Genomic DNA, 54,659 nt, shown 5'->3' with positions numbered 1-54,659 from the left:
GCCTGGAGGTCGCTGGTCCGTTTGAAGGCGTGGGCGAAGTAGTCGTCCCAGGCGAGGGCCCAGATGTTGAAGCGGTGGTTGAGCCGGAGGGCGTCGGGTGAGGCGTCGGGCAGGGTCCAGGCGGTGAGGAGGTCCACCGTCATGGCCCGGAACTGGGTGAGGGTCCAGATCGGGCGCTCGGGCCGTCCGTCCCCGGCGTCCAGCATGCCCATCTCGCGCGCCCAGGTCTCGCTCTCCGCGCGCAGGCCCGGCAGGTGCGGATTGACCCGTAGCGGATGAGGCATCCACAACTCGGGGATTTCGACGGCATGCAGGGGCATGGTCGCTCCACCTCCTTCAGTCCTCAAAATCCGTTGTCTGTTGCCACCGTCACTGACGGCCGTCAATTCCCGCCACGTGACGCTGCAAACCTGCCCGTCCGATCATGCCCACAACCCCCGGCCGAAGCGAGTCCGATTTCTGGGAACACAGGGGTCTTCCTGGGCAGTTGTGTCCTCCTGAAGCCACGGGCCCCTCGGCGGCGCGCTGCCGCGAGGGGCCCGTGGGGGTGGCGGCCATGGCCTGTTCCGGCCGGGGCCGGGGGCCGCCGTCCGGCGGTCCGGGTGGTCAGGCGAGGCGGTCGAGGAGGGTCTGGCACGCCTCTTCGCAGGCGCGGCACGCCTCGGCGCAGAGCCGGCAGTGCCCGTGGTGCGGGGCGTGCCGCTCGCACTCGGCGGCGCAGGCGCGGCAGGCCGTGCGGCAGGCGGCCAGGACGGCCGCGGTGACCTCGGTGTCGTGGCCGGTGTGGCGGGACAGCACGGCCGCCGTGGCGGTGCAGACGTCCGCGCAGTCGAGGTCGGTGCGGATGCAGGTGACGAGCTCGCCGACCGCGCCCTCGGAGAGGCAGGCGTCCGCGCAGGCGGTGCAGGCCTGCGCGCAGGTGATGCAGGCCTCGACGCAGCGGGCCGTGGCGTCGGTGTCGAGGCCGTCGAGGGCTGCCGGGAAGGTGTTGATCATGCCTCGTACTGCGGTCTCCATGGCGGCGGCTCCTTCCGGGGGGCGCGTTACGGCGCGGTGGGGCGCCAAGGCGCTTACCCGGGCCCGGGGCCGTTCATCCGGCGGATCCGATTCCGGTTCCGGGGGCCGGGGCCGGGGGTTTGGAGAGTTCGCCGAGGAGCTTCCAGGTGCGGCGGCGGTCGTCCTCGCCGCCGAGGTCGATCGCCGTGAACACGATCTCGGTGGCGCCCGCGTCGCGGTAGCGGCGCACCTCGGCGGCGACGGCCTCCTCGTCGCCGAGGACGGCGAGGTCGGCGGCCCGGTCGGCGCCGGAGAGCTCGATGACGCGCCGGTAGGAGGGGATCCGTTCGTAGAGGGAGAGGGCTTCGGCCGCCCGGCGGCGCAGTCCTTCGGGGTCGGCGGTGACCGTGCCGGGCACGAGGGCCACGATCCGGGGCGCGGGCCGGCCCGCCGCCTCCGCCGCGGCGGTCACCGCGGGGACGATGTGCTCGGCGAGGGCCCGCGGTCCGGCGAGGAACGGCAGGACGCCGTCGGCGAGTCCGCCGCTGACGCGCAGGGCCTGCGGTCCCATGGCGGCGACCAGGACCGGCACCGGCGGCCGGGCTCCGGGAACGGCCGCCGAGTACGGGGTCGTCGCGGTCAGCAGCTCGCCGTGGAAGTCGGCCTCGCCGGTCTCCAGGAGGGGGCGCAGGGCGGTGAGGAACTCCCTGAGCAGGCCGATGGGCCGCTGGTGGGGCAGTCCGAAGGCGGTCTCGGTGAGGTGCCGGGTGCCGAGGGCGAGCCCGAGGTGGTAGCGGCCGCCGGTGGCGGCCTGGGCCGTCTGGGCCTGGCTGGAGACGAGCAGCGGATGGCGGCCGAAGATCGGGAGCGCGGCCGTCCCCACGTGCAGGCCGGGCACCTCGCGGCCGACGATCGCGGCCAGCATGGGCGAGTCGTACGCGAAGGACTGGCCGAACCAGGCGGAGCGCAGCCCGGCCTCCCGGGCCTCGCGCGCGAGGCTCACGGTGGTGTCGAGGGGAAGCTGCCGGGCGGTGGAGCTGAGCGTGACGCCGAGAGTCATGCCTCTCGCAACGTGCCTTCGCCGCAAGGGAATTCCCGCACCGGCCGGCCCGGCGCGGGGTTCGGCGCCGGGTCGGCCGGGGGCGGCGGTCAGGCGGTGGCCGCCCTGGTGAGGAGCGCGCCCATGGCGGCCAGGACGGCGGGTTCGACGCGGTAGTAGACCCAGGTGCCGCGCCGCTCGGAGGAGAGCAGCCCGGCCTCCTTCAGCTTCTTGAGGTGGTGGGAGACGGTGGGCTGGGAGACGCCGACGTCGGAGATGTCGCAGACGCACGCCTCGCCGCCCTCGTGCGAGGCGACCGCGGAGAACAGCCGCAGGCGTACGGGGTCGCCGAGCGCCTTGAACATCCTGGCGGTCCGCTCGGCCTCCTCGGCGGTCAGCGGGCGCTCGTCGAGCGGCGGGCAGCACGGCTCGACCTCGGGCTGGAGCAGCGGCAGGGCCTTCGCGTTCGACATGTGTCTATGTTGACACATGTCGAATCAGGGGGGAGGGGGTCCGGGCGGCGGAACCCATGGATTCGATGAATGTCTATGTTGACGTTCATCGATATCCACTGCCATGCTGGGGGCAGAAGAGATCGACAGACGTCGAAACAGAGGGAGATCGCCATGAACGCCTCCGCCGCCGACCGGCTGCCCGTCGTGGTCATCGGGGCCGGCCCCACCGGCCTGGCCGCCGCCGCCCACCTCGTGGACCGGGGGATCGAGCCGCTGGTCCTGGAGGCCGGCGCGCAGGCGGGGGCGGCGGTGCGCGCGTGGGCGCACGTGCGCCTCTTCTCCCCCTGGGGCGAGGTCACCGACCGGGCCGCCGAGAAGCTGCTCGCGCCGACCGGCTGGGTGCGGCCCGACGCGGAGGGCTACCCGACCGGCGGGGAGTGGGCCGAGCGGTACCTGCGGCCGCTCGCCGACGTCCTCGGCGACCGGGTGCGCCTGGGCGCCCGGGTCACCGGCGTCTCCCGCGCCGGCCGGGACCGGATCGTCGACGCCGACCGCGCCGCCCAGCCCTTCACCGTCCACGTCGTCCACGCCGACGGCCGCGAGGAGCGGATCACGGCCCGCGCCGTCATCGACGCCTCCGGCACCTGGTCCCGCCCCGGCCCGGCCGGCGGCGACGGCCTCCCGGCCCTGGGCGAGCGCGCGGCCGCCGACCGCGTCTCCTACCGCGTCCCCGACCTCGCCGACCCCGCCGTCCGCGCCCGGTACGCGGGCAGGCGCACCGCCGTGATCGGCTCGGGCGCCTCCGCCTTCACCGCCCTCGCCCTCCTGGCCGACCTGGCGAAGTCCGAGGACGGCGCCGGCACGCACGCCACGTGGATCCTGCGCCGGGGCATCTCCGGCTCCACCTTCGGCGGCGGGACCGCCGACCGGCTCCCCGCCCGCGGCGCCCTCGGCCTCGCCGCCAAGGCCGCCGTCGACGAGGGCCGCGCCGACGCCGTCACCGGCTTCCGCACGGAGGCGATCGAGCGCGACGGCGACGGGCGCCTCGTCCTGGTGGCGGAGGACGGCCGCCGGCTCGACCCGGTCGACGAGGTCGTCGTCCTGACCGGCTTCCGCCCCGACCTCTCCTTCCTCGACGAGCTCCGCCTCGACCTCGACGAGCGCCTCCAGGCCCCGGTCGCCCTGGCCCCGCTCATCGACCCCAACCAGCACTCCTGCGGCACCGTCTACCCGCACGGCGCGGGCGAGCTCTCCCACCCGGAGGAGGGCGTCTACCTGGTCGGCATGAAGTCCTACGGCCGCGCCCCGACCTTCCTCGCCCTCACCGGCTACGAGCAGGTCCGCTCCGTGGTCGCCGCCCTCGCCGGCGACCACGAGTCCGCCGGGCGCGTCGAACTGGTCCTGCCGGAGACCGGGGTCTGCGGCGGCGCCGGCCTCTTCGACCAGCCGCCGGCCGACGACTCGCGGGCGGACGGCGGCGGTTGCTGCGCCCCGGCCCCGGCCCTGGTCCAGCTCGGCACCACGGCCCCGGACTCCGCCATGATGGAGGCATGAAGACCCTTGCCGAAGTGGACGACCTGGCCGAGCGCGCGCACGCCGGCCAGGTCGACAAGGTGGGCGTCCCGTACGTGGAGCACGTGCGGGCCGTGGCCGCGGGACTGGCCCCGTTCGGGGTCGAGCTGGCCATGGCGGGGCTGCTCCACGACGTCGTCGAGGACACCTCGTGGACGGCCGGGGAGCTGCGGGCCGCCGGGATCCCCGAACGGGTCGTCCGCCTCGTCGAAGCCGTCACCCACGAGCCCGGCGTCTCCTACGAGGAGAAGATCCGCCGCATCGTCCGGGACCCCGACGCCACGCTCGTGAAGATCGCCGACAACGCGCACAACAGCCGGGCGGACCGGGCGGCGGGGCTCGCGCCGGAGCAGCGGGAGCGGCTCGCCGCCAAGTACCGTGCGGCGCGGCGTGAGTTGTGGGCCGCCGCCGACCCCGCGCACGTCACGGCGATCCTGCGGATCGTCAATCCGGAGCTGCTGGCCGAGCTGCCGGGGGCGTAGCGCCGCCGGGGCGCCCGGACCGGTCCTTCCCGGCGTCGGGGCCCTGAGGGGCACGCGCGGCGGCGGGCGGCGGGTGCCCCTCAGGGGGTTCGGGGGTCAGGCGCGGCAGCGGAGGAGTTCGAGCGGCGGGTGGGCGAGGAGGTCGGCCCAGAACTCCTCGCCGTAGGCGCGCAGGCCCTCCTCGGAGATCCGGAGCGGGAGCCACTCCACGTCGCGGAAGCCGGCGGCGGCCAGGGCGTCCTCGTAGACCTCGCGGCGCGGGGCGCTGCCGACGATGCTGATGGGGTGGGGGTCGAGGAGGGCGGTGACCCGGACCTTCGGGCCCGTCTCGATCTCCTCGCCGGTCGGCTCGCAGCGGAAGCCGTACGTCTCCAGGGAGGCGCAGTCGAAGGCGTAGTCGGGCTTCTGGGCGAACACGTAGAAGGCGCCGCCGGGGACCAGGCTGCGGTGGATGCGGGCGCACATGCGCTCCAGCTCCGCGCGGGAGCCCGCGTAGTTGAGGCACTGCACACCGAGCGCGAGGTCGAACGGGCGGTCGAACTCCCGCAGTTCGGCGACGTCGCCGACCTCGTAGCGCAGGCCCAGCGGGTCGCGGGCCTCGATGTCCCGTGCGGCGGCGATCATCTCGGAGGAGATGTCGACGCCGAGGACGTCCGCGGCGCCCCGGCGCTTGAGCTCGCGGCTGTAGAAGCCGGTGCCGCAGGCGAGGTCGAGGACCGTCCTGCCGGTGACGTCGCCGACCAACCCCAGGACGCTGGGGACCTCTCCGTAGCGGGCGAGCGGAAGCGCCTTGAACCCCTCGAACGCCTCGCCGATCCCGTCGTACTGCTGCACCGTCATGTGCCGCTGCCCCTCGTGTTCGTCGGGTGGTGTGCGGGCGCGCCGGCTCCGCGGACGGGGTGTCCGCGGGGCGCGCCGGGCGCGGCCGTGGCACAGAGTCTGCGCCGCCCGCGCCCGGCCGCCGTACTGTCGGATGGCACGAGAAACCGCGCGGCCGGCCCTCGTATCCCCCAAGGAGAGCCGCTGATCAGGGACCCGGTCCGGCGGCGGCCCCGGGGGCGGGGCGGTCAGCTGCGGAGGTACGAGGCGCCGTTGAGGTCCAGGATCGTCCCGGACGCCCACTCGGCGGCGGGCGAGGCGAGCCAGAGGACGGCCGCCGCGATCTCGTCCGGTCCGGCGACCCGGCCGAAGGGGCTCTGCGCGCGGATCGCCTCGCCCTCGGCCCCCTCCAGGCGGGGCGCGACCCGTTCGGTGGCGAAGAAGCCGGGGGCGACGGAGGCGACGCCGATGCCGTGCGGGGCGAGGGAGACGGCGAGGGACTGGCCCAGGGCGTGGACGGCGGCCTTGGTCGCGCCGTAGGCCGGGTGGTCCGGTTCGCCGCGGAAGGCGCCCCGGGAGCCGATGTTGACGATCCGCCCGGGTGCGCCCCGGTCGATCATGCGGCGGGCCACGAGGTGGCTCAGGTTCGCGGTGGCGAGCAGGTTCACGGCGACGTGCCGCCGCCAGATCTCCACCCACTCCTCGTACGGGGTGTCCGCGAGGGGGTGCGGGAGGTTCACGGCGGCGTTGTTGACCAGGACGTCGATCGCGCCGAGCGCCCCGGCCGCCGCGTCGACGGCCTCGGCCGCGCCGGCGGGGTCCGCGAGGTCGCCGCCGACCAGGACGTGCCCGGTCCCGTCGAGGGAGGCGAGGGTGGCGCGGGCCTCGTCGGCGCGCGTGCCGTGGTGGACGGCGACCCGGTCGCCGTTGGCGGCGAACGCCCGGGCGACCGCCCGGCCGAGTCCGCGCGAGGCGCCGCTGACGAGGACGCCGCGGCCTGTGTCGGGCAAGCGCACCGGGATGCCTTCCGGTCGGGGACGTACCGTACGGTCCGTCATTCTGCCCGCCGGGCGGGGGCGGTGGGCCGCCGACCCCGCCCGACAGAAACAACACCCCTCTTTGGAAGGTTTTGTGGCACTCCGGATACTGATCCGGTCAGGAAGAGTTCCGAACCGATCAAGAACGCCTCTATAGTGCGGTCGTTCCGAACCTCCCTGTGCCTGCCTCTCGAGAGTCCGGTTGATGTCGGCGTCGCCCACCCCGTTCCGCCCCGCCCTGATCACCTCCGTGCTGACCCTCGCCGCGGGCGGTGCCCTCACCGCCGCCGCGACGAGCGCCGCACCGGCCGGAGTCCGCTCCTCCCTGGCCTGGTTCGCGGTCTGCGGCGTCCTGCTGCTCGCGGCCGCCGCCTTCGCCGTCACCTGGTACGCGCGCACCGCCCGCGGCCTGGCCGGGCGGGCCGAGCGGCTGGCCGCCCAGGTCGCCTCCCAGGACACCTACGCCGCCTCGCGCCAGGCCGCCGCCGAGCGCGAGGCGGCCGAGCTGAAGAGGCGCCACGAGGCCGACCTCGCCGCCCTGGAGGCCGCCCACGCGGCCCGCGCCGACGAACTGGTCCGCGCCCAGCGGGCCGAGGCCGAGCGGCTCGCCGCCACGCACGCGGCCGCCGTCGCCGGCCTGGAACAGCGCCTGCGCCGCGCCGAGTCCGCCCGCTCCGCCGCCCTCGCCGCCGCCGCCAACGCGGCCGGCCGCATGCAGGCGCTGGCCACGAGCATGATGGCCGACCTGCGCGAGATGGAGCACCGGCACGCCGACGAGGACGTCCTCTCCGACCTCCTCCACCTCGACCACCGCACCGCCCAGGCGGGCCGGCTGGCCGACTCCGTCGCCGTCCTCACCGGCGCCCGCTCCGGCCGCCGCTGGGCCCGGCCCATCGTCATGGAGTCGATCCTGCGCGGCGCCATGGGCCGCATCGCCGGCTACCAGCGGGTCCGGCTGCACTCCACGTGCGAGGCGTCCGTCGCCGGGCACGCGGCCGAGGGCGTCATGCACGCGCTCGCCGAGCTCCTCGACAACGCCGCCAACTTCTCCCCGCCCAGCGCCGAGGTCCACGTCTACGTGGAGGAGGTCCCGGCGGGCGTCGTCATCACCGTCGAGGACAGCGGCCTGACCATGAGCGACGTCCAGCTCCGGCGCGCCGAGGCCGCCGTCGACGCCACCGCCGTCCAGGACCTGGCCGGCCTCTCCGGCACCCGCCTCGGCCTGCACGTGGTCGGACGGCTGGCCCGCAAGCACAACCTGTCCGTCTCCTTCCGGCCCTCCGCGCGCGGCGGCACCGGCGTCGTCCTGATGATCCCCCAGGAGATCGTCACCCGGGGCGCCGAGCCGGCCGCGGCCCCCGCCGCGCCACCGGTCACCGCCGCCCGCGCCGTGCCCGCCCCCCGTACCGCCCCCGACGCCCTGCCGGCGGCCGGAGCGGAGCCCGGGCCGGAGACCGCCCACGAGGCCGCGGGCGAGCCCCCGGCCGAGGGCGCCGGACCCGGGGCGCTGCTGCCGCGCCGCCGGCGCGGCCGGACCCTGGCCGCGCACCAGGAGAGCGGCAGGGCCCCCGCCGAACCAGCCCGCCGGACCGGCTCCCGCGCCGACGAGGCGGCCCGCACCTCGGCCCGCTTCGGCACCTTCCACCGCGCCGTCCGCGGCACCGGGGCCCCGTCCGGCGAGGCCGGCCCCGACCAGGCCCCCGGCTCCGGCACCGCCGTTCCCCCCTCGGCGGAACCGACCACGCCGTCCTCGAACCACCCCCATTCGGAAGGCAATCCGTGATGACCGGCACGACCACCGACGACAAGCTCAGCTGGCTCCTGGAGGGCCTGCTGGAACGCACCCCGGGCACCCGGCACGCGCTGGTGCTCTCCCGGGACGGCCTCAAGCTCTGCCGCACCTCCGGACTCTCCGTCGACCAGGCCGACCAGCTCGCCGCCATCGCCGCGGGCATCCAGAGCCTGTCGCACGGGGCGTCCGTGGAGTTCGGCGACGGCACCGGCGGGGTCCGCTCCGCGATGGCCGAGTTCTACGGCGGGATCCTCTTCATCGTCGAGGCCGGGGAGGGCGCCCACCTCGCGCTCGTCGCCGACGAGGACGCCGACGCCGGGCTCGTCGGCCACAACATGACCGAGCTGGTCGAGCAGCTGGGCGAGCACCTCGTCGCGAGGCCGCGGGGATGAGCCGCGCCAGGCCGGGTCGCGACGACTCCCCCGACCGGCTCTACACCCTGACCGGCGGCCGCAGCGGCACCGGGTCCACCGCCTTCGACGTGGTCACGCTCGTCGTGGCGGAGAGCGACCCGGTGCCCGGCATGCAGTCCGAGCACGCCGCCATCCTGCGCATGTGCCGCTTCCCCACGGCCGTGGTGGAGGTGGCCGCCGGGCTCGGGCTGCCGGTGTCGATCACCAAGATCCTCCTGGCCGACCTGCACGACACCGGCCGGATCAGCGCGCGGCACCCGCGCCCCACCTCGTACCGCCTTCCCGATCACGACATCCTGGAGCAGGTACTCGTTGGACTCCGCAATCTCTGAGCAGCACCAGACCCTGAGCAGCACCGCCGACAACGGACTGAAGATCGTCGTCGTCGGCGGCTTCGGAGTCGGCAAGACCACCCTGGTCCGCTCGGTCAGCGAGATCCGTCCGCTGAACACCGAGGAGACCATGTCGCAGGCGGGCGAGGGCATCGACGACACCGTCGGCGTCACCGCCAAGACGGCCACCACCGTCGCCTTCGACTTCGGCCGGATCTCGCTCGACGCGCACAACGTGCTGTACCTGTTCGGCGCGCCCGGCCAGGAGCGGTTCTGGTTCCTGTGGGACCGGCTCTTCGCCGGGACGCTCGGGGCGGTCGTCCTCGTCGACACCCGGCGGATCGCGGACTCCTGGTACGCGGTCGACCGGCTGGAGCACCACGGCACCCCGTTCGTCGTCGCCTGCAACGACTTCGGCGGCCCCGCGCACACCGCGGCCGAGATCCGCGAGGCCCTCGACCTCGCCGACGAGGTCCCGCTGGTCTTCTGCGACGCCCGGTCGCGGGAGTCCAGCAAGCAGGTCCTCATCTCGCTCGTCGAGCACCTGAAGAACGTCGTCGCCGCCGACCCCGAGCACGGTCCGCGGCCCGTCCCGGAGCCCGCCCCGTGAACCCTGCCGAGCCCGCGCCCGTCCCGCTGAGCGGCCCCCGCTTCCACACCGACCCCGTCGAGCTGTACCGGCGGATCCGGCGGGACCACGGGGCCGTCGCCCCGGTCGTCCTCGACGGCGACGTGCCCGCCTGGCTCGTCCTCGGCTACCGCGAGCTGCACCAGGTCACCAGCGACCCGGTGCTCTTCTCGCGCGACTCCGAGCTGTGGAACCAGTGGGACGCCATCCCCGCCGACTGGCCGCTGCTGCCGATGATCGGCCGCAAGCAGCCGTCCGTCCTCTACACCGTCGGCGAGCGGCACCGCGAGCGGGCCGGCGTGATCGCCTCCGCGCTGGAGGCCGTCGACCCCTTCGAACTGCGGCAGCGGGCCGAGCGGTTCGCCGACGAGCTGATCGACGCGCTCTGCGGCAAGGGCGCCTGCGACATCGTCGCCGAGTACGCCATGCTGCTGCCGGTCCGGGTCCTCGCCAGCATCTACGGCTTCGCCGACGAGCAGGGCCCGGGGCTCGTGACCGCCATGAACGACATGATCAACGGCGGGCCGGGCGCGCTGGCCGGCCAGCGGCACCTGGCCGAGTCGATGGGGGCGCTGCTCGCCGCCAAGGCGGAGGCCCCCGCCGACGACGTCGCCTCGCGGATGCTCGGCAACACCGCTGGCTTCACCGTCGAGGAGGTCGCCCAGGACCTCATGGTGATGATGGCCGCCGGACACCAGCCCACCGCCGACTGGATCGGCAACTCGCTGCGGCTGATGCTGACCGACGACCGCTTCGCCGCCTCGCTCTCCGGCGGCCGGCACAGCGTCGGCGAGGCGATGAACGAGGTCCTGTGGGAGGACACCCCGACGCAGAACGTCGCCGGCCGCTGGGCCTCGCGCGACACCCACCTGGGCGGGAAGCGGATCGAACGCGGTGACCTGGTGCTGCTCGGCCTCGCCGCCGCCAACGCCGACCCGCACGTCCGGACCGACGCCGGCGCCCTCACCGGCGGCAACAACGCCCACCTCTCCTTCGGCCACGGCGAGCACCGCTGCCCGTTCCCCGCGCAGGAGGTCGCCGAGACCATCGCCCGGACCGGCATCGAGGTGCTGCTCGACCGGCTCCCGGACGTCGACCTCGCCTGCGCCGAGTCCGAGCTCACCCGCCGCCCCTCCCCCTGGCTGCGCGGCCTCACCGCGCTGCCCGTGACCTACACCCCGACACCCGCACTTGGAGGGACCGCATGAGCTGCCCCATCGACCACACGGCGGGCGCCGAGCCCGTCGTCCTCGACCCGTTCGTCACGGACCTCGACGGCGAGGGCGCCCGGCTGCGCGCGGCCGGCCCGCTGGCCCGCGTCGTGCTGCCCGGCGGCGTGCCCTGCTTCGCCGTCACCCGGCACGCCGAGGCCCGGGCGCTGCTCACCGACGCCCGGCTCGTCAAGGACATCGGGCAGTGGGGGGCCTGGCAGCGCGGCGAGATACCCCTCGACTGGCCGCTGATCGGCCTCGCCAACCCCGGCAGGTCGATGCTGACCGTGGACGGCGAGGAGCACCGGCGGCTGCGCACGCTGGTCGCGCAGGCGCTCACCGCGCGCCGGGTGGAGCGGCTGCGGACCGGCATCGAGGAGCTGACGGGCGGGCTGCTCGACCGGCTGGCCGAGCACCCGGCGGGCGAGACGGTGGACCTGAAGGCGGAGTTCGCCTACCCGCTGCCGATGAGCGTGGTCAGCGAGCTGATGGGCGTGGACGCGGCCGACCACCCGCGGATGAAGGAACTGTTCGACAAGTTCTTCTCGACGCAGACGCCGCCGGAGGAGGTGCCGCAGATGATGGCGGACCTCGGCGCGCTCTTCTCCCGCATCGTGGCGGGCAAGCGGGAGTCGCCCGGCGACGACCTGACGAGCGCGCTGCTGGAGGCCTCGGAGAACGGCGACCGGCTCACCACCGAGGAGATCACCAACACCCTCCAGCTGATGGTGGCGGCCGGCCACGAGACGACGATCAGCCTGATCGTGAACGCCGTGGTCGCCCTGGAGACCCACCCGGAACAGCGGGCCCTGGTCCTCAAGGGCGAGGTGCCGTGGGAGAACGTGATCGAGGAGACCCTGCGCTGGTCGACGCCCACCTCGCACGTGCTGATCCGGTTCGCGAGCGAGGACATCCCGGTCGGCGACCGGGTCCTGCCGAAGGGCGAGGCGCTGATCGTGTCGCACGGCGCGATCGGCCGGGACGAGCTCCAGCACGGCCCGACGGCGGGCGACTTCGACGTCACCCGCGCGCCGATCCGGCACATCTCCTTCGGTCACGGCCCGCACGTCTGCCCGGGCGCGGCGCTCTCCCGCCTGGAGGCGTCGGTGGCGCTCCCGGCGCTGTACGCGCGCTTCCCGGAGCTGCGGCTCGCGGTCCCGCGCGAGGAGCTGCGGAACAAGCCGGTCGTCACCCAGAACGACCTCTTCGACCTGCCGGTCGTCCTCGGCTGACCCCCGGACCCGCTCGTCACGGTGGCCCGTTCCCTCCGGGGGGCGGGCCGCCGCCGTTCCCGCGCACCTCCTTTCCGCAAGACCGTGCAAGATCTTGCGGACCCGGCGGCGGGGCTGGTTGACTCGCCGGGGTTCCGCGAGAGGAGAAGCGATGAGCAGCGCGTACGACGTCCTCGTCCTGGGAGGGGCGGGCGTCGACACGATCGTGTACGTCCCCGAGCTGCCGCTCCCGTACGCCGACAGCTACATGATCCGCCCCGGCATCGAGACCCGCGCGGGCCAGACCGGCGACTTCGTGGCGCTCGGGGTCAGCGCGCTGGGGCTGCGCGCCCACCACCTGGACATGCTCGGCGACGACCCGGCCGGCGAGCTGGTCCGCGCCCTCCACCGCGACCGGGGCATCGCCCTCACCGAGGTCCCGCAGCCCGCCGGCACCAAGCGGGCCGTGAACCTCGTGGGCCCCGACGGCCGCCGGCTCTCCCTCTACGACGACAGCCGCTCCCGGGAGTCCGACCGCTTCCCGGAGGACCTGGTCCGCGGACTCGCCGCGGCCTGCCGGCACGCGCACGTGTCGATCACGCACCCCTGCGCCTTCGCCCTGCCGCTGCTCCACGAGGCGGGGCTCGGCGTCTCGACGGACCTGCACGACTGGGACGGGGAGAACCCGTACCACGAGCCGTTCGCGTACGGCGCCGACGTGGTCTTCGTCTCGACGGCGGCGCTGCCCGACCCGGAGGCGACCGCGCGCCGGATCCTGGAGCGCGGCCGGGCGGAGGCGGTCGTCGTCACGGCCGGCGCGGAGGGCTCGTACCTGTTCACCCGCGCGGGCGGGGGGCCGGTGCACGTCCCGGCCGTCGCGCCGCGCCGCCCGGTCGTCGACTCCAACGGCGCGGGCGACGCCTACGCCGCCGGTTTCCTCTTCGGCCGGCTGACCGGCGAACCCCCGGAGCGCTGCGCCCTGTACGGCGCGGTGGCCGGCGCCCACGCCTGTACGGTGCCCGCGACCGCGAGCGACGCGATCGACCGGGCGGCGCTGCTCGCCGGGGTCGCCGCCCTCAGCTGACGCGGGGCAGCGCCGCGCCGACCGCCGCGTGGACGGCGCGGGCGAGGCGGGCGCCCCAGAGGGAGCGGGGTCCGGCGAAGGGCTCGGCGGGGCCGCCGGGCCGGGGCGCGCGGGCGAGGACGCAGACGGCGTCGGTCGGGGTGCCCGAGCAGTCGTGGCCGGCGTCGAGCAGCGCCTGCACCTTGGCCTCGGTGGCCGTGGCGACGGCGTTGACCAGCGCGGCGTCGGTGAGGGGCGCCGGGACGGTGACGACGATGTTGATCGTGCCGGGGGGCTGCGGGGCGGGAACGGCCGGGCCGGGGGCCGCGGCCCAGCCCCGGACGTCGATGCCGGCGGTGGCGACCGCGACGGCGCCGCCGTCGGAGGCCGTCCCGTGCCGGGCGACCTCGGCGGCGGTCATCAGGCCGACGCCGGGCCCGCGCAGTCCGGCCCGCCCGGCGAGCGCGGCGAGGTGCCGTCCGGGGTCGGTGCGGGCGTAGCCGTGGGCGACCTGGACGTTCATGACCCAGTGCCGTTCCCCGATGCCGCCGCCGAGGACGGCGCTGCTGACGGCCCGCCAGCCGGGGCCGGGCCGCCACAGCAGGGCGCCGAGCCGCCGGCCGTCCTCGTCCCGTTCCAGGAGCTCCGGCAGGGTCGGTTCCACCACGGCGGTCACTGCTGCGCTCTCCTCGTTCACCCGGACGTCCCGGTGATCCTACGAGGCCCCCGCCGCCCGGCTCCCACCGGCCGTGCGGGCCCGGGGCTACGGGGTGTCCGGGGCTACGGGGTGTCCGGGGCTACGGGGTGTCCGGGGCCGTGCGGACCGGGAAGCTGAAGGTGCGGCCCTGCTCCTTCAGCCACGGCAGCACCTCCCGCAGCGCCGTCACGCTCTGCGAGCGGTCGCCGCCGCCGTCGTGGAAGAGGATCGTCGGACCGTTGGACAGCTCGTTCTTGACGGTCGCCACGATGGCGGCGGCGCCGGGGCGTTCGAAGTCCTTGGTGTCCACGTTCCAGCCCAGCGGCCGCATCCCGGCGGCCGCGGCTATCTTCCGGCTGTCCGGGGTGAAGGCCCCGCCCGGGGCGCGGTAGTACTGCACCTCGGCCCCGCCGGCCGCCTCCTCGATCATCTTCCGCGCGTCGAGGATCTGCCGCTTCTGGTACGCGACCGGCTTGCGGTCCATCGTCGTGTCGTGGGTCATGGTGTGGTCGCAGAGCCGGTGGCCCTCGGCCACCACCCGCCTCACCAGGTCCGGGTGCCGCTTCGCCTGCGGGCCGATCATGCAGAAGACGGCCTTGACGTCGTTCTCCTTCAGGATGTCCAGCATCTTCGGCGTCCAGCGCGGGTCCGGCCCGTCGTCGATGGTGATGTTGACGGCCCGTCCGCCGGCCTCGGCCGCGTGCGCGATGCCCTGCGGCACCCGCACCGTCGGCTGCGCGGGCCGGCTCGGCTCCTGGGCCCGCTGGGCCGGCACCCCGGGCCGGGCGGCTCCCCCGGCCCCCGGGGCGGCCTCGTCCTCGCCGCCCACCAGCGCCGTCGCCCCCCACGCGGCCAGGCTGATGCCGACCGCCGACGCCAACACGGCCACGTGCGCGGTGTACTTGCCCATCCGGCGCATGCGCCCTCCGATCCTCGCGTTCCCGATCCGACCCCGCGCCGTCCGGCGCGTTCCCGGGGGAGAGGACGACACATGCCCCGAACAGGTTTCACCCGTTCGGCGGATGTGACAGAGCTACCGTTCGGCTGTGATTCCGCTGCTGTTCGGATGGTGCGCCGGACGGGCTTCCGGTGCAGACTGTGCACCACACCTGGTCGAGTTCCCGTCTGGAGGCCGGAAGAGTGAGCGGCGGCAGCGTCGGGCGGCGCCTGACCGGCAGGGTCTCCCCCGTGCGGGCCTCGACGGTGTACCGGTCCGCGGCGGTCCGCGCACGGCGCCGCCGCGACGACGGGGAGGCGTCCACCGTCGGGCGGCTCGCCTGGCTCAACGCCGCGAGCACCCGCATCGGCACCACCCTGGACCTGGAGCGCACCGCCCGGGAGCTGGCCGAGTTCACCGTCCCCGACTTCGCCGACGGCGCCGCCGTCGACATCCTGGAGAGCGTCCTGCACGGCGAGGAGGGCTCCCGCTGGACCGGCCGGGGCGTCCCCCCGATGCGGGCGGTCGCGCTCTCCGCGGTCGACACCATGACCACACTGGAGGCGGTACCGGTCGGCGAGATCTACGTCCGCGACCAGAAGCGGCACGAGACCCTGCTCCACCGGTACTGCCTGCGGCAGGGCAAGCCGGTCATGGTGGCCCGGATGCGCGAGGGCGACTTCGACCGCGTCGCCCCCACCGCGAGCGGCGCGGCGAAGATGCGCGCCCTGGGCGTGCACAGCTACCTGGCGGTGCCGCTGATCGCCCGCGGGCTGCTGCTCGGCAGCGCCGACTTCGTCCGCGGCCCCGGCAGCCCGCCGTTCTCCCCCACCGACCTGGCCCTGGCCGAGCAGCTGGCCTCCCGGGCGGCCGTCTTCATCGACAACGCCCGGCTGTACGGCCGGGAGCGCGAGCGCGTCGTCACGCTCCAGCGCAGCCTGCTGCCCCGCGCCACCCCGGACACCCCCGGCCTGCGGGTGCACGCCGAGTACGCGCCCTCGGCGGCCCGGCACGCGGTGGGCGGCGACTGGTACGACGTCATGTCCCTGCCCGGCGGCCGGACGGCCCTGATGGCGGGCGACGTCATGGGCCAGGGGCTGCCGGCCGCCGCCACCATGGGGCGGCTCCGGGCCGTCGCCCGTACCCTGATGACCCTCGACATGGCGCCCGAGCGGGTCCTCGCCCGGCTCGACCTCGCCACCCGGGACCTGGAGGACGACCAGGTCGCCACCTTCCTGTGTGCGGTCCACGACCCCGCGGGCTCCCGGGTCACCCTGGCGGGCGCCGGCCACCTGCCGCCGCTCCTCCTCGACGGGCGTGGCGGGGCCGAGTTCGTCGCGCTGCCGGCCGGGGCGCCGCTGGGCGCGGGGGTGATCCCGTACGACCCGGTGACGGTGGCCGTCCCCGACGGCGGAGCGCTCGTCCTGTACACCGACGGCCTGGTGAAGGCGCGCGGCGCCGACCTGGAGGCCCAGCTCGGCCGGCTGCGGTCGGCGGCGCTCGCCCTGCCGCCGGACGCCCTGGAGGGCGGCGGGCTGATCGCGGCGGCCCCGGCCGGGCCCGGCCGCTTCGACGAGGCGGTGGTGCTGACCGCCCGGGCCGTCCCGCCCGCGCCGGGGACCGAGCTGCGGGTGTGGCCGCTGTCCGACGGCGGCCGGGCCGCGTCGGAGGCCCGGCGGCTGGTCACCCGCCAGCTCGCCGACTGGGGCCTGGACGACCTCGCCGACGTGTGCGAGCTGGTCGTCTCCGAACTGGTCGGCAACGCCCTGCGGTACGGCAACGGGCCGGGCGAGCTGCGGCTGCTGCGCGGCGAGCGGCTGGTCGTCGAGGTCTCGGACACCGGTCCCGACCTCCCGCAGATCCAGCACGCCGACCTCAGCGACGAGGGCGGCCGCGGCCTCCAGCTCGTCAACATGCTCTGCCGCCGCTGGGGTTCCTGCCGCACCCCCGGCGGCAAGGTCGTCTGGGCCGAGCAGGACCTGCCCTCCTGAGCCTCCGGCGGGGCCGGGGCCGTGCCTCCCGGCCGTACCGGCCGTGCTAAGAAGGCCGGATGACGTTCACACGGGGCCGGCGGGTGCGCCTGGCGGTCGATCTGAGACTGGCCGGGACGGTCACGGCGGCCGGCGACCCGGCGGAGGAGCCGGAGGCGGTGGCCGGGGCGCTGCTGCTCGGGGCTGGGGCGGAGGGCGTCGTCGAGCGGGTCGACGAGCCGGAGGAGCCCCGGCCGGACCCGGAGGCGGCCGAGTACGAGCGGCTGCTCTCGCTCCTGGAGTCGTACGGCGCCCAGATGCCGCCCGCGAGCCGGGAGCGCCTGGAGGAGCAGGTGCGCGGCCTGGAACCGGCGTGGAACGCGTACCGGAACCGCCGTCCGGTCGTCACGGCGCGGGTCCGGCTCGACGGCGGCCTGGTTCTGGACCGGGTCCGCACGGACGTGCTGACCGCCGTCTGAACCGCGCCGGCGGGGAGCGGCGGACGGCTCGCCGCCTCGCGGACGGCGGGGCACCCTACCAGCCGCGCCCGTCCACTCCGGCGAAGTTCGAACACTCTCCACAGCCGGACGGCTCCGTACGGTAGTCATGGGCCAGGGAGGAAACACCTTGGTCTTCAGTCTGATCCGTCGCCGCGCGTCCGCCCCCGCCGGCGGCGCTTGCCCCCACTCGGCCGCCCCCGCGGCCCCCGCCCCGGCGCCCTCCGCCGTCCGCGAGCCGGACCGGGTGGACCGGCGGGAGGCGGAGGAGTTCGTCCGGCAGTTCCACGACGAGTGCCCGGGCGCCGGGGACGCGGACGCCCGGGTCCGCCGGGTGCGGGCCGAGATCGCCCGTACCGGCACCTACGAACACACCCCCGAGGAGCTGGCCTTCGGCGCCCGGGTCGCCTGGCGCAACGCGGCCCGCTGCATCGGCCGCCTCTACTGGAACAGCCTCGTCGTGCGGGACCTGCGCGACGTGTCGTCCGCCGACGGGATCGCCGAGGCCTGCGCCGAGCACCTGCGCGCGGCGGGCGACGGCGGAAGGATCCGCCCGGTCCTCACCGTCTTCGCCCCGGACCGGCCCGGCCGTCCGGCGCCCCGGATCGTCAACGACCAGCTGGTCCGGTACGCGGGCCACCGCACCCCCTCCGGCCGCTGGGTCGGCGATCCGCGCGCGGCGGCGGCCACGGCCCTCGCCCGCGAGCTGGGCTGGAAGCGGGAGGAGGAGCCGTTCCAGGTGCTGCCGCTGATGGTGCGGGAGCGGCCCGGCGCCCGCCCGGAGCGGTACGGGCTGCCGGACGGCGCCGTGCGGGAGGTGGCGCTGCGCCACCCCGAGCACGCCTGGTTCGCGGAGCTGGGACTGCGCTGGTACGCGGTGCCGGCGATCAGCGACATGGTGCTGGAGATCGGCGGGGTGCGGTACCCGGCGGCGCCGTTCAACGGCTGGTACATGGGCACGGAGATAGGCGCCCGGAACCTCGCCGACGCCGACCGGTACGACCTGCTGCCGCTGGTGGCGGAGCGGCTGGGCCTGGACCGCTCCTCGGAGCGGACGCTGTGGCGGGACCGGGCGCTGGTGGAGTTGAACGTGGCGGTCCTGCACTCCTTCCAGGAGGACGGGGTGACGATGGCGGACCACCACACCGAGTCCGAGCGCTTCCTGAAGCACGTCGCGCGCGAGCGGCGGCACGGCCGGCCGACGCCGGCCGACTGGAGCTGGATCGTGCCGCCGCTGTCAGGCGCGGCGACGCCGGTCTTCCACCGCTACTACGACCCGGTCGACCCGTCCCTGCGCCCGGCGTTCGTCCCCCGGCGGGGGTAGGCCGTTCCTTCCGGACCACGCCGGGCTCGGGGTCAGTACCGGCCGCCGCCCGCGCGGTTGCCGCGTCCGCCCCTGCGGGGGCGGCGGGCCTGGCGGGAGCCGGCGGGGTCCGTGGCGCCGCCGGCGGCCTCCGGGGAGGAGAACAGCACGGGGACGCCGGGGGCGGAGGCGGCGGGGGCGGCCGGGGCCGCGGTCCGCGGCTCGGGCACCCGCTCCGGTCCCGGTGCCCGGGCGGGGCTCGCGGCGCGCGCCACGACCCGGGCGTGGGTGATCAGCGGGGCGCAGACCTCGCAGATCTCGGCGAGCGTCCAGACCTCGCCGACGGCGGGGTTGTGGATGAGGACGAGCAGGGTCCGGCCGGAGCACAGGGCCCGGGCCTGGTGGTGGCGGCAGCCGGCCCCGCCGCAGGCGCAGGAGGCGTTCGGCCGCGGGGTGGCGAGGCGGGCGTGCGCCCGGACGTGCTCGGCGGCGAAGGCGCGCAGCGCGCGCACGTCCTTGGAGCGCTCGGGCATGCGGCAGCCCGCGGTGGTGCAGCTGACCCGCGCCGAGTGGTCGTGGTGGCCGGTGAGGCGAATCGTCCAGGTCCTGCCTGGCACACGGGATCCGAGTGGCATGCTCAACGCGCACAAGTCCGTTCGGGAGAGGGGGCGTTCGATCTCTGTTTACCCCGAAGTCGGGGGCGCGACGCGTCCGCCCGGTTCGTGTCAGGCGGCGCCGTCCCCCTTCCGGCGGCCCGGCCGGGACCGGACCGGCTCAGAGGGAGGCGAGCAGGGCGTCGAGCGGGGCCGGGACGCGGGCGGGGTCCAGGCCCTCCACGAGGACGCGTCCGTACCGGATCTTCCGTCCCGAGGTCGTGCCGAGGAAGCGGCGCATCCGCAGCCGGGGGCTCCGGTCCCGCTGGGCGGGCTGGTTCAGGAAGGTGCGCAGGGGGCGTCCCTCGCCCTCGGCGTGGACCAGTTCGGCGACCCGGTCGACGCCGAGGGCGCGGATCAGCTCGTCCTCCAGGTCGGCGACGCAGACGAAGAAGGCGTCCGGGTCGGCGCCCGCCGCCGCCAGGCCCCGGGCGTAGTGGGCGCGTTCGGCGTCGTCGCAGAGGCCGGTGAGGCGCAGGCCGAGGCCGGACGGGCCGAGGAGGCGGGCGTGGCGGGCGGCGTTGGTGGCGCCGTCCATGGACAGGACGCAGACGCCCTCGGCGGCGAGGTCGCGGCCCCGGCGGGCGGCCAGCGCCTCGACGGCGGCCACGTCGCTGCGTCCTTCGAGGAGCACCGCGGTCCGGACGGGCAGGCGGGCGGCGAGGTCGCGCGCGGTGTCGCCGGTGCCGCCGGCCGCCCAGGCGGCGACCTCGGTCCGGAAGGCGTCCATGTCGGTCATGACAGGAGTCTGGGGGCCGGGCGGCGCCGGCGGTACCGGTTTTCCGCCGCCGCGCGCCCCGCCGGGGTCAGTAGCGCAGGGCGGTGCCGACGGAGGGGGTCACGGTGCCGGAGAGCTTGTGGGTGCTGCGGGCGGTGCCGTCGCCCGTCCGGCCGGCCGGCACGTCGGAGATGGTGACGACGACGGTGTCGAGCAGTTTGCCGTCGGCGTCCTCGTACTCCACCTGGACCGCGAACGACCTGGCCTTGTCGTCGGTGTTGTCGACGGTGACCGGGACGGTGGTGCGGCCGTCGGCGTCGGTGCCGGGGTCGCCGAGCTCCACCTCGTCCTCGGCGTCGACGCCGTTCTTGATCTCGGCCAGTTGCTTCTCGGCCCGGTCGGCGGCCTTCGAGGCCGCGTCCGAGATCCCCTCGGCGGCGGAGGCGACCGCCGAGGCGGCCTCGCTGACCGCGCCCGACACCGGGTCGCCGTCGCCGTCCGAGCAGCCCACCGCGCCCATCAGGACGGCTCCCGCCAGCAGGCCGCCGGCGGCGCCCTGTACCCAGCGTCCGGTCATGTCGTGCTCTCCCTCGGCTCCCGGGTGGTCGTCCGCCCAGTCAACGCCGCCGCCCGGCGCTCCGCACCCCGGGGCCGCCGTTCAGTGGGTGCCGGGGCGCCGTTCCGGCGGGTAGGGGGCGTCCTTCAGGAGCCGGGCGAGGTGGGCCGCGTTGCGGGCGAGGGTCCGCGTGGTGTTCTCGGTGGCCTCGGGCGGCTCGTCGAGGTCCTGGTAGTCGGTGCCCTGCATGGCCTCGCCGACCCAGTAGGTGACGGCGTTCGCGGGCAGGGTGAAGCCGACGTCGTCGAGGCCCTGGAAGAGGTCGGCGCTCACCTTGTGGGCGCCGTCCTCGTTGCCGACCACGCAGACGACGGCCACCTTGCCGTAGGTGAGCAGGCGGCCCTCGTCGTCCGTCTCGGAGAGCTCGGCGTCCAGGCGCTCCAGGACCCGCTGGGCGACGCTCGACGGGTGGCCCAGCCAGATCGGGGTGGCGAGGACGAGGATGTCGGCGTCGAGCATCTCCTGCCGGATCGCGGGCCAGGCGTCGCCGTCGCCCATGTCGGTCTCCACCCCGGGGCGCACGTCGTGGTCGACGACCCGGAGGATCCGGCCGGTGACGCCGTGCCCGGCGAGCGCGGCCATGGTCCGTTCGGCGAGCAGCTGGGAGCTGGAGCGGGCGGGCGAGGGGGTGAGGGTGCAGACGAGGGCCAGGGCGCGCAGCGGGGCGCCGCCCGGGTCCGCACGGGGGCCGGACTCGTTCATCTCGTACGCCTCCGGGTTCCGCGCCGGCCTCAGGCGGCCCGCAGGGCGGGCAGCAGGGTGGTCCGGGCCCATTCGAGGAAGGGGGCCTGGTGGGCGCCGCCGATCTGGACGAGCGCGAGGTCCGTGAAGCCGGCCTTCCGATAGGCGTCGGCGGCCTTCACCACCGCGCCGGGGTCGTCGCCGCAGGGGATCGCCTCGGCCACGTCCTCGGGGCCGACGTGCGCGGCGGCCTGGTCGAAGCTCTCCGGCAGCGGCAGTTCCGGGTTGACCCGCCAGCCGCCGAGCGACCAGCGGAACTGCTCGTGGGCGCGGGCCACGGCGGCGTCCTCGTCGGGGTCGTAACAGATCGGGAGCTGTCCGATCCTGGGCTTGCCGGTGCCGCCGTGCCGGTCGAAGTCCTCGGTCAGTTCCCGTTTCGGTTCGACGGCGACGAGGAGGTCGGCGCGGCGGCCGGCGAGGGCCGCGGAGCGCGGTCCGGAGGCGGCGATCCCGATCGGCGGGGGCGTGTCGGGAAGGTCCCAGAGGCGGGCGGCGGTGACGTCGAAGTGGCGCCCGTGGTGGTTCACGTACGAGCCGGTGAAGAGGGCGCGGATGATGTCGACGGCCTCCTCCAGGCGTTCCAGCCGGACGCGGGCGGTGGGCCAGCCGGCGCCGGTGATGTGCTCGTTGAGGTTCTCGCCGGAGCCGAGGCCCAGCCGGAAGCGGCCCTCGGAGAGCAGCTGGAGCGTCGCCGCCTTCTGCGCCACCACGGCCGGGTGGTAGCGGAAGCTCGGGCAGGTCACGTACGTCATCAGCGGGATCCGGGTGGTGGCCTGGGCGGCCGCCCCCAGCACGCTCCACGCGTACGGGGAGTGCCCTTGGGCGTCGAGCCAGGGGAAGGAGTGGTCGGAGATCACGGAGAAGTCGAAGCCGACGCGTTCGGCCTCGACCACGTGGTCGACCAGCTCACGGGGGCCCGCCTGCTCGGTCATCATCGTGTAGCCGAAATGTGTCATGCGCGGCGCCTTGCCGGGGGCGCCGGGTCGTAAACGGCGGGGCGGGCGCCTCCGGGCGCGCGCGGAGGTGTGGGGCCATCCGCCCCGGGTACCCGCCGGGCGGCCCTCCGCGTCCCGCCGGACGGGCCGACGACGGCGACCGGCGCCCACGGCGCCGGAGGAGGAGGTGGCCGCGATGAAGGCCGTCACCTGGCAGGCCCGGCGGAAGGTCACGGTGGAGTCGGTGCCCGACCCGGTGCTCCAGGAGCCCACGGACGTGATCGTGCGGATCACCACGAGCGGGCTGTGCGGATCGGACCTGCACCTGTACGAGGTCCTCGGCCCGTTCCTGGACCCGGGCGACATCCTGGGGCACGAGCCGATGGGGGTGGTGGAGGAGACCGGCTCCGAGGTGCGCCGGGTGAAGCCGGGCGACCGGGTGGTGGTGCCGTTCAACGTCTCCTGCGGGCGGTGCCCGATGTGCCTGGCGGGACTGCACTCGCAGTGCGAGACGACCCAGGTCCGCGCGTACGGGAGCGGGGCCGCGCTGTTCGGCTACACCAAGCTGTACGGGCAGGTGCCGGGCGGCCAGGCGGAGTTCCTCCGGGTGCCGTTCGGCGACACCCTGCCGATCCCGGTGCCCGAGGGGCCGCCGGACGACCGGTTCGTCTACCTGTCGGACGTGCTGCCGACGGCGTGGCAGGCGGTCGACTACGCCGAGGTGCCGCGCGGCGGCTCGCTCGCCGTGCTCGGCCTCGGGCCCATCGGGGACATGGCCGCCCGGATCGCCCTGCTGCGCGGGGCGGAGACGGTCGTCGGGATCGACCCGGTGGCGGCCCGGCGGGCCCGGGCGGCCGCCCGCGGCGTCCACGTCCTGGATCCCGCGGCGGACGACGGCGAGCTGGTGGAGCGGGTGCGCGACCTGACGGACGGGCGGGGTCCCGACGCCGTCGTCGACGCGGTCGGGATGGAGGCGCACGGCGCGCCGGTGGCGAAGACGCTGCAGAGCCTGGTGGCACTGCTGCCGGACGCGCTGGCCGGGCGGCTGATGCGCCGCTACGGCGTGGACCGCCTGTCGGCGCTGCACCTGGCGGTCGAGCTGGTGCGACGGGGCGGCACGGTGTCGCTGGCCGGGGTGTACGGCGGTGCCGCCGACCCGATGCCGCTGCTCGTCATGTTCGACAAGCAGCTCCGGCTGCGCATGGGGCAGGCGAACGTGCTGCGCTGGGTGGACGAGCTGCTTCCGCTGCTCACCGACGCCGATCCGCTGGGCGTGGACGGCTTCGCGACGCACCGGCTGCCGCTGGACGAGGCGCCGGCCGCGTACGAGATGTTCCAGTCGAAGAGCGACGACGCGGTGAAGATCCTCTTCCGGCCGTGACCGCGCGCCGCCCACCGGCGCCCCGACTCACCCGTTCGGGTGAGGCTCCTCGGTGAGGAGCGCGTCGGCGAGGACCCGGACCGGAGCGGGGCCGACGACGGTGAGGGGGATCCGGACGGTCTCGCAGAAGCGGCGGACCCGGGAGAGCACGCTCAGGGAGGCGGGTGAGGGGTCGGCGGTGGAGAGCTGGACCCGGACGTGCCGGGGGCGGTGCGCGTGGGCCAGGGCCTGGGCCTCCAAGTCGGCCGCGGACCGCATGGTGAGAGCGAGGTCGCCCGGGAGCGACAGGTGCAGGACGCCCTCCTCGAAGGCGTGGCCGATGAGCATGACCGCCTCCTTCCGTCGTACGCCGTGCCACCGCCCGGGGGGGGCGGTGGCACGGACGGTTTCCGTCAAGGCGTTGTGCCGGGCACGCAACCACCAGGCTGGCAGACGCGCACCGTGTCCGCACCCGCACGGCCCGCAGCCCCGGGACCGGCGGGCCGGGACGAACCCGCTGGTCGGGGCGGTGTGGCGGTCAGCGGTTCAGGGTGGGTTCCGGTCCCGCCGGGCCGGTGGGGGCCTCGTCGAGGAAGCCGCCCGACTGGTGGCGCCACAACTTGGCGTACGCGCCGTCCGCGGCGAGCAGTTCGCGGTGGTCGCCCTCCTCGACGATCCGGCCGCGGTCGAGGACGACGAGCCGGTCCATGCCGGCGACGGTGGAGAGCCGGTGGGCGACGACGAGCGCGGTCCGGCCCTCCATGAGCCGCCACAGGGCGTCCTGGACGAGGAGTTCGCTCTCGGAGTCGAGGGCGCTGGTCGCCTCGTCGAGGAGGAGGACCGGTGCGTCGCGCAGGATCGCCCGGGCGAGCGCGACCCGCTGCCGCTGTCCGCCGGAGAGCTTCACCCCGCGCTCCCCGACGAGGGTGTCGAAGCCCTCGGGCAGGGCGTCGGCGAACTCGGTGACGTGGGCGGCCTCGGCGGCCCGCCGGATCTCGGCCTCGGTGGCCCCGGGGCGGGCGAAGGCGATGTTCTCCCGCAGGGTGCGGTGGAACATGGCCGGGTCCTGCGGTACGGAGGCGATGAGGCCGCGCAGGTCGGACTGGCGCATGCGGCTGATGTCCTGGCCGCCGATCAGGATCCGTCCGCCGTCGACGTCGGTCATCCGCAGCAGCAGCCGGACGAGGGTGGTCTTGCCGCCGCCGGACCGGCCGACGAAACCGACCTTGGTGCCGGCGGGCACGTCCAGGTCGAGCCCTTCGAACAGCGGCTTCGCCCCCCGGTGCGCGAAGCTGACCCCTTCGAAGCGGACCGCGCCGGACCGGTCCGTGACGGGCTCGGGACGGGGCGGGTCGACGACGGCCGGCGGCTCCAGGAGGAGTTCGGTGAACTGGGCGGCCTCCGTCACGGAGCTCTCCAGGCGCCGGTAGATCTGGTTGAACTCGAACATGATGCGGGTGGCGTTGGCGTAGTACGTGAACGCCACGATGATCGCCTCCACGCCCCGCTCCCCCGCCCCGAGCGTCAGCGCGAGGACGAGCCCGATCACGTTGGTGACGACGGAGAGCGGCGCCACGAGGGTGTCGATGCGCAGGTTGCCGTAGTCCCAGGAGCGCAGGGTGATCCGGCGCGACTCGGCGGTGCGGGACCGGTGTTCGGCGGCCTCCCGCTCCTCGGCGGCGAAGGAGCGGACGCTGTCCATGTTGGTGAGCACGTCGGCGACGTGACCCGACACCCGGGCGATGGCCTCCTCGCGCGCGGCGACGATGCGCTGCCGGCGGCGGACGAGCGGAAAGACGCAGACGGCGGTGAGGGCGATCATCACCAGGAGGCCGGCGACGAGCAGCGGGTCGTACTGCCAGAGGACCACCGAGGCGAAGAGCAGCGGGACGAAGCTGCCCATCACCTGGAAGGTCAGGGTGTCGACGAAGTCCTCGAAGCGGGAGGCGAAGCTGATGACCCGCTTGGTGAGCGAGCCGGCGAAGTTGTCGTGGAAGAACGCCGCGTCCTTGGCGAGGAGTTCGTCCATCCCGACGGCGTACAGGTGCTCGATGCCGTGGGCGTCGAGCCGGTTGAGGCAGTGGAAGCCGACCCGCCACAGCGCCTCGCCGAGGAGGAGGACGCCGGCGAAGCCGAGGGCGTAGGGCAGGACCGAGTCGAGGGTGGTGGCGGCGCCGTCGTCGGCGACCCGGCCGACGAGCTTCGCGACCACGAGGGGGGCGAGGTAGTTGATGGCGATGTTGCCGAGGGCCGGCAGCAGCAGGGCGGGTACGGCCACCCGTCGGAGCCGGACCAGCTCTCCGCCGTAGTGGCGGAGGGCGAGGCGGACGGAGCTGCTGCCCGGCCCGCCGCCGCGTTGTTCTGAGGTTCCCATCACGACCTTCCGTCGTTGCGCGGACACGGTGGGTGACGGAGTGTGGCGCAGTGCGGCCCGGGGGGTCCAGGGATTTTTTCCGGCCGGGGGCGGCGCGGTCCGCGGTTCTTCCGGCCGGGCGGGGCGGTCAGCCGCGCAGTCCGGCGGTGAAGGCGGCGAGTTCGCGCGCGACCCGCTCGGGGTCCTCCCCGTGCACGAGGTGCCCGGCGCCCTCGTGGACGAGGAGCCGGGAGTCGGGGATCGCGTCGAGGACGGCCTGCTGGTCCGAACGGGTGAGGAAGGGGTCCTGGTCGCCCCAGACGACGAGGGTGGGGACGAGGATCCCGGTGAGGGTGGCCGCGAGGTCGGTCTCCAGGAGTCCGCGCAGGGTCTCGCGCCAGACGCGGGCCGGGGCCTTGGCGCTCTCGTCGACGAGGGTCTCCAGGAAGCCGGGGGCCAGCCGGTCCGTCCCGAGCCCGCGGGTGAACTCGGCGGCGAACCCGCGGTCGACGGGGTCCTCCAGGGTGCGGACGGTCTCCAGGAAGGCGGTGACGCCGGGCTTGTCGGCGAGCAGGGCGGGGACGCCGAGCAGGACGAGGCCGGCGACCCGGTCGGGCCGCCGGCCGGCCACGATCCGCGCCGGTACGCCGCCGCTCGACCCGCCGACGAGGACGGCCCGCTCGATGCCGAGGTGGTCGAGGAAGGCGACCAGGTCGTCGGCGAAGTCCTCGGGGAGATACCCCTCCTCGGGCTTGTCGGCGTCGCCGTGGCCGCGCTGGGTCGGCGCGTAGGCGCGCAGCGCGGCCGGCAGGGCCCGCAGCAGCGGCTCGAAGGTCCACCAGGAGTCGACGTAGCCGTGGACGAGGACGAGCGGGAGGCCGCTCCCGGGCCGGCCGGCCGCCGCGTACGGGAGCGTCGGGCGTCCGCCGCCGAGGACGGCGCGGTGCACGGTGACGGCGGCCATCGAAGCCCTCCTGCTCTCTCGCCCCCAGCCTAGGAACGGGCCCCGGGGCCCTCAACACGGGCGGCCGGTGCCTGCGGGCATGCGGAGGGGTCCGCCGGGGAAGCCGCGCTCTGCGCACCGCGCCCGGTGCCGTGCCGCCGACCCCCCAGGAGGCAGCCGTGACGGCGTTCCCGACCCGCTCGCGGGAGTTCCCCCCGCCCGGCCCCCGCCCCGTCCCGCCGGAGGCGTCCCCCGGCGGGGCGGCCGGGGGCTCGCCGGTCCGCTCGTCCACCGAGTGGGACCCGCTGGAGGAGGTCGTGGTGGGCCGCGTCGACGGCGCCACGATCCCCTCCCGGCACCCGACGGTCCGGTCCACCATGCCGGGCTGGGCGGCCCGGCTCCAGGGGGTCGCCGCCGGGTTCCGCTACCCCCGGATGCTGGTCGGGAAGGCCGAGGAGGAGATCGAGGGCTTCGTCGCCCTCCTGGAGTCCCTCGGGGTGACGGTCCGGCGGCCGGACGCGGTGCCCCACCGGCGGCGGTTCGCCACGCCCGAGTGGTCCACGCGCGGCTTCTGCACCGCCTGCCCCCGGGACAGCATGCTCGTCGTCGACGACGAGATCATCGAGACGCCCATGGCGTGGCCCTGCCGGTACTTCGAGACGCACGCGTACCGCTCCCTGCTCAAGGACTACTTCCGGCGCGGGGCGCGCTGGACGGCCGCGCCGAGGCCGCAGTTGACGGACGAGCTCTTCGACCCGTCGTACCGACCGCCCCGGCCCGGCGAGCCGGTGCGGCACCTGGTGACCGAGTTCGAGCCGGTCTTCGACGCGGCCGACTTCGTCCGGGCGGGCCGGGACCTGTTCGTGACGCGCAGCAACGTCACCAACCGCATGGGCATCGAGTGGCTGCGGCGCCACCTGGGCCCGGAGTACCGGATCCACGAGATCGAGAGCCGCTGCCGGACGCCGATGCACATCGACACCACGTTCCTGCCGCTCGCGCCGGGCCGCGCCCTGGTGAACCCGGAGTACGTCGATCCCGACCGGCTGCCGCCGGTGCTGGACTCCTGGGAGATCCTCACGGCGCCCGAGCCCGATCCCCTGCCGGAACGGCTGCTGCGGATCACCTCGATGTGCGGCAAATGGCTGAGCATGAACGTGCTGATGCTCGACGAGAAGAGGGTGGTGGCGGAGCGGCACCACACCCGGACGCTGCGCGCCCTGGAGCGCTGGGGTTTCGAGCCCGTGCCCTGCGACCTCCTGCACTACGCGCCGTTCGGCGGCTCCTTCCACTGCGCCACGCTCGACGTCCGGCGGCGGAGCCCCGCCCCGACCGGCCCCTCCTGAGGGCGGTCCCGGTCCCGGGACCGGTTTCCGGAAACACGAGCGATTCCCGTCATCGTGAGCGATTTCCGGGTCCGCGGGCGATTTCCGGGCCGATTCCTTCCGGGCAGCCGTGCCCTGCGTGTTCGCGTGGCCGAGGGAAGCCCGGTGCGCGACCATACGGACGCGCCGCCGTGAGAATTCCGGCCGGCGGCGGGAAAGAGCGAGCACACAGGAAGAAGGCCGTACGTGACCGGCAGTGAGAGCGAGAACCCGGCAATTCCCTCCCCCAGCCCCAAGGACACCCGGCCCCGGACCAATCGGGACTGGTGGCCGAATCAGCTGGACCTCTCCGTACTCCATCGGAATGATCCGCAGGCCGATCCCCTCGACAAGGACTTCGACTACGCGAAGGAATTCGCGTCCCTCGACATCGAGGAGCTGAAGCGGGACGTCATGGCCCTGATGACGGACTCGCAGGAATGGTGGCCCGCGGACTACGGGCACTACGGTCCGCTTTTCATCCGGATGAGCTGGCACGCGGCGGGCACGTACCGCATCGCCGACGGCCGCGGCGGCGGCGGAAGCGGCGCCCAGCGGTTCGCGCCGCTGAACAGCTGGCCGGACAACGCGAGTCTGGACAAGGCCCGCCGACTGCTGTGGCCGGTGAAGCAGAAGTACGGACAGAAGATCTCCTGGGCCGATCTCCTGGTTTTCACCGGTGACTGCGCGATGCAGTCCATGGGGTTCAAGACCTTCGGATTCGGATTCGGCCGCGAGGACATCTGGGAGCCGGAGGAGATCTTCTGGGGCCCGGAGGACACCTGGCTCGGCGACGAGCGCTACAGCGGCGACCGGGAGCTCTCGGGCCCCCTCGGCGCGGTCCAGATGGGCCTCATCTACGTCAACCCGGAGGGCCCGAACGGGAATCCGGACCCGCTGGCCGCCGCCCGCGACATCCGCGAGACCTTCGGCCGGATGGCGATGAACGACGAGGAGACCGTCGCCCTCATCGTCGGCGGCCACACCTTCGGCAAGTGCCACGGTGCGGTGGACCCGCAGTACATCGGCCCGGAGCCGGAGGCCGCGCCGATCGAGCAGCAGGGCATCGGCTGGCGGAACACGTCCGGCACCGGCGTCGGCGGCGACGCCCTCACCAGCGGTCTGGAGGGGGCCTGGACCAACCACCCGACCCGGTGGGACAACGGCTTCCTCGACAACCTGTACGGGTACGAGTGGGAGCTGACCACCAGCCCGGCCGGCGCCCACCAGTGGAAGCCCACCGACCCGGCCGCCGGGGACGCCGTCCCGGACGCGCACGACCCGTCGAAGCGGCACGCGCCGATGATGCTGACGACCGACCTGGCGCTGCGGATGGACCCGGTCTACGGGCCGATCTCCCGCCGCTTCCACGAGAACCCCGACCAGCTGGCGGAGGCGTTCGCCAAGGCCTGGTACAAGCTGCTCCACCGCGACATGGGGCCGGTCTCCCGCTACCTGGGGCCGTGGGTGCCGGAGCCTCAGCTCTGGCAGGACCCGGTGCCGCCGGTCGACCACGACCTGGTGGGGGACGAGGACATCGCCGCCCTCAAGGAGCGGATCCTCGCCTCGGGGCTGAGCGTCCCGCAACTGGTCACCACCGCCTGGGCGTCGGCGGCGAGCTTCCGCGGCACCGACAAGCGCGGCGGCGCCAACGGGGCCCGGCTCCGGCTCGCCCCGCAGAAGGACTGGGCGGTCAACGACCTGCCGGAGGTGGCCGAGGCGGTCCGCACCCTGGAGGCCCTCCGGGAGGAGTTCGCCGCCGGGCGGAGCGACGGCACCCGGATCTCGCTGGCCGACCTGATCGTGCTGGGCGGCTGCGCGGCCGTCGAGCAGGCCGCGAAGGACGCCGGCCACCCGGTGACGGTGCCGTTCACCCCGGGGCGGACGGACGCCACGCAGGAGCAGACGGACGTGGAGACCTTCGCCGTCCTCGAACCGCGCGCCGACGGCTTCCGCAACTACCTGGGGGCCGGCGAGAAGCTGTCGCCGGAGACGCTGCTGCTCGACCGGGCCTCCCTGCTCACCCTGACGGCCCCGGAGATGACGGTCCTGATCGGCGGCATGCGGGCGCTGGACACCGGCCACGGCGGGACCCGCCACGGCGTCCTCACCGACCGGCCGGGCAGCCTGACCACCGACTTCTTCGTCAACCTGCTCGACATGGGCACGGAGTGGAAGGTCTCGGAGCAGGACGAGAACGTCTACGAGGGCCGGGACCGGGCCACCGGCGAACTGCGGTGGACGGGCACCGCCGTGGACCTGGTCTTCGGCTCCCACGCCCAGCTGCGGGCCCTGGCGGAGGTGTACGCGGCGCGGGACGCGGGCGCGAAGTTCGTCCGTGACTTCGTCGCCGCCTGGACGAAGGTGATGGAGCTGGACCGCTTCGACCTGCGCTGATCCGGGCGGGTCCGGACGCGGGCCGGCGCCCGGACGGTCGTGCTGCGGCCGTCCGGGCGCCGGAGTCGTACGGGCGCGCCCGCGGGGTGGGTGGGCGGAGCTCCCGTCAGGTGGAGATCTCGGGGAGCAGCCCCATGACCGGCGCGGCCTGGTCGGTGAGCTGGTGGAGCTGGTGGAGTTCGTTGACCCTGCTCAGTCCGCCGAGCTGCTCGCCGACGCCGGGGTACGCGGCGCGGGCGTCCTCGGGCATGCCGGTGGTGGCGAGGGCGTCCAGTTCGGCGATCGGGCTGATCGGCGGGCCGAGCGGGCCCGCGGGGGCGGCGACGGCCTGCGTGGCGGCGCCGCCCAGGCAGGAGAAGGCGGCGGCGACGGCGAGGACCGAGGAGATGCGTCGAGATGAGGTCACGCCCTCTCAACGGAACGTTCCGCCCGGGGTCACGCGCCGGCCCCCGGCGTCCTCCGAACGGGCCACCGCTCCCGCCGCCGGCGACCCCTTTCCGCCCCGGTGTCGCGCGATAGGGTGAGTCCTCGTCCGAACAGCGAGGCCGATCCGCCGGCGGAGGGCATGTGACCGAGCTCGTCCGTGGCACGCCGGGACTGGTGCGGGCGGTCAACGACCGTGCCGCCCTCCACCTGCTGCTCCGTCAGGGGCCGCTCACCCGCCCCGAGATCAGCAGGCTCACCGGCCTCTCCAAGCCCACCGCCTCCCAGGTCCTCGCCCGGCTGGAGGAGGCCGGGCTCGTGGTGGGGAACGGGCTGCGGACGGGGCTGCCCGGGCGCGTCCCGGAGACGTACCGGGTCAACCCGGCGGCGGGCTTCGTCGCCGCCGTCGACGTGACGCCCGAGTGGATCGCGGTGCGGGCCGCGGACATCACCGGCGCGGTGCTCGGCGAGGCGGAGGCGCCGGTGCCGGCGGGGGCCGGGCGGGAGGAGCTGGTGGCGGCGCTGCGCGCGGCCCTGGGCCGGGTCCCGGTCCCGGAGCCGCCGAAGCGGGTCGTCATCGGCGTGCAGGGCGCGGTGGACCCGACGACCGGCCGTCTCGCGTACGCCGGCGAGGAGGACATGGCGGCCTGGCTCTTCCCCGACGTGGAGCGGACGCTCGGCGCGGCCCTCGGCCTCCCCGTCCGGATCGAGAACGACGTGAACCTCGCGGCCGTCGCCGAGCGGGCGCACGTCCCCGACTGCCCGGACTTCGTCCTGCTGTGGGCGGACGAGGGGCTGGGCGCCGCCCTCGTCATCGGCGGGCGCCTGTACCGGGGGCACTTCGGCGGCGCGGGCGAGGTGGGTTACCTCCCGCTGCCCGGCGCGCCGACGGCCCGCGAGGCCGGCGACCCCTACGGCCGGCACGGCTACCAGGAGCTCGCCGGCGGGGACGCGGTACGGGAGGTGCTGCGCGCGCACGGGGTGCCGGGCGCCGACTTCGCGGAGGCGGTCGCCGAGGCGGTGCGCCGGGCCGGGGCGGCGGGGGACGGTGCCGGGGTGACGGCCGGGGAGGCCGGTGCCGCGCGGGCGGGGCTCGCCCGGGTGGCGGCCCGGCTCGCCGCCGGCCTGGCGTCCATCGTCACCGTCGTCGATCCCGGCCTCGTCGTGCTGGCGGGGCGGCTCTGCGCGGCGGGCGGCGAACCGCTGCGGGCGCTGGTCGAGCGCGAGGTGCGGGTCCTCGCCCACTCGCGGGCCCCGATCCGGCTGTCGGCGGTGACGGGGAACCCGGTCCTGGCCGGGGGGCTCGACCTCGCGCTGCGGGCCGCCCGCGAGGAGGTCTTCGGCGGGCCGCCGCCGGTCGGCCCGCCGCTCTGAGCCCCCTTCAGCGACGGGGGAACCACCCCTCGCGCCCGTCCGGGGCCGGAGCCTGCCAGGGGCTCGCGGGGGCACCGCCCGGGAAGAGCGGGCCGGTGCGCGGCTGGACGCGCTTGAGCCGGGCGCGCCACGGGCCGTCCGCCATCTCGAACCGGACGATGAGCGGCCCTTCGGTGAGCGGGACCGTCTCGCGCCGCGCGCCGATCTCGTTGACCAGGTCCTCGTCGTCCGGGAGGACGGCGTGGTCGGTGTGGCCGGCCAGCTCGAAGGCGGTGACGATGAGGTTGTCGTCGCCCCGGTAGTCGATCGTCAGGTCGGCGACGCCGCCGGTGTGCAGCAGCACGTCGGGGCCCCGGGACTCCACCCCCTGCTCGGTGAGCCGCCGGGCCGACGCCAGGGGCGAGACCTCCGCCCGCCACGCGCCCTCGGCCTCCAGCCGGAGGCGCAGGGTGCCGTGGGCGGGGACGGTGGTGAGCACCCGGCCGAAGTAGTGGTCCTCGGTGCTGCTGACCAGGTCGTCCTGCTCCTTGTTGCGGTGGTCGAGGACGTACAGCCCCGTGTACCCCGCGTCCGGCACCTCCAGCTGGACGACGACGGGGCCGGGCGGCAGCCCCTCCACGGTGATCACGTCGTTGTCCCGCCCGGTCACCGTGTACGGCGCGAACACCGGCCCGTACGCCCACGCGTCCCCCTGCCCGGGCCCCGCCGCCCCGTGCGGGGGCATGGCGGCCTGCGCGGGGGCGGGTACGGGCGCGGAACCAGGGACGGGTACGGGCGCGGGGCCGGGCGCGGGCGGGGCGAAGGCGGCGGGCGCGGCGGGCGGAGACGCGAAGCCCGGCGCGGGGACCGTCGGCGCGGGCGCGAAAGCCGGTGCGGGCGCGGGCACGAAAGCGGGCGCGGGAGCGGACGGCGCGGGCGGGGGCACGGAGCCCGGCGCGGGCGCGGACGGGGCCTGCCACGGCGCAGGGGCGGCGGCCGGGGCCGCGTCGGCCACGTCGACGCCGTGGTCGGTGGCCAGGCCCGCCAGGCCGTCGGCCCAGCCCTGCCCGACGGCCCGGAACTTCCAGCCGCCGGCCCGCCGGTAGAGCTCGGCGAGGACCATCGCCGTCTCCCCCGCCGCGTCCGTCACGTCGTACCGGGCGACCGGGGTGCCGTCGGGGGCGAAGGCCTCCACGGAGAGTCCCGGCACGTCCCGCAGGGCGCCCCGGTCCGTGGAGCCGACGACGAGGACCCGGGCGACGCCCTCCTCGATCGCCGGCAGCGCCACCTCCAGCCACTCGGTGCCGTCCTGCGCCCGGGCGAGCCGCACCGTCCCCGTCGGGTGCGCCGGCCGGCCGTGGAAGACCACGTCCGCGTCGCCCCGGACGGTCCCCCGCTCGGTGAGAAGGAGCGCCATCGCGTCCACGCCCCGGCCGCGCACGGCGATCCGCAACGGCACCGACGGCACGAAGCCGTTGCCCCCCTTGATCAGCGTCGTCATCCCGCTCGGCCCTTTCCCTCGTGTCCCCGCCCCGGTCGATCACGGAAGATCTTCCGCGACGCGCGGTCCCGGGACAAGTGCCGGACGCCGGCCCGCCGGGAGGGGCCCGCGCTCCGGCGAGTGCTCCGGGCCGTACAGGGCACACGCGGGGGTGTGGAGCCGGTTCCGTCCGGCCGCCGGAGGAGGTGACGACGGTGGTGCACGACACGGTCCGGGTCAACGCACCGCTGCGGCAGGTGTACGACCAGTGGACGCGGTTCGAGGAGTTCCCCCGCTTCATGCACGGCGTGGTGGCGGTGGAGCGGTCCGACGAGCGGCACCTCCACTGGCGGACGAGCATCGTCGGGATCCGGCGGGAGTTCGACACCGAGATCGTCGACCAGCTGCCGGACGAGCGGATCGCCTGGCGGACCGTGGGCGGCGGGACCCACCAGCGGGGCGTCGTCACCTTCACGCCGATCGACGCCACCCACACGCGCGTGCGACTGGCGATGGAGATGGAGCCCGAGGGGCCGGCGGAGCGGGCGGCCGCGGCGCTGGGCATCGTCTCCGCCCGGGTCGCCGGCGACCTCCGGCGCTTCAAGCACTTCGTCGAGGACCGTCACGCGGCGACCGGCGGCCGGCGCGACCGGCTCCGTCCCGGCGACGCGGCCGGACCGGCCGGCGCGCCGGGACCCGGTCCCGTACCGGTCACCGACACGGATCCGCCGCCGGATCCGCCGGACGCGCCTCCGGGGCGGCAGCCCATGCCGCCGCGCTGAGCCGCGCCCGGACCGTCCCCTGTCCGAACCGTTCGAAAGGCCCCGTCATGGTTCCCCTCCTTCTCGTCCTCCTGCTGATCCTGGTGCTCTTCGGGACGGGCTTCGCCGTCGAGGCGCTCTGGTACGTCGCGCTGGCGGTGCTCGTCCTGTGGGTGCTCGGTTTCCTGCTCCGCGGCTCCGGTTCCCGGTGGTACCGCTGGTGACCCGCCGCGTCCCCACGAGTCCGGGAACTCCCCGCCCGCCACGGGCGGGGAGTTCCCCCGTCCCGCCCCGCCGCCGTCGACCGGACCCATTTCGTTTGATTTTCAACTATCGGTCGGGGGATGATGGGACCCCGGCCCGCGGCACGCGCGGGCGACCGTGAAGGAGCGGGCAGTGAGCGACGCCGTGGCGGCACCGACCGGACAGCGGATCTTCCTCGACAAGCAGACCCCCGAGGCCTACAGGGCCTTCGTCCAGGCGGCCCAGGCGGTCCGGGGCGCGGGCGAGGCCGCCGGGCTCGACCGGATCCTCGTCGAGCTGGTCAACCTGCGCGTGTCCCAGCTCAACGGCTGCGCCTACTGCCTCGACGTGCACACCCGCGCCGCCCTCCGGGCCGGCGAGACCCCCCGCCGGCTCGGCGTGCTCGCCGCCTGGCGGGACACCGCCCTCTTCACCCCGCGCGAGCGGGCCGCCCTCGCCCTCGCCGAGGCCACCACCCACCCGGCCGAGGCGGACGCGCAGGAGCGGGCCTACGCCGAGGCCCGCGGGGTCCTGGACGACGCCGAGCTGTCGGCCGTCGTCTGGACGGCCATCACCATCAACGCCTTCAACCGGGTGTCCATCCTCAGCAAGCACCCGGTACGAGAGGGCTGATCACCGCCTCGCGAGCGGCGCCCGCCCGCGGCCCAGCACGAGGCCGAGCAGCACCATCGCGGCGCCGAGCCCCAGGTGCAGCCAGTTGTCGGCGGTGTTCACCGGGACGAAGTTGGCCTCGCTGTCGAGGTCGATCAGCAGGCCGTACAGCCACAGCACGAGGTAGACGAGCCCGCCGTCGACGAGGAAGGCGCGGGCCGTCGGCGCCGTGGCGGACATGGCGAGGCCGGCGAGGCCGAACAGCAGGTGGACCAGGTTGTGCAGCACGGAGACCTGGAAGACGCCGAAGAGTTCGGCGCCGGAGTCGTGCTCGGCGAAGGTCATCTCGTCGGTGCCGGTGGTCACGCCGGGCACGAAGCCCAGCACGCCGACCACGAGGAAGACCACGCCGATCAGCATCGCCGCCGTCCGCACGGCCCCCACCGGAGTGTGTCGCGGAGCCATCATGACGATCCCCCATCACGAGTGACGGTCACCTGCCGTGCGGCTACCCGGGATCGACCGGACGACGCCCCGGCCCGCCGGCCGGCCTCCGCGCGGGGAGGCCGGTGACGGCGGGCCGGGTGCCGCCGGTCGCGTCCGCGGCCCGTCGGGTCCCCCCGTACGGCCGCGGGGGCGTCACTCCTCCCCGGCCGGGAGGTCCTGCGGGTACCAGCGGAGCTCGACGGTGTTGCCGTCCGGGTCCTTCACATAGACGGACTGGGCGGAGCCGCGGGCGCCCCAGCGCGGGACGGGACCCTCGACGACGTCGAACGCGCCGGAGTCGATGACCTCCTGCCAGTCGAGCGGGTCGACGACGAGGCAGAGGTGGTCCACGTTGGACTCGCCCCGGGGCCGGGAGAACAGGTCGATGACGGTGCCCTCGTCGATCCGGACGGACGGGAACGGCACCTTGCCGGCCCGCCACTCCTCGACCCGCTCCGGCGCCAGGCCGAGGGGCCCGGTGTAGAAGGCGAGCGACCGCTCGACGTCGGTGACGTTCAGGACGAGGTGGTCGAAGGCTTTCACACGCATGCGTGTCTCCCGTTTCCGTTCGGTTCCGCTGGTACGGACGGGGGCGGCCGCCGGCGCGGCCCACGGCCGCGTCCGGCCGCCGGACGTCCGCGCGCACGCGCGCTCCGCCGCCGGCCGGCACCTCCCCCGTGCAGGGAGTGCCTATCACAGCGGGGGCGGAGCCGTCCGTACCGGTCCGGCGGCCGGCGCGACGCCAACTCCCCCTCGCCCACGGCGGACTTCCCGGGGAACCGCCGGTTCTCACCGTGTCCGACGTCTTGTCAGGTGCTCCGCGCCCCCCTATCGTCACCCGCCAGAAAGCGCTTTCTAAGCGCTTTCCGCCCAGGGACGGGACACAGGACGACACCTCCCGCGACGGCACGGCCGGCGCGGACGACGAAAGAGCAGGCGAGAATGGGACGACGACCCGCCGCACGACTCCAGGCGACCCTGGCCGCCTTGGCGGTCGCGGCCGCCACCGGCGCGATCCTGACCATCCCGGAGACCTCGGTCGCGGCCGCCGCGGCCGCCGGTGCCACCGGCTACGCGAGCCAGAACGGCGGCACCACCGGCGGCGCCGGAGGCGTGACCGTCCGGGCCACCACCGGCACCGAGATCCACGCGGCGCTCTGCGGACGCGCCTCCAGCAGCACCCCGATCACCATCCAGGTCGAGGGCACGATCAACCACGCCAACACCGCCAAGGTCTCCGGCACCAGCTGCAACACCGCCGCCGGGGTCATCGAGCTCAAGCAGATCAGCAACGTGACGCTCGTCGGCGTCGGCGCCGGCGCCGTCTTCGACCAGGTCGGCATCCACATCCGCGAGTCGAGCAACATCATCGTCCAGAACGTCACCGTCAAGAACGTCAAGAAGTCCGGCTCCCCCGTCTCCAACGGCGGCGACGCCATCGGCATGGAGAGCGACGTCCGCAACGTCTGGGTGGACCACGTCACCCTGGAGGCGTCCGGCGGCGAGTCCGAGGGCTTCGACGGCCTGTTCGACATGAAGGACAACACGCAGTACGTGACGCTCTCCTACAGCGTGCTGCGCAACTCCGGCCGCGGCGGCCTGGTCGGCTCCAGCGAGACCGAACTGAGCAACGGCTTCATCACGTACCACCACAACCTGTACGAGAACATCGACTCGCGCGCGCCCCTGCTGCGCGGCGGCATCGCCCACATGTACGACAACCACTACCGGCAGCTGAACGAGTCCGGCATCAACTCCCGCGCCGGCGCCCGCGCCAAGGTGGAGAACAACTACTTCGAGGACTCCAAGGACGTCCTCGGCACCTTCTACACGGACGCGGCCGGCTACTGGCAGGTCGCCGGGAACGTCTTCGACAACGTGACCTGGTCCCCGGCCGGCACCGACTACCGTCCGGCGGGCCCGAACCCGGTCTCCAACACGACGGTGTCGATCCCGTACGCCTACGCCCTCGACAGCGCCTCCTGCGTCCCGGACGTGGTGGCGCGCACGGCCGGCGCGGGCAAGGGGCTGCTGGTCTCGGACGGCTCCTGCACCCCGCAGTCCCCGAGCCCGACGCCCACCCCGACCACCACCGCCACCGCCACCGCCACTCCGACCCCCACCCCGACCCCGACGGCCACGGCGACCACCGCCCCGCCGTCCGGCACCAACCTCAGCATCGGCGCCGGCTCGGACGGCTCCAGCAAGGCCGACGGGACCAGCTACGGCAACGTCCGGGACGGCAGCCTCACCACCTACTGGTCGCCCGCCGGCACCACCGGCTCGGTCTCGGTCAAGTGGGGCTCCCCGACGACGATCTCGTCGGTGCGCGTCCGCGAGGCCGCCGGGGGCGGCACCGTCACCGGCTGGCGGCTGCTGAACGCCGACACCGGCGCCGTGCTCGCCACCGGCGGCGCGGCCGGCACCGCCACCTTCCCGGCGACCGCGCTGTCCAAGGTGACGTTCGAGATCACCTCCGCGACCGGCACCCCGCGGATCGCCGAGTTCGAGACGTACGCGTAAGGACCGCGCGGGCCCGAGGGGCTCAGAAGTCCACCGGGTCGCGGACGAGGGGGCAGGTCATGCAGTGGCCGCCGCCCCGTCCGCGGCCCAGTTCCGCGCCCACGATGGTGATGACCTCGATGCCGGCCTTCCGCAGCAGCGTGTTGGTCTGGGTGTTCCGGTCGTAGGTGAAGACCACCCCGGGCTCCAGGGCGACGGCGTTGTTGCCGCTGTCCCACTGCTGCCGTTCGGAGGCGTAGACGTCGCCGCCGGTCTCGATCACCCGCAGGCCCGGCAGGCCGAGGGCCTTGGCGACGACGTCCACGAAGGGCGTGTCGCCCTCGTCGGTGATCTCCACGCCCGGCGCCCGGTCCGAGGGGCGCAGCGAGAAGCTGTGCACGGCGTCCACGATCTTCGGGTAGAGCGTGACGACGTCCCGGTCGGCGAAGGTGAAGACGGTGTCGAGGTGCATGGCCGAGCGGAGCTTGGGCATGCCGGCGACGACGACGTGGTGGGCGGCGCCGTTCTCGAAGAGGGCGCGGGCGACCTGTGTGATGGCCTGCCGGGAGGTGCGCTCGCTCATGCCCATGAGGACGACGCCGTTGCCGACCGGCATGATGTCGCCGCCCTCGAAGGTGGCCTGGCCCCAGTCCCGTTCGGGGTCGCCCCACCAGACGGTGGCGTCCTCGAAGGCCGGGTGGAAGGTGTAGACGGCCTTCATCAGCAGCGTCTCGCCGTGCCGGGCGGGCCAGTACAGCGGGTTGAGCGTCACCCCGCCGTACAGCCAGCAGGTGGTGTCGCGGGTGTAGAGGGTGTTGGGGAGCGGCGGCATCAGGTACTCGCGGGCGCCGACGCCCTCGCGGGCCAGGGCCGCGTAACCGGAGCGGAAGTCCTCGGGCAGGTCGGCGGTGGAGAGGCCGCCGATCAGGTGGTCGGTGAGTTCCCGCGGGGCGAGCGAGTCGAGGAAGGCGCGGGTGTCGTCGATGAGCCCGAGGCCGACCTCGTTGGCGGTGATCTTGCGGTCGAGGAGCCATGCCCTCGCCTCGGGGAGCGCCATGGTCTCGGTGAGCAGGTTGTGCAGCTCGACGACCTCGACCCCGCGCTGGACCAGCTTGTTGACGAAGTCGGCGTGGTCGCGCTGGGCGTTCTCCACCCACATGACGTCGTCGAAGAGGAGGTCGTCGGAGTTGGTCGGGGTCAGTCTGCGGTGGGCGAGTCCCGGGGAGCAGACGAGGACCTTGCGGAGCCGGCCGACCTCGGAGTGGACGCCGAGGGGCCGCGCGGCCCCGGGGGTGTCGGGTTGCATCGCTGACCTTTCCGGAGGGGGGTGGTTCACAGCTCGATCCAGCCGGCCGCGAGGGCGATCACGCCGACGACGGCTCCGGCGACGGAGACGGCGCAGATGACCGCCTCCTTCGGGGAGAACAGGCGCCGGTTCCGCTCCCGCCGGGCCTGGACGAAGAGCAGGGTCGCGGGGGCGTAGAGCAGGAAGGAGACGAGGACGAACTTCAGCCCGGCCGCGTACAGCAGGAAGGCCGTGTAGAGGGTGGCGAGGGCGGCGACGACGAGCTCGCGCCGGGTCCCGCGCCCGGCCACCCGGTTCTCGTGGGGCCGCAGGGCGATCTTCAGGGCGAAGGCGGCGGCCAGCAGGAAGGGGATGAGGCTGAGGGCGCTGGTGAGGTCGAGGGCGAAGTTGAAGGCGTCGTCGGAGAAGGCGGTGACGACGAGGACGACCTGGCTGAGGGCGGTGGTCAGCAGCAGGGCGGGGGCGGGGACGTCGTTCTCCGTGGCGCGGCCGAGGAAGCGGGGCATGTCCTCGTCCCCGGCGGCGACGAAGAGGACCTCGGCGGCCATGAGGGTCCAGGCGAGGTAGGCGCCGAGGACGGAGACGATGAGGCCGGCGGAGACGAAGACCTGGCCCCAGGTTCCGACGGCGGCCTCCAGGACGCCCGCCATGGAGGGCTGGCGGAGTTCGGCGATCTCGCTCATGGGCAGGATGCCGTACGACACGATGGTGACCGACGCGAAGACGGCGAAGACGCTGAGGAAGCCGAGGACCGTGGCGCGGCCGACGTCCTCGCGCCGCTTGGCGTGCCGGGAGTAGACGCTGGCGCCCTCGACGCCGAGGAAGACGAAGACGGTGGCGAGCATGGTGCCGCGGACCTGGTCGAAGAGGGAGCCGGCGTAGTCGGCGCCGCCCCAGTTCTCCGCGAAGACCGACGGTTCGAAGAAGAACAGCGCCAGGACGACGAAGACGACGATGGGCACGATCTTGGCGACGGTCACGATCCGGTTGATCGCCGCGGCCTCCTTGACGCCGCGGCGGACGAGCAGGAAGAAGCCCCACAGGCCGGCCGAGGAGAGCACGATCGCGAGCGCGGTGTCGCCGTCGCCGAGGGCGGGCACGACGGCGCCCACGGTCGACATGATCAGCACCCAGTAGGTGACGTTGCCGACGCAGGCGCTGGCCCAGTAGCCGAAGGCGGAGAAGAAGCCGAGGTACTCGCCGAAGCCGGCCTTGGCGTACGCGTACACGCCGGCGTCCAGGTCGGGCCGGCGCACGGCGAGCGTCTGGAACACGAAGGCGAGCATCAGCATGCCGAGGCCCGCGACGGCCCAGGCGATGAGCGCTCCGGCGACGCCGGTCTCCTGGGCGAAGCGCCGGGGCAGCGAGAAGACCCCGGCCCCGACCATGGAGCCGACGACCATGGCCGTGAGGGTGAGGAGGCTGAGTTTGACGGCCGGTGCGGCGCCTGTCGAGGCGGTGTCGGCGCTGGGTTCCGCTCGGGTCATGGCGTACCTCGGGGGCGCGTTCGGGCCGTGGATCGGCGCGGAAGGGGACAGCGTCCGGCCGATGAGACTCTAACGGGAACGCACCCTTTGCGCCCGTTTTGTCCGATCATGAGGGCGCGGCCCGCGCCGACGGAGAACGCCCGGCTCCCCCGCTGTCGGGGGAGCCGGGCGCTCGTGTTCCGCTCGGCGGAGGGGGCGTCAGCGGACCGGGGTCGCGTGGGCGGTCTCGAAGGCCGCGAAGGCGGCCTCCTGGCGCCATTCGAGGGTGGCCTTCGGGCTGCCCTCGACGAGCCGGCGACAGGCCGCGGAGCGGATCGGGACGCCGGGGCGCTCACCGCGGCAGGCGGGGACGGTCCGGTAGCCCTCGGCGGTCGGGTTGCCGCGCCACAGGCTCTCGCCCGGGAGGAAGGCGTACTCCAGGGAGGCGCGGGCGAGGTCCTTCAGCTCCGGGTACGACAGGCCGTAGGTGCGGGCCGCGTACCGGTACTCGTGGCTGATGTCGATCCGGGAGATGCCGGGGTCGTCGGTGGCGAGGACCACCGGGACGCCGTGGGCGCGGTACGTCTCGAAGGGGTGGTCGGCGCCGCGGACGCCGAGGATCTGGGCGTTGCTGGTGAAGGGCACCTCGACGGCGACCTCGCGGGCGGCCATGGTGCGGGCGGTGCCCTGCCAGTCGTCCTCGTGGCGGAGGTCCACGCCGTGCCCGACGCGCTCGGCGCGGGCCACGCCGACGGCCTCGGCGATGTGGAAGGAGAGGTCCTCGGGCTTGACCAGGCCGGGCCACAGCTCGCCCGCGTGCAGGGTGACGTGCGCCTTCGGGTAGACGCCGCGCAGGTGGGCGATCATCCGCATCTGGAGGCGGTAGTTCTGGAGCGAGCTGTCCCAGTCCTCCGGCTGGACCAGGTTGACGGCGACGAAGCGGCCGTCCCGCTCCGCCAGCCGCATGCCGAGCGCCAGCTGGGTGAAGACGCGCACGGGCGAACTGCCGCGGGAGACCTGGGAGATCCAGCGGACGGTGAGCCCGCAGGCGGGCCGCTCGCGCTCGGTGCCGCAGCCGGCCTCCTTCCGGAACTCGGCGTCGCCGGCGTCGGCCTCCTTCACCGCCTCCGCGACGAGGGCGTCGAGCCGGCCGCCGGCCGTGAGCTTCTTGTGCAGGGCGGCCAGGTCGGGGTCCCAGCCGGTGGCGTCGGCGAGCTTCTTGGCGCCGTCGGAGGCCGGGCTGACCATCGTCTCCAGGTACGACTGGTTCTGCGCGGCGACGTCGTCGGCGAAGGAGGCGAGGAGCTTGCCGCGGTTGCGCCAGGTCACCTCGCCGAACTTGCCGAAGGCGTCGAAGAAGTGGTCGTGGCCGTTGCCGTCCGGCGGGAAGTCCTGCATGGACCAGGCGCGGACGAGCGCGGTGTGGAAGGCCCGGTCGGTCCGGGCGTCGGCGGCGGGGCGGGTGCCGGGGCCGCACGGCGGGGCCACCGCGGTCATGGTCGCGGTGTCGATGCAGAGCCCGTCCTCGGCGGCGAGGGTGATCAGGTACTCGGTGGAGACGGCTCCCGAGAGGTGGTTGTGGAGCTCCCCGCCCTTGGGCATCGACCGGAAGAACTCCTCGACCCGGGCGGGTCGTTCGCGTACGGCCGCCAGGTAGGCGTCGGTGCGGGCCTCGGCGGGGGTCGGCACCCGGGGCGCGGCGGCGGGTCCGGCGGCCGGGAGGGCCCCGGCGGCCGGGGTGCCGGTCGCGGGGTGGGCGGAGGCGGGGAGGGCGGCGCTCAGCGGCAACAGGCCGAGCACGGCCGCGGCGGCCGGGAGGAGCCGGCGGCGCGCGGCGGATCGGTGGGGCGTAGTCACCGGAGCATGATCGCGAGGTCCGGGCGGCGCCGGGGCCGGTGAAACGCGAGGGCGGGGCGGACCACCCGACCGGGTGACCGGATCCCCCTCGAACGGGTGATCCCGGCGATCACGTTCGAGTGCGCCCGGGTGCGGATGCCGCGCCCCCGCCGTGAATGCCTCCGCGGGGACGGGGCAGCCGCCCGCTGTACGGGAGTCCACGACGCCACGAACAGCGGCAGGGGGTCGCCATGTCCACGGCACGCGACATCATGACCCCGGACGTGACCTGCGTCCGGAGCGACGAGAGCGTGGTCGAGGCCGCGCGGAAGATGGTCGAGCTCGACGTCGGCGCGCTGCCGATCTGCGGGCCGGACGAACGCCTGAAGGGCATGCTCACCGACCGCGACATCGTGGTGCGGGTGGTCGCCGAGGGGCGGGACCCGTCCACGTGCACGGCCGGCGACCTGGCCCAGGGCGAGATCGTGACGGTGGGCGCCGACGACTCGCTGGAGCGGGTCCTGGAGCTGATGGCCGACCGGAAGATCCGCCGGGTGCCCGTGATCGACGGGCACGTCCTGGTGGGGATCATCGCCCAGGCGGACGTGGCCCGCCGGCTGCCCGACAGCACCGTCGGCGACCTGGTCTCGGACGTCTCGCGCCCGGCGGCCTGAGCCGGGACCGGCCGCCCGGGCCCTCCCCGGCCGCCGTCGGCGCCCACGGCGCCGGCCGCGACCGCCGGAGGGCCGGAGCGGGCGCGGAGGTGCGGGGGCATGGAGGTGCGGGGGCGCGGGCGCGTGCCGGCGCGGGCTTATTCCGGTGCGCCCGGGGGCGGGCCGGTGGTGGAATCGCCGGATGCGCGCGAACGACGAGCGGACGACGGTGGTGGACCGGGGGCGGTTCCCCGACGCGGTGACGCCCTGGGACGACGGGGAGTGGCGGCGGGAGGTCCTCGGCTGGGCCGAGCGGGTCCTGGCCGGGCACGGCCTGGCGGAGACGGGCGTCCGGGAGGTGCGGCTGCGGCCCTGGTCGGTCCTGGTGCGGTTCCGCACCGGCGGCGGCGAGCGGGACGCGGTGTGGCTGAAGGCGGGCGCCCCGTCCAACGCCTTCGAGGCCGGGCTGGCGGAGGCGCTCGCCGCGTGGGTGCCGGAGGACGTGGTGACCCCGCTGGCGGTGGACGCCGGGCGGGGCTGCGCGCTGCTGCCCGACGGCGGGCCGCTCTTCCGCGGGGTCCTCGACGCGGGCGCGGCCGGCCCGGAGGCGTGGGCGACGGCGCTGGGCCGGTACGCGGGGATGCAGCGGCGGCTCGTCCCGTACGCGGACCGGATCGCCGGCCTGGGCGTGCCGGGCGCCCGGACGCGGGAGCTGCCGGACGCCTTCGAGGCGCTCGTCGCCCGCAACCCCCTCTTCGACGCCGGCGAGCGGGCCGCCCTGCTGCGGCAGCGGCCCCGGCTCGCCGACTGGTGCGCGGAGCTCGACGCGTACGGCCTGCCCGACTCGCTCGACCACTGCGACCTGCACGACGGCCAGGTCCTCGCCCCGGCCCCCGGCCGCTTCACCTTCTTCGACTGGGGCGACGCCTGTGTCGCGCACCCCTTCGGCAGCCTCCTGGTCCCGGTCCGCGCGGTGCGGGAGCGGTACGGCCCCGGCCACGTGGCCCCGATGGTGGACGCGTACCTGGAGCGGTGGGGCGGGCTCGGCCCGTCGGCGGCGGAGCTGCGGCGCGCCGCGCTCCTGGCCGTGCGGCTGGCGGCGCTGGGCCGCGCCGGCTCCTGGTTCCGGCTCTTCCCCGGCACCCCGACCGGCGACAGCGACGAGGCGAGCGCCCACTGGGTCCGGGAGCTGTTCGCCGCCGACGACGCGTGGTGACGCCCCCTCACTGCCGGCTCCTCCGACCGCTCCCGCCTGGCACTTCGTGTCTCCGTGCGGCGAGCCGGCCGAGTCGGCCACGCCCGTCCCCATACCCAGGGGGGGTATGGGGACCCGTGAAGATCAGGGGCCCTCGCACCCCGTCCTCGCGGGAGGGCCGGGATGGCACCGCGTGCCTGGTCGGCGGGGACCGGGACGTCGGCTGGACGGCGGGCCCGGCGAGCTGGAAACCTCGGCGTTCGAGGACCCGATCACCGGTCCCGTACGTGCGCCGCCGCGAGGGGAGCGTGGCGCGGGCCCGTGCTCGTCGCGTCCTCGAAGGCGCGTCCGCCGCACCCGTACGCGCCGGTACCGCGAGGAGGAGGACCACCGATGACCGCCGCCCGGGAAGAACGGCTCCGGCTCGACGCCGCGAGCGTCGACAACGCGAGGACGACGCTGCTCCAGCTCCTCGCGCGGGCGGGGGTGTACTCCGGTGACGCCGAGGAACTGATCGGCCTCGTCGAGGCGGGCGCGCTCGCCGTCGCGCACGAGGAGCTGGCGGGCACGGGCCGTCAGGCCCCGCCGGGGAGCGGCGAGTCGTACGCGGCGGGCTGGCGCGACGGCTCGCGGGCCGTCGCCGAGGGGCTCGCCGGCCTCGCCGACCGGGCGCTGGGCGCGGCCGTCGCGGCGGAGGACGACGGGGAGCGGGACGCCCGGCCGCCGGTCGGCCGGATGGAGGTCGAGCGGGCCAAGGTGGCGGTCGTCCCGCTGTACCTCTCCTTCTCGGCGGAGTCCGGCCTCGACCCCGAGGTCACCGAGCAGGTGCTCGCGGCCGTGCTCGCGACGATGGGCGCCCGGGAGCGGGCGGCCTACCCGGGCCGGCTGACCCGGTTCGCCGCGGACCACCGGGCCCGTCTGGAGCGGCTGTACGCCACGTACGGCCCCGGCAGCGCCATCGCCATCCACGGCCGCTACACCCTGGTCCACTCCCCCACGAGCCTCGCCGTCCTGGAACGGCTCGCCGCGCGCCCGGAGGAGCTGCGGGAGGAGTGGGACACGGCCGAGCTGCCGCCCGCCTGGCTGGACGGGCTGACGCGGGCGTGGGAGGCGTCGGCCTGACGCCCCCTCACGGGCCGGCGGACGCGGATGCCGCCGGTCCGGGCCGGCGTGGGGCCGCGTCGGGGCAGAACCGGGCACGGGTGTCGTACGGGACACCTGGGAGGGTGGATTCCGTCACAGCGGGGCGGGGCGGCGCGGAACCGGGTGGCGCGCGGGGCGGGGGGCCCGCATAGGGTGGCGGCATGCCCAGAACTTCTCCGGCCCTTGCCCTTGACGCCCTCCTCGAAGGCAACCGTCGTTTCGTCTCCGGCACGCCCGAGCACCCGAACCAGGACGCCGCCCGTCGTACGGAGCTCGCCCCCGGCCAGGACCCGTTCGCCGTCATCCTCGGCTGCTCCGACTCGCGGCTCGCGGCCGAGATCATCTTCGACCGGGGCCTCGGCGACCTCTTCGTCGTCCGCACCGCGGGCCACGTCACCGGTCCCGAGGTCCTGGGCAGCGTGGAGTACGCGACGAGCGTCCTCGGCGCGCGGCTCGTGGTCGTGCTCGGCCACGACTCCTGCGGCGCGGTCGCCGCGGCCCGCGCGGCCGTGGAGGACGGCTTCGCGGCGCGCGGCTTCGTGCGGGACGTGGTGGAGCGGGTGACGCCGAGCGTACTGGCGGCCCGGACCGCCGGTCTGACGGCGGACAGCGACATCATCGACGAGCACATCCGGCACACCGCGGACCTGCTCCTGGAGCGCTCCCGGCTGCTGTCCGAGCAGGTGGCGGCGGGCGAGGTCGCCGTCGTCGGCCTCGGCTACGAGCTGGCCGGGGGCAGCGCCCGCCTGGTCGCCACGCACGGCGCCGTGGCCCAGGAGGAGGGAACCCCGGCGTGACGTCCCGCTTCGACTGCGCCGATCCTGCGGCCCGTGCCGCGGGCCTCGGCGAGGCCGCGGCCGCGGTGCGGCGCGGCGACCTGGTGGTCCTGCCGACGGACACCGTCTACGGGGTCGGGGCGGACGCCTTCGACCCGAAGGCGGTCGCCGCGCTGCTCGCGGCGAAGGGCCGCGGCCGCCACAAGCCCTCCCCCGTCCTGGTCGGCTCGGTGGCCGCCCTCGACGAGCTGACGGACGAACTGCCCGACGCCGCGAGGGCGTTGATCGAGACCTTCTGGCCGGGCGGGCTGACCCTGGTGGTCCGGCACCGCGCGTCCCTGGACTGGGACCTCGGCGAGACCGGCGGCACGGTGGCCGTCCGCATGCCGGACCACCCGCTCGCCCTCGAACTCCTCGCGACGACGGGCCCGCTGGCCGTCTCCAGCGCCAACCTGACCGACCACCCGTCCCCGCAGGACTGCGACGCCGCCCAGGCGATGCTGGGCGACTCGGTCGCGGTGTACCTCGACGGCGGCCGCACCGCCGGGGCGGTCTCCTCGTCGATCGTGGACCTGAGCGGCGACACCCCGGTCCTCGTCCGCGACGGCGTCCTGCCGGTCGCCGGACTCCGGGCGCTCGTACCGGACCTGATCGTCCGCTGAGCCCCCTCCGGTCCGTCCCGTGCCCCGGCGCCCCTCGTGGGGGCCGGGGCACGGTCGTACGCACCGCCGGGACGGGTCCGCCCTCCCGGCCGGACCGGCCCCGGCCCGCCCCGCCCCGGCCCGATGCCGGTCCGGGAGGGCGGTCCGTCATGATCGGGGCATGCGAAGGAAGACCGCGCCGGACGCCGGCGCCCCCGTCCTGTCCCCGTACCAGGAGGCGCTGCGCCGCCGCCTCCTGGACGCGCCGGTCGTCCCGGCGCCGGAGCCGTGGCGGGACGTGTTCGGCGGGTGCGCGGCCGTCGGCGGGCTCACGGGCATCGGCTTCGACGTGGACCCCGCCACCGGGCACGACCTGGTGATGGTCGTGTCCCACGACGGGTACGGCGTCTTCGACGCGGTGACGGGCGAACGGATCGCGCGGGACCGGGACCCCGAGGACGACGGGCCGGACGGCACGCCCGACCTCTCGTGCCCCGGGATCGGGCCGCTCGCCGGGCGGCGGGTGCGCGTCGCGGGGCTGTTCGGCGGCGGGCTGCACGGCACGAGCGGCGACGGCTGGACGGTGGACGTCGAGGCTCCCGACTGGCCGAACCACCGGGTCCTGCTCTCGGCCAATGGCGGGAACTGGCACCGGCCGCCGCACACCGACGGCTGGTGGCACGTCTTCCACTCCACCTGGTCGACGCTGCGCGCCGCCGGCTTCTCCCCGTCGGGGCGGACGCTCGCGGTCGCCACGTCCAGCGACCTGACGCTGTGGACGCGCCACCCCGCGCGAGCCACCGACGGGCGTCCGTGAGCCCCGACCGGGCGCCCGCGGGCCTCGGCCGGGCGCCCGCGGGTCGGTCAGGCGTCGAGGACGGCGGCGACGGCCTCGATCTCGACGAGCTGGTCGCGGTACCCGAGCACGGTGACGCCCATCAGGGTGCTCGGCACGTCGTGGTCGCCGAAGGCGTCCCGGACGACCTCCCAGGCGGCCACCAGGTCCTCCCGACGGGTCGTCGCGACGAGCACGCGGGTGTTGATGACGTCCTCGATCCCGGCCCCGGCGTCCTTCAGCGCCGTCCGCAGGTTCTCGACGCAGGCGGCCGCCTGGCCGGCGACGTCCCCGACGGCGACGGTCGCGCCGTCGGCGTCGAGCGGGCAGGAACCGGCCAGGAAGATCAGCCGGGCCCCGGCGGGCGCGGTCGCCGCGTACGCGTACTCGGCGACGTCGGACAGGGTGGCGGAACGGATGAGGCTGACGGCACGGGGCACGGGGATTCCTCTCGGCTGCGGCGCGCCGGAGCCGCGCCGGCCCCGGTCGCGGGAACGCACCACCCTCTCAGGCTTCCCCCGGCGGCTCGACCGGTTTTCCCGTGGCTCCGGCCCGGGCCCCGGGACACCGGCGGCCGGCCGGCCGCCGCTCAGCCGGCGGACGGGCGGGCGGGCCAGTGACGGTGGAGGGCGTCGATGCGGAAGGGGTGGGAGTGCCGGTGGCCGGGGGCGGGGACGGCGGCCACGTGGGGGTGCCCCGCGGGGAGTTCGGGGTGGGCGTGCTCCAGTTCGTCGGGGTCGTGGCGCGGCCAGAGGCGGCGGGCGGCCAGGGCGGCGGCGAGGGTCACGGCGGCGAGCGCGGCGGCGGAGGCGGCGGGACCCGCGCGGGAGGCGAGCCAGCCGGCGAGCGGGTAGGTGAGCAGCCAGCAGCCGTGCGAGAGCGAGAAGTGGGCGGCGAAGAGCGCGGGCAGGTCGCGGTCGGCGGCGGAGCGGCGCAGCAGCCGGCCGCCGGAGGTGAGGACCGCCGAGGTGGCGGCGCCGAGGCAGAGCCAGAGGGCGAGCAGCGCGGGCCAGGCGGCCGCCGGGTGCGCGCCGGCCCAGCCGGAGGCGAGGCCGGCGGTCAGCAGGGCGAGCGCGGCGGCGAGGATTCCGGCGGCGGGGAGCGCCAGGGCCCGGTCGCCGGCGCGGCCGAGGAGGCGCGGGAGCAGCAGGGCCGCGGTCATGGAGCCGGCCCCGTACGCGGCGAGGGCGAGGGAGACGTCGCCGGCCGGGCGGCCCAGACCGCCGCGGACGAGGACGACGGTGTCGACGAGGACCATCGCCCCGGCGGCGGCCACCGCCAGGTCGAGGGCGAGCAGGGCGCGCAGCCTCGGGGTGGCGAGCAGCAGCCGCGCGCCGGTCACCCGCCCCGCCGCCGGCCCGGGTCCCTCGTCCGGCGGGAGGCGCAGGGGCAGGACGAGGAGCGCGGAGAGGAGGAAGCCGGCCGCCGTGCCGGTGAACAGCCACCCGTACGGGACGAGGGCGAGGAGGGCGGCGGCGAGGGCCGGGCTCGCCAGGCTCTCCAGGTCGTAGGCGAGCCGGGAGAGGGCGAGGGCCCGGGTGTAGTCGTCCTCCCGGGGCAGGACGCGCGGGATCGTCGCCTGGAAGGCCGGGGTGAAGACGGCCGAGGCCGCCTGGAGCAGCAGCACGAGGGCGTACACCTGCCAGAGCTCGCGCACGAACGGCAGGGCCAGCGCGGCGCCGAGCCGTACGAGGTCGGCGCCGACGAGCAGGGTCCGCCGGGGCACGCGGCGGGCGAGCGCCCCGGCGAGCGGTGCCAGACCGACGTACGCGGCCATCTTGAGCGCGAGGGCGGTGCCGAGCACGGCGCCGGCGTGCGCGCCCGCGAGGTCGTACGCGAGGAGGGCGAGGGCCACGGTCGCGAGGCCGGTGCCGGTGAGGGCGACGGCCTGGGCGAGGAAGAGGTGCCGGTAGGTGCGGTCGCGCAGGACGGACAGCATGGGGACGCCCTCGGTCGGCGGCGGGTGCGGTCGCCTTCACCGTACCGGACATGTGCATGGGTGCGCACATGTTGACGTGAGGGCTTTTCCCTCCCCTCTCCGCGTCCTCCTCAGTCGTGCCAGGGTTCCCCCGTGACCACGTGGTCGGCACGGTTCAGGGCCTCGACCACCAGCCGCTTCAGATGGCCGTCCGGCAGCGCGTAGACCACCCGCCGCCCGTCCTTCCGCGCCTGCACCAGCCCGCCCAGGCGCAGCTTGGCCAGATGCTGGCTCACCGCCGGGCGCGCGGCCCCGCACGCCTCGGTCAGCGCGCCGACGTCGGCCTCGCCCCGCGTCAGGAGCCACAGCAGCTGCAGCCGGGTCGGGTCGCTGAGCAGCCCGAACACCTCGGCCGCCGCCGCGAGCTCCGGCGCTCCCGGCGTCCGGGGGTGGACGGGGGACACGACCTGTTCACGCACGGGATCCGCCATGCGCCCATCGTAGGGACGGCGGGGCGGAGGGCGGGCGGCGGACGGCGGGAGGGTGAGCGGGTGCACGGAGGGGGGAGGGCGCCGTGGGGTCCGTTCCGACCGCTCCGGGGCGTCCGCATCCCGGTACGGGTGACCGGTCCGTGGACTGTCGTGCACGGGGGCGGCTTCTCGGGTGAGGATGCTGCCGGACGGCCGGGACATGGCCGGGAGCGAGGAGAGACGACGATGACCATCGAGTGGCGCTACACCATCCACCCCGGCCTCGGTGTGCTCTCCCTGGCCGGTTTCCTCGGGCAGGAGGCCGTGGGCCGGTTCCAGGGAGCGGTCGGCTGGGCGCTCGCGCGGGGCACCGGGCCCGTGGTGCTGGACCTGACCGGGCTGCGCGGATGGTCCGACGGGGGCCGGCTCGCCGTCTCGGAGGCGGCGCTGCGGCTCGCCGCCGAGGGGCGGGGGCTCGAACTCGCCGCCGTCCCGGAGGGCGAGGCCTTCGGGACGGGCGGCGGTCCGGGCGCGGGGCCCGGCGCGGCCCTCGGCGCCGGGGAGGCGGTCGTCGCGGTGCACGGCGATCTCGCCGCCGCGCTCGCCGCCCACCGGGACCGGGGCGCCGAGGAACGCGAGTGGCGCAGCGACGCCTGGCCCGAGAACGCCTGAGGGGGCGGCGTACGCCCCTCGGCCGAGGGCACGACGCGCGGCCCCTGGCCGGGGGCGCGGCGTACGGTCCCTGAGCAAGGGCGCGGCGTACGGCCCCGGCGCCCGCGCGCCGTTCGTACGCGAGGTGCGCCAGGTGCGCCGGCCGTGCGCCGGGGCGTACGCCGGTCGCGCTCAGAACCAGTGGAGGCAGTGCGGCGGGCGCTCGGTCCGGAAGAGGGCGTCGGCGAGGGGGGCCGCGGCCTCGTGGTGGGCCCGGACGTGTCCGGCGCGCACGAGGGTGCTGGGGGCGGTGCCGCCGAGGTAGACCGCGCCGAGGTCCCTCACGTCCAGGCTCAGGTCGGGTTCCCGGTCCGTGGGGACGCAGGCGGGTTCGCCGTCCCGGACGGTCAGCAGATGACGGCCGCGTTCGCCGAGGAAGGGGTCGTCGACGTCGAGGACGAGTTCGCCGTCGGCGGCCCAGCCCCGGGCGGTCAGCGCGCGGGGGACGTCGAGGATCCGCACCCAGAGCCAGTCGGTCTCCTGGTCGGCCTCGCCGGCGCGGAGGTCCGCGAGCTGCCAGCGCAGCGGGTGGCCGGGCGGCACGTGCTTGAGGACGACCTCGGTGACCAGGTCGTGTCCGAGGACGAACCGGGCCAGGGCCGTGAAGACGGCGTCGTCGACGGCGACGGTCTCGTCGACCGTCAGGGTGCCGCCGTCGACCGTGTAGACGGCGTATCCGTCGGGGGCGCCGCCGGCGTCCCGGTGGACGGCGACGTGGCGCGGCGCCGGAGCGACCGGCGGCTGCCCCGCGCCCAGGGCCCACCAGCGGGGCGGCCGGGAGAGCGCGCCGGGCCGGGCGCGGCGGTAGCGGTCGTAGACCTCCTCCAGGAGCGCGCCGCACTCGGCACGCCGCAGCACCTCGATCCGGTCCGCGCCCGCTCCGGCGCCGGCCGCCCCGCCCGCCCGGGGGCGGTCGAGACCGGCGCGGTGGCGCGGCACGGTCAGCCGTCGCGTGAAGGTCGCGGGGCCGTAGCCGTACCTGCCGTAGATCGGCGCCTCCGAGGCCAGCAGCACGGAGAGGAACTCGCCGCGGGCGCGCAGCTCCTTGAGCTGACGGGCCATCAATCCGGTGAGCACGCCCCGGCGTCGGTGCGAGGGCAGGACGCCGACGGCGGTCACCCCGGCGGCCGGGACGACGGCGCCGCCGGGCAGGGTGAGTTCGAAGGAGTACGCGCCGGCGGTACCGGCCGGCCGGCCGTCGGCGTCCGTGGCGAGGAGGCCCCGGTCCATCTCCAGCGCCGCCCACCACACCCCGCCGCCGTCCTCGCGCGGGGCCTCCGGGAAGCGGCCGAAGGCCGTGTGCAGGGTGCCGACGAAGACGTCGAGGTCCTGGTCGGTCGTGGGGCGGATCTCCATGACTGCGGCTGCCTCCCGGCTCCCGGCGCCACACCTCATGGCGTCCGACCACAGTCCAGCGCCGGCCCGTGACCTGGTCAAACGAATTACGGCCGGGCCCGGGGGAGTTCACGGCGGAGGGCGCCCGCCCGCGCCCGCCCCACCCCTGTCGTTCAGGTCCGTGAACCTTAATCACGTACGCGCATATTGACGTGTCTCCGACACCCGTCCTAGCGTCTTCGCCGGCGCCAGAAAGCGCTTTCCCCCCCATGTCCGAGCCGCCTCCCCCACTGGAGACACCGATGCGCCCCACCCCCCTCCCCCTCGCCGTCGGCGTGAGCCTCGTCGCCGGCACCCTCGTCGCGCTGACGGCCGCCGGCGGCGCCCAGGCCGCGACCGGGCGGTACGAGGCCGAGACCTCGCCCGCCGTCTGCACCGGCACGGTCGACTCCGACTGGACCGGCTTCTCCGGCAGCGGCTTCTGCAACGGCACCAACACCGTCGGCGCGTACGCGCAGTTCACCGTCTCCGCGCCCGCCGCCGGGACGGCGACGCTCACCGTGCGGTTCGCCAACGGGTCGGCCACCGCCCGCCCGGCCGACGTCGTCGTCAACGGCACGACCGTGGCGGCGGGCGCCTCCTTCGAGTCCACCGGCACCTGGACGGGATGGACCTCGAAGACGTTCACCGTGCCGGTCTCGGCCGGGTCCAACACCGTGCGGCTCACTCCGACGACCGCCGCCGGGCTGCCCAACGTCGACCACGTCGAGCTCACCACCTCCGACGCCCCCGCCCCCTCCGGCCCCGTCCTCTACGTGTCGCCCACCGGGACCCCGGGCGCCTCCGGCACCCAGGCCGATCCGACGACGCTCACCTCCGCGATCACCCGGATCGGCGCCGGCGGCACGATCTACCTGCGCGGCGGCACGTACGCGCACTCCACCACCGTCACCGTCGCCGCGGGCAACAACGGCACCTCCGCCGCCCGCAAGACGATCGCCGCCCACCCGGGCGAGACGCCGGTCCTCGACTTCTCCGCCATGGCCGAGTCGTCCTCCAACCGGGGGCTCGTCCTGAACGGTAACTTCTGGCACGTGAAGGGCCTGATCGTCCAGCGGGCCGGTGACAACGGCATCTACGTCGGCGGCAGCGACAACGTCATCGAGCGCACGGTCACCCGCTTCAACCGCGACACCGGCCTCCAGCTCGGTCGGATCGGCTCCACCACCCCGCGCGACCAGTGGCCGGCCCGCAACCTGATGGTGAGCGTCGAGTCGCACGACAACGCCGACGCGGCCGGCGAGAACGCCGACGGCTTCGCCGCCAAGCTGACCACCGGGCCGGGGAACGTCTTCCGGTACGCGGTCGCCCACCACAACATCGACGACGGCTGGGACCTCTACACCAAGCCCGACACCGGCCCGATCGACCCGGTGACGATCGAGTACTCCCTGGCGTACACCAACGGCACCCTCTCCGACGGCACCGTGAACGCCAACGGCGACCGCAACGGCTACAAGCTCGGCGGGGAGTCCATCGCCGTCGACCACGTCGTCCGCCGCAGCATCGCCTACCGCAACGGCAAGCACGGCTTCACCTACAACAGCAACCCCGGCTCGCTGAAGGTCTCCGAGAACATCTCGGTCGACAACGCCCAGCGCAACTTCACCTTCGAGGCGGGCACGTCGGTCTTCCGGGGCAACACGTCCTGCCGCAGCACGAGTTCCGGCACCAACGACAAGCTCGTGGGCGACGTGGACGCCACGAACCAGTTCTGGTCCGGTACGAACGGCTCGCGCTGCGCGAACCACAGCGGCGTGCTCGGCTGGTCGTTCGCCTCGAACGGCTCGCTCGCCGTCACCTTCGGGGGCCGCCCCGTCACCTGGTGACCCGTCAGCCGCGGGGGCGGCGCCGCCCCCCGGGGGAGGGGCGGCGCGCGCGCAGGGCGCCGGGGGCCGGCGGCCCCCCGGCGAGCCCGCC

At 75.3% G+C, this 54,659-nt stretch carries 55 protein-coding genes (1 of these 55 running past the window's edge); 28 read left to right on the top strand and 27 right to left on the bottom strand.

Going from position 1 to position 54,659, the window contains the following annotated elements:
- The 4 genes from AB0E83_RS19285 to AB0E83_RS19270 form a co-directional block, all read right to left on the bottom strand.
- Positions 1–320, bottom strand: the start of a protein-coding gene (locus tag AB0E83_RS19285; RefSeq protein WP_362112767.1) for a hypothetical protein. 814 nt of this gene lie to the left of the window's left edge; the window shows 320 of its 1,134 coding nt (coding positions 1–320); its start codon is at positions 318–320; the stop codon falls past the left edge of the window.
- 286 nt (positions 321–606) lie between these two features.
- Positions 607–1,017: a four-helix bundle copper-binding protein gene (locus AB0E83_RS19280; RefSeq protein WP_362112764.1), complete on the bottom strand. Its 411-nt coding sequence runs from the start codon at positions 1,015–1,017 to the stop codon at positions 607–609.
- A 73-nt stretch (positions 1,018–1,090) separates the two neighbouring features.
- A complete protein-coding gene (locus tag AB0E83_RS19275; protein ID WP_362112761.1) occupies positions 1,091–2,056 on the bottom strand; it encodes an LLM class F420-dependent oxidoreductase in 966 nt (321 codons plus the stop codon).
- A gap of 89 nt (positions 2,057–2,145) precedes the next feature.
- Positions 2,146–2,508 (bottom strand): metalloregulator ArsR/SmtB family transcription factor, encoded by a 363-nt coding sequence (locus AB0E83_RS19270; protein ID WP_362112758.1) that lies wholly within the window; start codon positions 2,506–2,508, stop codon positions 2,146–2,148.
- Between the two features lie 153 nt (positions 2,509–2,661).
- Between AB0E83_RS19270 and AB0E83_RS19265 the strand changes: the two genes are divergently transcribed.
- The gene (locus AB0E83_RS19265; RefSeq protein ID WP_362112755.1) at positions 2,662–4,044 is read left to right on the top strand and encodes an NAD(P)-binding domain-containing protein; all 1,383 of its coding nucleotides are present in this window, start codon (positions 2,662–2,664) and stop codon (positions 4,042–4,044) included.
- Positions 4,041–4,544 (top strand): HD domain-containing protein, encoded by a 504-nt coding sequence (locus AB0E83_RS19260; protein ID WP_362112752.1) that lies wholly within the window; start codon positions 4,041–4,043, stop codon positions 4,542–4,544. Before AB0E83_RS19265 ends, AB0E83_RS19260 begins: the two co-directional genes overlap by 4 nt.
- A gap of 96 nt (positions 4,545–4,640) precedes the next feature.
- On the opposite strand, the gene AB0E83_RS19255 is transcribed toward AB0E83_RS19260, so the two are convergent.
- On the bottom strand, positions 4,641–5,384 hold the full coding sequence (locus tag AB0E83_RS19255) for a class I SAM-dependent methyltransferase (RefSeq protein WP_362112749.1): 744 nt from the start codon (positions 5,382–5,384) through the stop codon (positions 4,641–4,643).
- Between the two features lie 227 nt (positions 5,385–5,611).
- Entirely contained in the window at positions 5,612–6,421 is an 810-nt protein-coding gene (locus tag AB0E83_RS19250) for an SDR family oxidoreductase (protein WP_362112746.1), read from the bottom strand.
- A 184-nt stretch (positions 6,422–6,605) separates the two neighbouring features.
- Between AB0E83_RS19250 and AB0E83_RS19245 the strand changes: the two genes are divergently transcribed.
- The 7 genes from AB0E83_RS19245 (at position 6,606) to AB0E83_RS19215 (ending at position 13,071) form a co-directional block, all read left to right on the top strand.
- A complete protein-coding gene (locus AB0E83_RS19245) occupies positions 6,606–8,183 on the top strand; it encodes an ATP-binding protein (protein WP_362112743.1) in 1,578 nt (525 codons plus the stop codon).
- Positions 8,183–8,584 carry a roadblock/LC7 domain-containing protein gene (locus AB0E83_RS19240; RefSeq protein ID WP_031012374.1) on the top strand — a complete coding sequence of 134 codons (402 nt, stop codon included), beginning with the start codon at positions 8,183–8,185 and terminating at the stop codon, positions 8,582–8,584. Before AB0E83_RS19245 ends, AB0E83_RS19240 begins: the two co-directional genes overlap by 1 nt.
- Positions 8,581–8,937 carry a DUF742 domain-containing protein gene (locus AB0E83_RS19235; protein ID WP_362112740.1) on the top strand — a complete coding sequence of 119 codons (357 nt, stop codon included), beginning with the start codon at positions 8,581–8,583 and terminating at the stop codon, positions 8,935–8,937. Before AB0E83_RS19240 ends, AB0E83_RS19235 begins: the two co-directional genes overlap by 4 nt.
- Positions 8,918–9,547, top strand: a complete 630-nt coding sequence (locus AB0E83_RS19230) for an ATP/GTP-binding protein (RefSeq protein WP_362112737.1) — start codon at positions 8,918–8,920, stop codon at positions 9,545–9,547. The genes AB0E83_RS19235 and AB0E83_RS19230 overlap by 20 nt, the downstream gene beginning before the upstream one ends.
- On the top strand, positions 9,544–10,773 hold the full coding sequence (locus AB0E83_RS19225; RefSeq protein WP_362112734.1) for a cytochrome P450: 1,230 nt from the start codon (positions 9,544–9,546) through the stop codon (positions 10,771–10,773). The genes AB0E83_RS19230 and AB0E83_RS19225 overlap by 4 nt, the downstream gene beginning before the upstream one ends.
- A complete protein-coding gene (locus AB0E83_RS19220) occupies positions 10,770–12,008 on the top strand; it encodes a cytochrome P450 (RefSeq protein ID WP_362112731.1) in 1,239 nt (412 codons plus the stop codon). The genes AB0E83_RS19225 and AB0E83_RS19220 overlap by 4 nt, the downstream gene beginning before the upstream one ends.
- Before the next feature lie 151 nt (positions 12,009–12,159).
- Positions 12,160–13,071, top strand: coding sequence for an adenosine kinase (locus AB0E83_RS19215; protein WP_362112728.1), 912 nt, complete (start codon positions 12,160–12,162; stop codon positions 13,069–13,071).
- Here the strand turns inward: AB0E83_RS19215 and AB0E83_RS19210 are convergent.
- Together AB0E83_RS19210 and AB0E83_RS19205 are read right to left on the bottom strand one after the other, a co-directional pair.
- Positions 13,064–13,726, bottom strand: coding sequence for an adenosylcobinamide amidohydrolase (locus AB0E83_RS19210; RefSeq protein WP_362112725.1), 663 nt, complete (start codon positions 13,724–13,726; stop codon positions 13,064–13,066). The two genes, AB0E83_RS19215 and AB0E83_RS19210, sit on opposite strands and share 8 nt — an antisense overlap.
- Positions 13,727–13,847: 121 nt before the next feature.
- The gene (locus AB0E83_RS19205; protein WP_362112722.1) at positions 13,848–14,666 is read right to left on the bottom strand and encodes a polysaccharide deacetylase family protein; all 819 of its coding nucleotides are present in this window, start codon (positions 14,664–14,666) and stop codon (positions 13,848–13,850) included.
- Positions 14,667–14,887: 221 nt separating this feature from the next.
- Between AB0E83_RS19205 and AB0E83_RS19200 the strand changes: the two genes are divergently transcribed.
- From AB0E83_RS19200 to AB0E83_RS19190, 3 genes are all read left to right on the top strand, one after another.
- Positions 14,888–16,675 (top strand): SpoIIE family protein phosphatase, encoded by a 1,788-nt coding sequence (locus tag AB0E83_RS19200; RefSeq protein WP_362112719.1) that lies wholly within the window; start codon positions 14,888–14,890, stop codon positions 16,673–16,675.
- 59 nt (positions 16,676–16,734) lie between these two features.
- Positions 16,735–17,133, top strand: coding sequence for a hypothetical protein (locus AB0E83_RS19195; protein ID WP_362112716.1), 399 nt, complete (start codon positions 16,735–16,737; stop codon positions 17,131–17,133).
- Between the two features lie 148 nt (positions 17,134–17,281).
- Positions 17,282–18,475, top strand: coding sequence for a nitric oxide synthase oxygenase (locus AB0E83_RS19190; RefSeq protein WP_362112713.1), 1,194 nt, complete (start codon positions 17,282–17,284; stop codon positions 18,473–18,475).
- A gap of 32 nt (positions 18,476–18,507) precedes the next feature.
- Here the strand turns inward: AB0E83_RS19190 and AB0E83_RS19185 are convergent, their stop codons facing one another.
- From AB0E83_RS19185 to AB0E83_RS19165, 5 genes are all read right to left on the bottom strand, one after another.
- Positions 18,508–19,071: a hypothetical protein gene (locus tag AB0E83_RS19185; protein ID WP_362112710.1), complete on the bottom strand. Its 564-nt coding sequence runs from the start codon at positions 19,069–19,071 to the stop codon at positions 18,508–18,510.
- Between the two features lie 157 nt (positions 19,072–19,228).
- Positions 19,229–19,846 (bottom strand): TOPRIM nucleotidyl transferase/hydrolase domain-containing protein, encoded by a 618-nt coding sequence (locus AB0E83_RS19180; RefSeq protein ID WP_362112707.1) that lies wholly within the window; start codon positions 19,844–19,846, stop codon positions 19,229–19,231.
- Between the two features lie 67 nt (positions 19,847–19,913).
- Positions 19,914–20,402 carry a hypothetical protein gene (locus AB0E83_RS19175; RefSeq protein WP_362112704.1) on the bottom strand — a complete coding sequence of 163 codons (489 nt, stop codon included), beginning with the start codon at positions 20,400–20,402 and terminating at the stop codon, positions 19,914–19,916.
- Between the two features lie 81 nt (positions 20,403–20,483).
- A complete protein-coding gene (locus AB0E83_RS19170) occupies positions 20,484–21,143 on the bottom strand; it encodes an NAD(P)H-dependent oxidoreductase (protein WP_362112701.1) in 660 nt (219 codons plus the stop codon).
- 29 nt (positions 21,144–21,172) lie between these two features.
- On the bottom strand, positions 21,173–22,138 hold the full coding sequence (locus AB0E83_RS19165) for a TIGR03557 family F420-dependent LLM class oxidoreductase (RefSeq protein WP_362112698.1): 966 nt from the start codon (positions 22,136–22,138) through the stop codon (positions 21,173–21,175).
- Between the two features lie 175 nt (positions 22,139–22,313).
- Between AB0E83_RS19165 and AB0E83_RS19160 the strand changes: the two genes are divergently transcribed.
- Positions 22,314–23,498 carry an alcohol dehydrogenase catalytic domain-containing protein gene (locus AB0E83_RS19160; protein ID WP_362112791.1) on the top strand — a complete coding sequence of 395 codons (1,185 nt, stop codon included), beginning with the start codon at positions 22,314–22,316 and terminating at the stop codon, positions 23,496–23,498.
- Positions 23,499–23,525: 27 nt separating this feature from the next.
- On the opposite strand, the gene AB0E83_RS19155 is transcribed toward AB0E83_RS19160, so the two are convergent.
- The 3 genes from AB0E83_RS19155 to AB0E83_RS19145 all read right to left on the bottom strand — a co-directional run bounded on the left by AB0E83_RS19155 (position 23,526) and on the right by AB0E83_RS19145 (position 26,794).
- Positions 23,526–23,825 (bottom strand): hypothetical protein, encoded by a 300-nt coding sequence (locus tag AB0E83_RS19155; protein ID WP_362112695.1) that lies wholly within the window; start codon positions 23,823–23,825, stop codon positions 23,526–23,528.
- 190 nt (positions 23,826–24,015) lie between these two features.
- Positions 24,016–25,851, bottom strand: coding sequence for an ABC transporter ATP-binding protein (locus tag AB0E83_RS19150; protein WP_362112692.1), 1,836 nt, complete (start codon positions 25,849–25,851; stop codon positions 24,016–24,018).
- A gap of 127 nt (positions 25,852–25,978) precedes the next feature.
- On the bottom strand, positions 25,979–26,794 hold the full coding sequence (locus tag AB0E83_RS19145; protein ID WP_362112689.1) for an alpha/beta hydrolase: 816 nt from the start codon (positions 26,792–26,794) through the stop codon (positions 25,979–25,981).
- Positions 26,795–27,078: 284 nt separating this feature from the next.
- Here AB0E83_RS19145 and AB0E83_RS19140 point away from each other — a divergent pair, with 284 nt between their 5' ends.
- Complete coding sequence (locus AB0E83_RS19140) at positions 27,079–28,119, top strand: amidinotransferase (RefSeq protein ID WP_362112788.1); 1,041 nt, start codon at positions 27,079–27,081, stop codon at positions 28,117–28,119.
- Positions 28,120–28,344: 225 nt separating this feature from the next.
- Positions 28,345–30,534 carry a catalase/peroxidase HPI gene (gene katG / locus AB0E83_RS19135; protein WP_362112686.1) on the top strand — a complete coding sequence of 730 codons (2,190 nt, stop codon included), beginning with the start codon at positions 28,345–28,347 and terminating at the stop codon, positions 30,532–30,534.
- 106 nt (positions 30,535–30,640) lie between these two features.
- On the opposite strand, the gene AB0E83_RS19130 is transcribed toward katG, so the two are convergent.
- Entirely contained in the window at positions 30,641–30,940 is a 300-nt protein-coding gene (locus AB0E83_RS19130) for a hypothetical protein (RefSeq protein ID WP_362112683.1), read from the bottom strand.
- Positions 30,941–31,101: 161 nt separating this feature from the next.
- Between AB0E83_RS19130 and AB0E83_RS19125 the strand changes: the two genes are divergently transcribed.
- The gene (locus AB0E83_RS19125; RefSeq protein ID WP_362112680.1) at positions 31,102–32,331 is read left to right on the top strand and encodes an ROK family transcriptional regulator; all 1,230 of its coding nucleotides are present in this window, start codon (positions 31,102–31,104) and stop codon (positions 32,329–32,331) included.
- A gap of 7 nt (positions 32,332–32,338) precedes the next feature.
- Here AB0E83_RS19125 and AB0E83_RS19120 read toward each other — a convergent pair whose 3' ends face one another.
- A complete protein-coding gene (locus AB0E83_RS19120) occupies positions 32,339–33,811 on the bottom strand; it encodes a TerD family protein (RefSeq protein WP_362112677.1) in 1,473 nt (490 codons plus the stop codon).
- Between the two features lie 194 nt (positions 33,812–34,005).
- Here AB0E83_RS19120 and AB0E83_RS19115 point away from each other — a divergent pair, with 194 nt between their 5' ends.
- The 3 genes from AB0E83_RS19115 (at position 34,006) to AB0E83_RS19105 (ending at position 35,427) form a co-directional block, all read left to right on the top strand.
- Positions 34,006–34,572 carry an SRPBCC family protein gene (locus AB0E83_RS19115; RefSeq protein WP_362112675.1) on the top strand — a complete coding sequence of 189 codons (567 nt, stop codon included), beginning with the start codon at positions 34,006–34,008 and terminating at the stop codon, positions 34,570–34,572.
- Between the two features lie 47 nt (positions 34,573–34,619).
- Positions 34,620–34,775: a hydrophobic protein gene (locus AB0E83_RS19110; protein ID WP_362112672.1), complete on the top strand. Its 156-nt coding sequence runs from the start codon at positions 34,620–34,622 to the stop codon at positions 34,773–34,775.
- Positions 34,776–34,947: 172 nt separating this feature from the next.
- Positions 34,948–35,427, top strand: coding sequence for a carboxymuconolactone decarboxylase family protein (locus AB0E83_RS19105; protein ID WP_362112669.1), 480 nt, complete (start codon positions 34,948–34,950; stop codon positions 35,425–35,427).
- Here AB0E83_RS19105 and AB0E83_RS19100 read toward each other — a convergent pair whose 3' ends face one another.
- Entirely contained in the window at positions 35,428–35,874 is a 447-nt protein-coding gene (locus tag AB0E83_RS19100) for a DUF4383 domain-containing protein (protein WP_362112666.1), read from the bottom strand.
- A 171-nt stretch (positions 35,875–36,045) separates the two neighbouring features.
- Positions 36,046–36,441, bottom strand: a complete 396-nt coding sequence (locus AB0E83_RS19095; protein WP_362112663.1) for a VOC family protein — start codon at positions 36,439–36,441, stop codon at positions 36,046–36,048.
- 393 nt (positions 36,442–36,834) lie between these two features.
- Between AB0E83_RS19095 and AB0E83_RS19090 the strand changes: the two genes are divergently transcribed.
- Entirely contained in the window at positions 36,835–38,415 is a 1,581-nt protein-coding gene (locus tag AB0E83_RS19090) for a pectate lyase (RefSeq protein WP_362112660.1), read from the top strand.
- A gap of 22 nt (positions 38,416–38,437) precedes the next feature.
- Here the strand turns inward: AB0E83_RS19090 and AB0E83_RS19085 are convergent, their stop codons facing one another.
- From AB0E83_RS19085 to AB0E83_RS19075, 3 genes are all read right to left on the bottom strand, one after another.
- The gene (locus AB0E83_RS19085) at positions 38,438–39,700 is read right to left on the bottom strand and encodes an arginine deiminase (protein ID WP_362112658.1); all 1,263 of its coding nucleotides are present in this window, start codon (positions 39,698–39,700) and stop codon (positions 38,438–38,440) included.
- A gap of 26 nt (positions 39,701–39,726) precedes the next feature.
- Positions 39,727–41,187: a basic amino acid/polyamine antiporter gene (locus tag AB0E83_RS19080; protein ID WP_362112655.1), complete on the bottom strand. Its 1,461-nt coding sequence runs from the start codon at positions 41,185–41,187 to the stop codon at positions 39,727–39,729.
- A 198-nt stretch (positions 41,188–41,385) separates the two neighbouring features.
- On the bottom strand, positions 41,386–43,023 hold the full coding sequence (locus tag AB0E83_RS19075) for an adenosine deaminase (protein ID WP_362112652.1): 1,638 nt from the start codon (positions 43,021–43,023) through the stop codon (positions 41,386–41,388).
- Positions 43,024–43,253: 230 nt separating this feature from the next.
- On the opposite strand from AB0E83_RS19075, the gene AB0E83_RS19070 reads away from it, so the two are divergent.
- From AB0E83_RS19070 to AB0E83_RS19045, 6 genes are all read left to right on the top strand, one after another.
- The gene (locus AB0E83_RS19070) at positions 43,254–43,676 is read left to right on the top strand and encodes a CBS domain-containing protein (RefSeq protein ID WP_362112650.1); all 423 of its coding nucleotides are present in this window, start codon (positions 43,254–43,256) and stop codon (positions 43,674–43,676) included.
- 181 nt (positions 43,677–43,857) lie between these two features.
- Positions 43,858–44,871: an aminoglycoside phosphotransferase family protein gene (locus AB0E83_RS19065; RefSeq protein ID WP_362112647.1), complete on the top strand. Its 1,014-nt coding sequence runs from the start codon at positions 43,858–43,860 to the stop codon at positions 44,869–44,871.
- A 372-nt stretch (positions 44,872–45,243) separates the two neighbouring features.
- Entirely contained in the window at positions 45,244–45,972 is a 729-nt protein-coding gene (locus AB0E83_RS19060) for a hypothetical protein (protein ID WP_362112644.1), read from the top strand.
- A gap of 182 nt (positions 45,973–46,154) precedes the next feature.
- Positions 46,155–46,790, top strand: coding sequence for a carbonic anhydrase (locus AB0E83_RS19055; protein WP_362112642.1), 636 nt, complete (start codon positions 46,155–46,157; stop codon positions 46,788–46,790).
- Entirely contained in the window at positions 46,787–47,431 is a 645-nt protein-coding gene (locus tag AB0E83_RS19050; RefSeq protein WP_362112639.1) for an L-threonylcarbamoyladenylate synthase, read from the top strand. The genes AB0E83_RS19055 and AB0E83_RS19050 overlap by 4 nt, the downstream gene beginning before the upstream one ends.
- 160 nt (positions 47,432–47,591) lie before the next feature.
- Positions 47,592–48,227, top strand: coding sequence for a hypothetical protein (locus AB0E83_RS19045; protein ID WP_362112636.1), 636 nt, complete (start codon positions 47,592–47,594; stop codon positions 48,225–48,227).
- A 47-nt stretch (positions 48,228–48,274) separates the two neighbouring features.
- Here the strand turns inward: AB0E83_RS19045 and AB0E83_RS19040 are convergent, their stop codons facing one another.
- The 3 genes from AB0E83_RS19040 to AB0E83_RS19030 all read right to left on the bottom strand — a co-directional run bounded on the left by AB0E83_RS19040 (position 48,275) and on the right by AB0E83_RS19030 (position 50,654).
- Positions 48,275–48,685 (bottom strand): Rid family hydrolase, encoded by a 411-nt coding sequence (locus AB0E83_RS19040; protein WP_362112633.1) that lies wholly within the window; start codon positions 48,683–48,685, stop codon positions 48,275–48,277.
- Positions 48,686–48,834: 149 nt separating this feature from the next.
- Positions 48,835–50,184: an MFS transporter gene (locus AB0E83_RS19035; RefSeq protein ID WP_362112630.1), complete on the bottom strand. Its 1,350-nt coding sequence runs from the start codon at positions 50,182–50,184 to the stop codon at positions 48,835–48,837.
- Positions 50,185–50,294: 110 nt separating this feature from the next.
- Positions 50,295–50,654, bottom strand: coding sequence for a metalloregulator ArsR/SmtB family transcription factor (locus AB0E83_RS19030; protein ID WP_031012026.1), 360 nt, complete (start codon positions 50,652–50,654; stop codon positions 50,295–50,297).
- A 225-nt stretch (positions 50,655–50,879) separates the two neighbouring features.
- Between AB0E83_RS19030 and AB0E83_RS19025 the strand changes: the two genes are divergently transcribed.
- The gene (locus AB0E83_RS19025; RefSeq protein WP_362112627.1) at positions 50,880–51,305 is read left to right on the top strand and encodes an anti-sigma factor antagonist; all 426 of its coding nucleotides are present in this window, start codon (positions 50,880–50,882) and stop codon (positions 51,303–51,305) included.
- A gap of 171 nt (positions 51,306–51,476) precedes the next feature.
- On the opposite strand, the gene AB0E83_RS19020 is transcribed toward AB0E83_RS19025, so the two are convergent.
- On the bottom strand, positions 51,477–52,700 hold the full coding sequence (locus AB0E83_RS19020) for a GNAT family N-acetyltransferase (RefSeq protein ID WP_362112624.1): 1,224 nt from the start codon (positions 52,698–52,700) through the stop codon (positions 51,477–51,479).
- 281 nt (positions 52,701–52,981) lie between these two features.
- Here AB0E83_RS19020 and AB0E83_RS19015 point away from each other — a divergent pair, with 281 nt between their 5' ends.
- Positions 52,982–54,568: a carbohydrate-binding protein gene (locus AB0E83_RS19015; RefSeq protein ID WP_362112621.1), complete on the top strand. Its 1,587-nt coding sequence runs from the start codon at positions 52,982–52,984 to the stop codon at positions 54,566–54,568.
- Positions 54,569–54,659 lie beyond the last annotated feature (91 nt).

It is taken from the genome of Streptomyces sp. NPDC035033 (genome assembly GCF_040636735.1).
Classification (GTDB): Bacteria; Actinomycetota; Actinomycetes; order Streptomycetales; family Streptomycetaceae; genus Streptomyces.
This window is presented reverse-complemented; position numbering and strand designations above follow the sequence as displayed.

Excerpts from the sequence above, each read along its gene's own strand:
- AB0E83_RS19165 (WP_362112698.1), bottom strand. The coding sequence starts at position 22,138 with ATGACACATTTCGGCTACACGATGATGACCGAGCAGGCGGGCCCCCGT.
- AB0E83_RS19270 (WP_362112758.1), bottom strand. The coding sequence starts at position 2,508 with ATGTCGAACGCGAAGGCCCTGCCGCTGCTCCAGCCCGAGGTCGAGCCG.
- AB0E83_RS19065 (WP_362112647.1), top strand. The coding sequence starts at position 43,858 with ATGCGCGCGAACGACGAGCGGACGACGGTGGTGGACCGGGGGCGGTTC.
- AB0E83_RS19100 (WP_362112666.1), bottom strand. The coding sequence starts at position 35,874 with ATGATGGCTCCGCGACACACTCCGGTGGGGGCCGTGCGGACGGCGGCG.
- AB0E83_RS19220 (WP_362112731.1), top strand. The coding sequence starts at position 10,770 with ATGAGCTGCCCCATCGACCACACGGCGGGCGCCGAGCCCGTCGTCCTC.
- AB0E83_RS19235 (WP_362112740.1), top strand. The coding sequence starts at position 8,581 with ATGAGCCGCGCCAGGCCGGGTCGCGACGACTCCCCCGACCGGCTCTAC.
- AB0E83_RS19205 (WP_362112722.1), bottom strand. The coding sequence starts at position 14,666 with ATGCGCCGGATGGGCAAGTACACCGCGCACGTGGCCGTGTTGGCGTCG.
- AB0E83_RS19095 (WP_362112663.1), bottom strand. The coding sequence starts at position 36,441 with ATGCGTGTGAAAGCCTTCGACCACCTCGTCCTGAACGTCACCGACGTC.
- AB0E83_RS19085 (WP_362112658.1), bottom strand. The coding sequence starts at position 39,700 with ATGCAACCCGACACCCCCGGGGCCGCGCGGCCCCTCGGCGTCCACTCC.
- AB0E83_RS19030 (WP_031012026.1), bottom strand. The coding sequence starts at position 50,654 with ATGGCGGATCCCGTGCGTGAACAGGTCGTGTCCCCCGTCCACCCCCGG.
- AB0E83_RS19155 (WP_362112695.1), bottom strand. The coding sequence starts at position 23,825 with ATGCTCATCGGCCACGCCTTCGAGGAGGGCGTCCTGCACCTGTCGCTC.
- AB0E83_RS19195 (WP_362112716.1), top strand. The coding sequence starts at position 16,735 with ATGACGTTCACACGGGGCCGGCGGGTGCGCCTGGCGGTCGATCTGAGA.
- AB0E83_RS19280 (WP_362112764.1), bottom strand. The coding sequence starts at position 1,017 with ATGGAGACCGCAGTACGAGGCATGATCAACACCTTCCCGGCAGCCCTC.
- AB0E83_RS19045 (WP_362112636.1), top strand. The coding sequence starts at position 47,592 with ATGCGAAGGAAGACCGCGCCGGACGCCGGCGCCCCCGTCCTGTCCCCG.
- AB0E83_RS19265 (WP_362112755.1), top strand. The coding sequence starts at position 2,662 with ATGAACGCCTCCGCCGCCGACCGGCTGCCCGTCGTGGTCATCGGGGCC.
- AB0E83_RS19020 (WP_362112624.1), bottom strand. The coding sequence starts at position 52,700 with ATGGAGATCCGCCCCACGACCGACCAGGACCTCGACGTCTTCGTCGGC.
- AB0E83_RS19260 (WP_362112752.1), top strand. The coding sequence starts at position 4,041 with ATGAAGACCCTTGCCGAAGTGGACGACCTGGCCGAGCGCGCGCACGCC.
- AB0E83_RS19160 (WP_362112791.1), top strand. The coding sequence starts at position 22,314 with ATGAAGGCCGTCACCTGGCAGGCCCGGCGGAAGGTCACGGTGGAGTCG.
- AB0E83_RS19215 (WP_362112728.1), top strand. The coding sequence starts at position 12,160 with ATGAGCAGCGCGTACGACGTCCTCGTCCTGGGAGGGGCGGGCGTCGAC.
- AB0E83_RS19180 (WP_362112707.1), bottom strand. The coding sequence starts at position 19,846 with ATGACCGACATGGACGCCTTCCGGACCGAGGTCGCCGCCTGGGCGGCC.
- AB0E83_RS19055 (WP_362112642.1), top strand. The coding sequence starts at position 46,155 with ATGCCCAGAACTTCTCCGGCCCTTGCCCTTGACGCCCTCCTCGAAGGC.
- AB0E83_RS19250 (WP_362112746.1), bottom strand. The coding sequence starts at position 6,421 with ATGACGGACCGTACGGTACGTCCCCGACCGGAAGGCATCCCGGTGCGC.
- AB0E83_RS19025 (WP_362112627.1), top strand. The coding sequence starts at position 50,880 with ATGACCATCGAGTGGCGCTACACCATCCACCCCGGCCTCGGTGTGCTC.
- AB0E83_RS19110 (WP_362112672.1), top strand. The coding sequence starts at position 34,620 with ATGGTTCCCCTCCTTCTCGTCCTCCTGCTGATCCTGGTGCTCTTCGGG.
- AB0E83_RS19245 (WP_362112743.1), top strand. The coding sequence starts at position 6,606 with ATGTCGGCGTCGCCCACCCCGTTCCGCCCCGCCCTGATCACCTCCGTG.
- AB0E83_RS19150 (WP_362112692.1), bottom strand. The coding sequence starts at position 25,851 with ATGGGAACCTCAGAACAACGCGGCGGCGGGCCGGGCAGCAGCTCCGTC.
- AB0E83_RS19090 (WP_362112660.1), top strand. The coding sequence starts at position 36,835 with ATGGGACGACGACCCGCCGCACGACTCCAGGCGACCCTGGCCGCCTTG.
- AB0E83_RS19175 (WP_362112704.1), bottom strand. The coding sequence starts at position 20,402 with ATGACCGGACGCTGGGTACAGGGCGCCGCCGGCGGCCTGCTGGCGGGA.
- AB0E83_RS19035 (WP_362112630.1), bottom strand. The coding sequence starts at position 50,184 with ATGCTGTCCGTCCTGCGCGACCGCACCTACCGGCACCTCTTCCTCGCC.
- AB0E83_RS19080 (WP_362112655.1), bottom strand. The coding sequence starts at position 41,187 with ATGACCCGAGCGGAACCCAGCGCCGACACCGCCTCGACAGGCGCCGCA.
- AB0E83_RS19145 (WP_362112689.1), bottom strand. The coding sequence starts at position 26,794 with ATGGCCGCCGTCACCGTGCACCGCGCCGTCCTCGGCGGCGGACGCCCG.
- AB0E83_RS19070 (WP_362112650.1), top strand. The coding sequence starts at position 43,254 with ATGTCCACGGCACGCGACATCATGACCCCGGACGTGACCTGCGTCCGG.
- AB0E83_RS19170 (WP_362112701.1), bottom strand. The coding sequence starts at position 21,143 with ATGAACGAGTCCGGCCCCCGTGCGGACCCGGGCGGCGCCCCGCTGCGC.
- AB0E83_RS19120 (WP_362112677.1), bottom strand. The coding sequence starts at position 33,811 with ATGACGACGCTGATCAAGGGGGGCAACGGCTTCGTGCCGTCGGTGCCG.
- AB0E83_RS19275 (WP_362112761.1), bottom strand. The coding sequence starts at position 2,056 with ATGACTCTCGGCGTCACGCTCAGCTCCACCGCCCGGCAGCTTCCCCTC.
- AB0E83_RS19015 (WP_362112621.1), top strand. The coding sequence starts at position 52,982 with ATGCGCCCCACCCCCCTCCCCCTCGCCGTCGGCGTGAGCCTCGTCGCC.
- AB0E83_RS19060 (WP_362112644.1), top strand. The coding sequence starts at position 45,244 with ATGACCGCCGCCCGGGAAGAACGGCTCCGGCTCGACGCCGCGAGCGTC.
- AB0E83_RS19255 (WP_362112749.1), bottom strand. The coding sequence starts at position 5,384 with ATGACGGTGCAGCAGTACGACGGGATCGGCGAGGCGTTCGAGGGGTTC.
- AB0E83_RS19240 (WP_031012374.1), top strand. The coding sequence starts at position 8,183 with ATGACCGGCACGACCACCGACGACAAGCTCAGCTGGCTCCTGGAGGGC.